Source organism: Streptomyces sp. NPDC048182 (assembly GCF_043202555.1).
Taxonomy (GTDB): domain Bacteria; phylum Actinomycetota; class Actinomycetes; order Streptomycetales; family Streptomycetaceae; genus Streptomyces.
Genome location: NZ_JBIDAQ010000013.1, coordinates 166,730 through 219,472, shown reverse-complemented (window position 1 = coordinate 219,472; position 52,743 = coordinate 166,730). Strand labels below are relative to the sequence as shown.

General features: G+C 73.0%; 47 protein-coding genes (1 of these 47 running past the window's edge). 23 read left to right on the top strand and 24 right to left on the bottom strand.

The features are described 5' to 3' along the window. The first annotated feature begins 1,044 nt into the window (after positions 1–1,044). Complete coding sequence (locus tag ACGFZL_RS24635; RefSeq protein WP_393694770.1) at positions 1,045–1,668, top strand: hypothetical protein; 624 nt, start codon at positions 1,045–1,047, stop codon at positions 1,666–1,668. A gap of 48 nt (positions 1,669–1,716) precedes the next feature. Here ACGFZL_RS24635 and ACGFZL_RS24630 read toward each other — a convergent pair whose 3' ends face one another. The 5 genes from ACGFZL_RS24630 to ACGFZL_RS24610 all read right to left on the bottom strand — a co-directional run bounded on the left by ACGFZL_RS24630 (position 1,717) and on the right by ACGFZL_RS24610 (position 7,185). Then, positions 1,717–2,634: a YihY/virulence factor BrkB family protein gene (locus ACGFZL_RS24630; protein ID WP_393694768.1), complete on the bottom strand. Its 918-nt coding sequence runs from the start codon at positions 2,632–2,634 to the stop codon at positions 1,717–1,719. Positions 2,635–2,811: 177 nt separating this feature from the next. Continuing rightward, complete coding sequence (locus ACGFZL_RS24625; protein WP_393694766.1) at positions 2,812–4,050, bottom strand: Gfo/Idh/MocA family protein; 1,239 nt, start codon at positions 4,048–4,050, stop codon at positions 2,812–2,814. Positions 4,051–4,053: 3 nt separating this feature from the next. Then, the gene (locus ACGFZL_RS24620; protein WP_393694764.1) at positions 4,054–4,926 is read right to left on the bottom strand and encodes a carbohydrate ABC transporter permease; all 873 of its coding nucleotides are present in this window, start codon (positions 4,924–4,926) and stop codon (positions 4,054–4,056) included. Continuing rightward, positions 4,919–5,923 (bottom strand): sugar ABC transporter permease, encoded by a 1,005-nt coding sequence (locus tag ACGFZL_RS24615; RefSeq protein ID WP_355171620.1) that lies wholly within the window; start codon positions 5,921–5,923, stop codon positions 4,919–4,921. The genes ACGFZL_RS24620 and ACGFZL_RS24615 overlap by 8 nt, the downstream gene beginning before the upstream one ends. 5 nt (positions 5,924–5,928) lie before the next feature. Further along, a complete protein-coding gene (locus tag ACGFZL_RS24610; protein ID WP_393694761.1) occupies positions 5,929–7,185 on the bottom strand; it encodes an ABC transporter substrate-binding protein in 1,257 nt (418 codons plus the stop codon). A 371-nt stretch (positions 7,186–7,556) separates the two neighbouring features. Here ACGFZL_RS24610 and ACGFZL_RS24605 point away from each other — a divergent pair, with 371 nt between their 5' ends. The 9 genes from ACGFZL_RS24605 to ACGFZL_RS24565 all read left to right on the top strand — a co-directional run bounded on the left by ACGFZL_RS24605 (position 7,557) and on the right by ACGFZL_RS24565 (position 20,712). Beyond that, positions 7,557–8,789, top strand: coding sequence for a carbohydrate-binding protein (locus tag ACGFZL_RS24605; RefSeq protein WP_393694759.1), 1,233 nt, complete (start codon positions 7,557–7,559; stop codon positions 8,787–8,789). A gap of 61 nt (positions 8,790–8,850) precedes the next feature. Next, the gene (locus tag ACGFZL_RS24600) at positions 8,851–10,248 is read left to right on the top strand and encodes an alpha/beta hydrolase family protein (RefSeq protein ID WP_393694757.1); all 1,398 of its coding nucleotides are present in this window, start codon (positions 8,851–8,853) and stop codon (positions 10,246–10,248) included. 237 nt (positions 10,249–10,485) lie between these two features. After that, the gene (locus ACGFZL_RS24595) at positions 10,486–12,735 is read left to right on the top strand and encodes a HAMP domain-containing protein (protein WP_393694755.1); all 2,250 of its coding nucleotides are present in this window, start codon (positions 10,486–10,488) and stop codon (positions 12,733–12,735) included. Between the two features lie 15 nt (positions 12,736–12,750). After that, positions 12,751–14,202, top strand: coding sequence for a poly-gamma-glutamate synthase PgsB (pgsB, locus tag ACGFZL_RS24590; protein ID WP_393694753.1), 1,452 nt, complete (start codon positions 12,751–12,753; stop codon positions 14,200–14,202). Continuing rightward, positions 14,199–14,681, top strand: coding sequence for a poly-gamma-glutamate biosynthesis protein PgsC/CapC (locus ACGFZL_RS24585; protein WP_355171631.1), 483 nt, complete (start codon positions 14,199–14,201; stop codon positions 14,679–14,681). Before pgsB ends, ACGFZL_RS24585 begins: the two co-directional genes overlap by 4 nt. Positions 14,682–14,713: 32 nt before the next feature. Continuing rightward, entirely contained in the window at positions 14,714–15,796 is a 1,083-nt protein-coding gene (locus tag ACGFZL_RS24580) for an NlpC/P60 family protein (protein ID WP_393694750.1), read from the top strand. A gap of 71 nt (positions 15,797–15,867) precedes the next feature. Next, entirely contained in the window at positions 15,868–17,802 is a 1,935-nt protein-coding gene (locus ACGFZL_RS24575; protein ID WP_393694748.1) for an ArnT family glycosyltransferase, read from the top strand. A 96-nt stretch (positions 17,803–17,898) separates the two neighbouring features. Beyond that, positions 17,899–18,930 (top strand): DNA topoisomerase IB, encoded by a 1,032-nt coding sequence (locus tag ACGFZL_RS24570; RefSeq protein ID WP_393694746.1) that lies wholly within the window; start codon positions 17,899–17,901, stop codon positions 18,928–18,930. A gap of 78 nt (positions 18,931–19,008) precedes the next feature. Beyond that, complete coding sequence (locus ACGFZL_RS24565; RefSeq protein WP_393694744.1) at positions 19,009–20,712, top strand: RecQ family ATP-dependent DNA helicase; 1,704 nt, start codon at positions 19,009–19,011, stop codon at positions 20,710–20,712. Positions 20,713–20,734: 22 nt separating this feature from the next. Here the strand turns inward: ACGFZL_RS24565 and ACGFZL_RS24560 are convergent, their stop codons facing one another. Both ACGFZL_RS24560 and ACGFZL_RS24555 read right to left on the bottom strand, forming a co-directional pair. Continuing rightward, positions 20,735–21,439 (bottom strand): heparin lyase I family protein, encoded by a 705-nt coding sequence (locus ACGFZL_RS24560; RefSeq protein ID WP_393694742.1) that lies wholly within the window; start codon positions 21,437–21,439, stop codon positions 20,735–20,737. A gap of 39 nt (positions 21,440–21,478) precedes the next feature. Beyond that, positions 21,479–23,911 carry a polysaccharide lyase 8 family protein gene (locus ACGFZL_RS24555; protein ID WP_393694740.1) on the bottom strand — a complete coding sequence of 811 codons (2,433 nt, stop codon included), beginning with the start codon at positions 23,909–23,911 and terminating at the stop codon, positions 21,479–21,481. A gap of 163 nt (positions 23,912–24,074) precedes the next feature. Here ACGFZL_RS24555 and ACGFZL_RS24550 point away from each other — a divergent pair, with 163 nt between their 5' ends. The 6 genes from ACGFZL_RS24550 (at position 24,075) to ACGFZL_RS24525 (ending at position 31,155) form a co-directional block, all read left to right on the top strand. After that, positions 24,075–25,181: a substrate-binding domain-containing protein gene (locus ACGFZL_RS24550; RefSeq protein WP_393694737.1), complete on the top strand. Its 1,107-nt coding sequence runs from the start codon at positions 24,075–24,077 to the stop codon at positions 25,179–25,181. A 146-nt stretch (positions 25,182–25,327) separates the two neighbouring features. Further along, positions 25,328–26,629: an ABC transporter substrate-binding protein gene (locus ACGFZL_RS24545; RefSeq protein ID WP_393694735.1), complete on the top strand. Its 1,302-nt coding sequence runs from the start codon at positions 25,328–25,330 to the stop codon at positions 26,627–26,629. Between the two features lie 206 nt (positions 26,630–26,835). Beyond that, the gene (locus tag ACGFZL_RS24540; RefSeq protein ID WP_393694792.1) at positions 26,836–27,639 is read left to right on the top strand and encodes a carbohydrate ABC transporter permease; all 804 of its coding nucleotides are present in this window, start codon (positions 26,836–26,838) and stop codon (positions 27,637–27,639) included. After that, positions 27,636–28,562, top strand: coding sequence for a carbohydrate ABC transporter permease (locus tag ACGFZL_RS24535; RefSeq protein WP_355171648.1), 927 nt, complete (start codon positions 27,636–27,638; stop codon positions 28,560–28,562). Before ACGFZL_RS24540 ends, ACGFZL_RS24535 begins: the two co-directional genes overlap by 4 nt. A gap of 77 nt (positions 28,563–28,639) precedes the next feature. Then, positions 28,640–29,641, top strand: coding sequence for a hydroxyacid dehydrogenase (locus ACGFZL_RS24530; RefSeq protein WP_393694790.1), 1,002 nt, complete (start codon positions 28,640–28,642; stop codon positions 29,639–29,641). Next, positions 29,638–31,155, top strand: coding sequence for an HAD-IA family hydrolase (locus ACGFZL_RS24525; RefSeq protein ID WP_393694733.1), 1,518 nt, complete (start codon positions 29,638–29,640; stop codon positions 31,153–31,155). The genes ACGFZL_RS24530 and ACGFZL_RS24525 overlap by 4 nt, the downstream gene beginning before the upstream one ends. 10 nt (positions 31,156–31,165) lie before the next feature. On the opposite strand, the gene ACGFZL_RS24520 is transcribed toward ACGFZL_RS24525, so the two are convergent. Then, entirely contained in the window at positions 31,166–32,017 is an 852-nt protein-coding gene (locus ACGFZL_RS24520; RefSeq protein ID WP_393694731.1) for a helix-turn-helix domain-containing protein, read from the bottom strand. 152 nt (positions 32,018–32,169) lie between these two features. Here ACGFZL_RS24520 and ACGFZL_RS24515 point away from each other — a divergent pair, with 152 nt between their 5' ends. After that, complete coding sequence (locus ACGFZL_RS24515) at positions 32,170–33,048, top strand: oxidoreductase (protein WP_355171654.1); 879 nt, start codon at positions 32,170–32,172, stop codon at positions 33,046–33,048. Positions 33,049–33,073: 25 nt separating this feature from the next. Here the strand turns inward: ACGFZL_RS24515 and ACGFZL_RS24510 are convergent, their stop codons facing one another. Beyond that, on the bottom strand, positions 33,074–33,709 hold the full coding sequence (locus ACGFZL_RS24510) for a GPP34 family phosphoprotein (protein ID WP_393694728.1): 636 nt from the start codon (positions 33,707–33,709) through the stop codon (positions 33,074–33,076). Positions 33,710–33,767: 58 nt separating this feature from the next. Then, on the bottom strand, positions 33,768–34,460 hold the full coding sequence (locus ACGFZL_RS24505) for an alpha/beta fold hydrolase (protein WP_393694788.1): 693 nt from the start codon (positions 34,458–34,460) through the stop codon (positions 33,768–33,770). A 234-nt stretch (positions 34,461–34,694) separates the two neighbouring features. Here ACGFZL_RS24505 and ACGFZL_RS24500 point away from each other — a divergent pair, with 234 nt between their 5' ends. Beyond that, positions 34,695–36,098: a purine-cytosine permease family protein gene (locus ACGFZL_RS24500; protein WP_393694786.1), complete on the top strand. Its 1,404-nt coding sequence runs from the start codon at positions 34,695–34,697 to the stop codon at positions 36,096–36,098. A gap of 303 nt (positions 36,099–36,401) precedes the next feature. Further along, the gene (locus tag ACGFZL_RS24495) at positions 36,402–36,773 is read left to right on the top strand and encodes an STAS domain-containing protein (protein WP_393694726.1); all 372 of its coding nucleotides are present in this window, start codon (positions 36,402–36,404) and stop codon (positions 36,771–36,773) included. Between the two features lie 7 nt (positions 36,774–36,780). Here the strand turns inward: ACGFZL_RS24495 and ACGFZL_RS24490 are convergent, their stop codons facing one another. Then, the gene (locus ACGFZL_RS24490) at positions 36,781–37,293 is read right to left on the bottom strand and encodes a CGNR zinc finger domain-containing protein (protein ID WP_393694724.1); all 513 of its coding nucleotides are present in this window, start codon (positions 37,291–37,293) and stop codon (positions 36,781–36,783) included. Positions 37,294–37,384: 91 nt separating this feature from the next. Here ACGFZL_RS24490 and ACGFZL_RS24485 point away from each other — a divergent pair, with 91 nt between their 5' ends. Then, a complete protein-coding gene (locus tag ACGFZL_RS24485; protein WP_393694721.1) occupies positions 37,385–38,260 on the top strand; it encodes an alpha/beta fold hydrolase in 876 nt (291 codons plus the stop codon). Positions 38,261–38,277: 17 nt separating this feature from the next. On the opposite strand, the gene ACGFZL_RS24480 is transcribed toward ACGFZL_RS24485, so the two are convergent. Together ACGFZL_RS24480 and ACGFZL_RS24475 are read right to left on the bottom strand one after the other, a co-directional pair. Next, positions 38,278–38,616, bottom strand: a complete 339-nt coding sequence (locus ACGFZL_RS24480) for an STAS domain-containing protein (protein ID WP_393694719.1) — start codon at positions 38,614–38,616, stop codon at positions 38,278–38,280. Positions 38,617–38,814: 198 nt separating this feature from the next. Next, positions 38,815–39,480, bottom strand: a complete 666-nt coding sequence (locus tag ACGFZL_RS24475) for a DUF4232 domain-containing protein (protein ID WP_393694717.1) — start codon at positions 39,478–39,480, stop codon at positions 38,815–38,817. A 211-nt stretch (positions 39,481–39,691) separates the two neighbouring features. Here ACGFZL_RS24475 and ACGFZL_RS24470 point away from each other — a divergent pair, with 211 nt between their 5' ends. After that, positions 39,692–40,705 carry an SPFH domain-containing protein gene (locus tag ACGFZL_RS24470; protein ID WP_393694715.1) on the top strand — a complete coding sequence of 338 codons (1,014 nt, stop codon included), beginning with the start codon at positions 39,692–39,694 and terminating at the stop codon, positions 40,703–40,705. Then, a complete protein-coding gene (locus ACGFZL_RS24465) occupies positions 40,702–41,601 on the top strand; it encodes a hypothetical protein (RefSeq protein ID WP_393694713.1) in 900 nt (299 codons plus the stop codon). The genes ACGFZL_RS24470 and ACGFZL_RS24465 overlap by 4 nt, the downstream gene beginning before the upstream one ends. A gap of 15 nt (positions 41,602–41,616) precedes the next feature. On the opposite strand, the gene gvpJ is transcribed toward ACGFZL_RS24465, so the two are convergent. From gvpJ to ACGFZL_RS24430, 7 genes are all read right to left on the bottom strand, one after another. Continuing rightward, a complete protein-coding gene (gvpJ, locus tag ACGFZL_RS24460; protein ID WP_355171672.1) occupies positions 41,617–41,991 on the bottom strand; it encodes a gas vesicle protein GvpJ in 375 nt (124 codons plus the stop codon). Between the two features lie 65 nt (positions 41,992–42,056). Further along, positions 42,057–42,953 carry a sucrase ferredoxin gene (locus ACGFZL_RS24455; protein WP_393694711.1) on the bottom strand — a complete coding sequence of 299 codons (897 nt, stop codon included), beginning with the start codon at positions 42,951–42,953 and terminating at the stop codon, positions 42,057–42,059. Then, on the bottom strand, positions 42,950–44,140 hold the full coding sequence (locus ACGFZL_RS24450; RefSeq protein WP_393694784.1) for a cupin domain-containing protein: 1,191 nt from the start codon (positions 44,138–44,140) through the stop codon (positions 42,950–42,952). Before ACGFZL_RS24450 ends, ACGFZL_RS24455 begins: the two co-directional genes overlap by 4 nt. A 17-nt stretch (positions 44,141–44,157) precedes the next feature. Continuing rightward, complete coding sequence (locus ACGFZL_RS24445) at positions 44,158–44,490, bottom strand: hypothetical protein (RefSeq protein ID WP_355171676.1); 333 nt, start codon at positions 44,488–44,490, stop codon at positions 44,158–44,160. 141 nt (positions 44,491–44,631) lie between these two features. Beyond that, a complete protein-coding gene (locus ACGFZL_RS24440) occupies positions 44,632–45,777 on the bottom strand; it encodes a zf-HC2 domain-containing protein (RefSeq protein ID WP_393694708.1) in 1,146 nt (381 codons plus the stop codon). Further along, positions 45,774–46,322, bottom strand: a complete 549-nt coding sequence (locus ACGFZL_RS24435; protein ID WP_393694706.1) for a sigma factor — start codon at positions 46,320–46,322, stop codon at positions 45,774–45,776. The genes ACGFZL_RS24440 and ACGFZL_RS24435 overlap by 4 nt, the downstream gene beginning before the upstream one ends. 113 nt (positions 46,323–46,435) lie before the next feature. Next, positions 46,436–46,963, bottom strand: coding sequence for a 2'-5' RNA ligase family protein (locus ACGFZL_RS24430; RefSeq protein ID WP_393694704.1), 528 nt, complete (start codon positions 46,961–46,963; stop codon positions 46,436–46,438). Between the two features lie 127 nt (positions 46,964–47,090). Here ACGFZL_RS24430 and ACGFZL_RS24425 point away from each other — a divergent pair, with 127 nt between their 5' ends. Next, positions 47,091–47,513 (top strand): SRPBCC family protein, encoded by a 423-nt coding sequence (locus tag ACGFZL_RS24425; RefSeq protein ID WP_355171684.1) that lies wholly within the window; start codon positions 47,091–47,093, stop codon positions 47,511–47,513. Between the two features lie 66 nt (positions 47,514–47,579). On the opposite strand, the gene ACGFZL_RS24420 is transcribed toward ACGFZL_RS24425, so the two are convergent. The 4 genes from ACGFZL_RS24420 to ACGFZL_RS24405 all read right to left on the bottom strand — a co-directional run. Beyond that, complete coding sequence (locus ACGFZL_RS24420) at positions 47,580–47,870, bottom strand: hypothetical protein (protein ID WP_355171686.1); 291 nt, start codon at positions 47,868–47,870, stop codon at positions 47,580–47,582. Between the two features lie 150 nt (positions 47,871–48,020). Further along, a complete protein-coding gene (locus tag ACGFZL_RS24415; RefSeq protein ID WP_393694701.1) occupies positions 48,021–49,862 on the bottom strand; it encodes a beta-galactosidase in 1,842 nt (613 codons plus the stop codon). Positions 49,863–50,074: 212 nt separating this feature from the next. Further along, positions 50,075–50,914, bottom strand: a complete 840-nt coding sequence (locus ACGFZL_RS24410; RefSeq protein ID WP_393694699.1) for an endonuclease/exonuclease/phosphatase family protein — start codon at positions 50,912–50,914, stop codon at positions 50,075–50,077. Between the two features lie 60 nt (positions 50,915–50,974). Then, positions 50,975–52,743, bottom strand: partial view of a discoidin domain-containing protein gene (locus ACGFZL_RS24405; protein ID WP_393694697.1) — the 3' portion only. Its footprint extends 1,402 nt past the window's final position; only the last 1,769 of its 3,171 coding nucleotides appear in the window; its start codon lies off the right edge, out of view; it ends in the stop codon at positions 50,975–50,977.

Genomic DNA, 52,743 nt, shown 5'->3' with positions numbered 1-52,743 from the left:
CACAAAGCAGCACTCAGCCGGCCATCCCCCACCAGCCCACCACGCGCAAGCAACAACACCGCAAGCACCGTATGGATCTTCACCCCCGACAACGGAACCTCCACCCCCGCCCGCACCACACACACCGGCCCCAACAACCGAAACTCCACCACCCCCGCCACCCCCACACCCCCCAACCCCCCACGCCCCACCACCCCCACACAACCCACCACAACCCCCACCCCCCCCACAAACACACAAAGAAACACAAGAAAAGAAACACAGGAAACGACCGGAACCAGAACCCAGAACCACACCCCCCGGACCGCCCCACAACACCCAAGCCCCCAGTGTGGAAAACCCGACCCCGCCCCCACAACACACAACCCCAACGCCTCAAGCACCCCTCCACCCACCCTCCAACCCCCACAACCCCCACAACCCCCACGGCACGCTCCACCGACCCCGCCGACAACGCCCCATGCGGGATGGGGCGGGGCCCCGCGGACAGTCCGCCACCCGTACGCGGACCCGGCACCGCACCAAAGGCCCCCCGTTACCGTCTTCGTAGCCCGCAATGGGGCTCCCGGCCTCCGGTCCGGCATGACTGTTCCCCCCTCTAGTTCGCATGGTCCGGGGGGGGTGGTGTCACCGGCCCGGAGGCATCGGTAGACCGCTGATAGAGGCAGGACCACCAGCTCGCTGGGAGGCTCTTCGTAACGTGGATGCCGGTAACTGGTGACACGCCAACTAGGCCGGGACAGCACGGAACTGCGCTGACCATGGCAGGCAAGCGGGTCTTCGATAAGCGGCTGCCGAACACACCCTGCGCGGCATCGAGCTCACCGACGAGACCATCGCCGAACTGCGACCCGGGCATCCGGCAGCGACGCCATCAGGTCAGGGGCGAACAAGTTCCGGACGTCGTCCCACAGCAGATCTGTCGCACTCAGACCGCCGCAAACCACCCACCAGGCAACGCCCGTTGAACAACCATGCCGGCAGCCGATAAAGTGCCGCCCGCGTCGCCCCTGCTCACACCCCTGGCCCCAAGGAAGGAACCCGGTGGAGCCGGACCCCCCACTGGCAGACACCCTCAACCAACTGCACACCCTCCTGCAGCAACGAGGCATCCACCCCGCGGACGTGCTCGACCCCCAAAAACTGTCCGCCCAGACCGCCCTGCCCGAAGACACCGTCCGCGCCCTCCTCGAAGGCCGCCGGCCGCCCCCTGACACCGTCAGCGAACGCGTACGCAACCGCATCAAAGCCCTCGCCGACGCCCACCTCGCCCACACCGGCCGGCCCATGTCCGACCTCGCCGCCCACATCTCCCGCCAACTCGGCATCTCCACCTACTGGGCCCGCCAAGTCTGCGCCGGCCAAAAGATGCCCAGCGTCGAACTCCTCCACGGCCTGGTCACCGTCTTTCACATCGACCAGGGCGAAACCTTCTTCACCCGCCCCGCGCCCCAAGCCCTCCATCACACCCTCCAACACCTCCTCACCACCCTCAAACCCCCCACGCCACCCACCACGACCGCCACCCCTCACGACATCCGCGGCATCGCCCTACGCCAAGCCCACAACCTCCCACCCGAACGCTGGAACATCCTCAACGCCACCCTCCACGCCCTCCTCCAACTCGACAACAACCACAACCCCGACGACAGCGAAGCACCACCGTGAACACCACACACCCCACCGTCGGCAAGGCTGGGGGCCAAGGCCCGGCGATCAGGGCGTCGCCGACCCCGGCGCGGCGGCCGGATCGGGCTGTTCGCGAGCCTCGTCGCTCCCCTTGGCCAGTTCCGCGGCGAACTGTGCCCCGGTCAGCAGGGCCAGGTTGGACAGCCACAGCCAGACGAGGAAGACGATGACGCCGGCCACGGAGCCGTAGAGCTGGCTGTAGGTTCCGATCACGTCGGTGTAGAGGGTGAAGCCCGCCGTCGCGAGCAGCCAGAGCAGCGCGGCGAGCACGCCGCCGGGCAGGCTGTGCCGTTTGCGTCGGGCCTGTCCGGGGCCGGTTCGGAAGACGACCCACACGAGTGCCACGACGAGGGCGAGCAGGGCTGGCCAGCGCAGCACCCGCCATGTGGCGGACACCCCTGCGTCCAGGTGGAGAGCCCGGCCGATGCCGTCGATGACGGGGCCGCTGAGCACGAGCACCAACGCGGTGAGCACGAGCAGTCCCAGCAGAGCGAGCGCCGTCAGCACGATGTGGTGGGCCCGCGATATGACGGTGTGGCGATCCGGGGCGCGGTGCATGCGGTGCAGTGAGCGGCGGAACACCGCCAGGTAGCTGCACGCGGGCCACACGGCGCTGGCGGCGCCGGCGCCGATCAGCGACCATGCCGTGGAGTTCTCCGTGAGCATGCGGGTGAGAACGTCGTGGAGTTGGTTCCCGGACTGGCCGGGCGCGTACGCCGTCACGTGCTCGATCAGGGAGCGGGCGGTCTCCGGGCTGATACGGGCGAAGGCGACGACGGTGACGAGGAGCGCGGGGAGCACGGCGAGAATGGAGTAGTACGTCAGGGCCGCGGCGTCGTCCGTCACGTCGTCGTTCCACAGCGAAAGGGGCGTGCGGCGCAGCGCCGGCCACCAGGATCTGGGCACCCGGGGCACGCGGTGGGTTTTGAGCGGTTCAAGGGGCATGGATACCTGGGTGCCGAGATGGTGCGAGTGGCGGGCCGGTGCGAGCGCGGGGCGCGCTCGATGGTAGCGGACGCGGGGGTGCGGCGGTGCCGGGGCGGGGGGCGGCCTCACCCTTCCGATGGCGAACGCTGGCGTACTGGACCCGCCCTCGCAGCCCGGCCGGGAGGTGACGGCGGTCTACCGCCGGACGGCCGTGTCGGGCAGCGGTTCCCGCTGGCCCCGCTCGAAGTAGCGGATGACCTCCGGTCGAGGTCGGCGTACCGTGACCGGCTTGCCGTCACTGCGCAGTGACTCGGTCGCCGCGCAGCCCGCCGCCACCGCCTCACGGGCGGCGACCGGGCTGGTGTCCGTCGCGCCGCCCTCCCGGATGAAGCGCAGGAACTCGGCGACGAGCAGGGGGTCGGAGCCGCCGTGTCCGCCGGCCGGCTGCTCGGGCATCGGCACCACGAGGTCGGCGTCGGTGCGGTAGCCGCTGCGGCGCTTCCAGACCCGGACCTCGGCGCTGTCGCCGTGGTCGCCGAAGTTCTCCAGCCGCCCCTCCGTCCCGATCACCGTGTAGTTGCGCCAGTAGTCGGGTGTGTAGTGGCACTGCTGGTAGGAGGCGTGCACGCCTCCCTCGAGGCGCATGGTCATCATGGACAGGTCCTCCACGTCGACGACGGGGTTGAGACCGGTCAGCGAGCGCGGCGGCCAGTTGTTCTCCGGGTCGTACCAGTCGGGCATCACCGCGCCGGCCGGCTGGCCGGAGCGGTCCGGGAGGTCGCCGTAGACGGTCAGTCCGCCCAGCGCGGTGACGTGCTCGGTGTACGCGCCCGCGAGCCAGTGGATGACGTCGAGGTCGTGTGCGCCCTTCTGCAGCAGGAGGCTGGTGGTCCGGCGGCGGTCGGCGTGCCAGTCCTTGAAGTAGAAGTCCCCGCCGTGCCCGACGAAGTGGCGGCACCAGACCGCCTTGACCTCGCCGATCTCCCCGCGCCGGATCAGGTCGCGCATGGTGCGGACGACGGGCATGTGCCGCATGTTGTGCCCGACGTACAGCCGGGTGCCGGTGCGCCGGGCGGTGTCGAGGACGCGGTCGCAGCCGGCGGTGGTGATGGCGAGCGGCTTCTCGACGAAGACGGGGATCCCCGCCTCCAGCAGGTCGACGACCAGTTCCTCGTGGGTGTCGTCGGGGGTGATGACGAACGCGGCGTCGACGTCCGCCGAGGTCAGCTCGCGATGACCGGTGTGCAGGCGCACCTCGTCGCCGAACCATTCCCGGGCCCGCCGGTGCGCCCGCGGGTCGGTGTCGACGGCGGCGACCACGGCCTGGCCCTCCCCCGGCCGGTGCGCGTGCCGGGCCACCGAGGCCCGCAGCCCGAGGCCGATGACGGCCAGGCGGAGGTCCCCCGCGGAGGTGGAGGTGGGGGTGTCGGTCATGGTTCAGCCCTTCATGCCGGAGAAGGCGATGCCCTGGATGAACTGGCGCTGCATCACCATGAAGACGACGATCACCGGGAGCGTCGCCAGGAGGGAGCCGGCCATCAGGACGGGGTAGTCGGTGAGGTGGGCGCCCTGGAGCGAGGCGAGTCCTGCGGAGAGCGGCATCGCCTCGGGGTCGGTGTTCACCACGAGGGGCCACATCAGGTCGTTCCAGGACCACAGGAACGTCAGGATGCCCAGGGCGAGCAGTCCAGGCCGGGCCAGGGGCAGGGCTATCCGCCAGTAGACGGTGAAGGGGTTGGCACCGTCCAGCCGCGCCGCCTCCTCGATCTCCTCGGGCAGCCCGAGGAAGAACTGCCGCAGCAGGAAGGTGCCGAAGGCACTGAACATGCCGGGCACCACCAGTGCCTGCAGGGAGTTGAGCCAGCCGAGGTTCTGCATGATCTCGTACTGGGGAAGCAGGAACAGTTGGCCGGGGACCATGAGGACGGCGAGGAACCCGTAGAAGATGCCCTGCCGGCCGGGGAACCGGATCCGGGCGAAGGCGTATGCCGCGAGCGAGCACAGCAGGAGTTGTGCCGCGGTGCGCAGCACCGCCATGAGCACGGTGTTCACGAACTGGTGGGTGAGCGGGACGGAGTCGAAGACGGTGGAGTAGTTCGACCAGTCCCAGTGGTCGGGCCATACGGTCGGCGGCACGCGCATGGACTCGCCGTAGCTCTTCACCGAGGTGAGCGCCTGCCACAGCAGGGGGAAGACCGTGACGACGGCGCCGAGGGACAGCGCCACGTGCGCCGGCCACAGGCGGCCCCGCCGCACCCGGGTACCGGTCCCCGACTCGCTGACGGCCGGGACCGGCTCGCGCCTAGGCATAGTGCACCCACTTCTTCTGGAGCCGGAACTGCAGCACCGTGAGCGCCATGATGAGCACGAAGAGGACGCTCACGATGGCGGCGCCGTAGCCGCGCTGGTTGTCGAAGAACGACTTCTGGAAGAACAGCATCACGACGGTCTGGCCCTGGCTGTACGCCGGGTTGGTGAGGCCCACGTTGGTGTTGGCGCCGAGGATGAGGTAGATGAGGTCGAACACCTGGAGCGACTGGATCACCGAGAGCACCGTGGTGAAGAACAGCGTGGGACTGAGCAGCGGCAGCGTCACCGAGAAGAACTGCCGCACCCGGCCCGCGCCGTCGAGGGACGCCGCCTCGTAGTAGTCCTGGGGTATGCCCTGGAGGCCGGCGAGCAGCAGGATCATGTTGTAGCCCACGGTCATCCACACGCCGACCGCGGCGACGGCCAGCCGCACGGTGGCCGGGTCGGAGACCCAGTAGGTCCCGTCAAGGCCCACGGCGGACAGGGCCTGGTCGAGGATGCCGACGTCGCCGTTGTACAGCCAGCGCCACACCACCGCGACGGCCGCCGGCATGGTGACCACCGGCAGGAAGTAGAGCGTGCGGTAGACGCCGGCTCCGCGCATGCCCTTGAGGTTGAGCAGGGCGGCGAGCAGCAGGGACAGCGGGATGCCGAGCAGCACCAGCACCGTGTAGACGAGCGTGTTGGTGAGCGCCTGCCAGAACTCGGTGTCCGAGACGAGGGTGCGGTAGTTGTCGAGGCCGATCCAGGTCGTGCCGCCGAAGGCGCCCCACTCGGTGAGGCTGTAGTACAGGGTCTGGACGACCGGCCAGAGGTAGAAGACGGCGAGCCCGAGGCCGGCCGGCGCGATGAAGGCGTAGCCCCACCACTTGTCGCGGTGGTGGAAGCGTCGCTCGCGCCGGCGCTGGTCGCGCGGCGTGTCCGTGCGGCGGACGCCGTCGTCCGGGGCCGGTGGCGGTGCGACGGGCGGGGCGGTCACGGTCGCTCGGGGAGCCATGGCCGTCAGCTCCTTTCCTGGTCGAGCAGGAGGTTCATCGCCTCGGCGAGCCGGTCGGCCGCAGCCTCGACGCTCTCGTCACCGCTCCAGGCCCGGGCGAGGATCTGCTGCTCCTTGTGTCCCCAGGCGGCGGTGTTGGCGGAGGTGGGATAGGGGACCGCGTAGTCGACGGCGTCGAGGAAGACCTTCAGGTCGAAGCGCGGCATCGCCTCGGTCCACGGCTGCTGGGTGCCCTGGTGTGCCGGGATGGCCGTGCCGTGCCGGGCCTGGAGCAGCGAGGCCGGTTCGCCGGAGAGGAAGCGGACGAAGTCACGGGCCAGTTCGGGGTGCGGGGTGCGGGCGTAGACGACGTTGCCCAGGCCGTGGATGACGGTCGCCCGGCGACGCCCGCGGGGCAGCGGCACCACGCCGACCTTCGCGCGGAACTGCGGGTCCTTCCAGTAGGCGGCCGCGTCGTAGGACGCGTCCTGGATCATGGCGACCCGCCCGGCCTGGAACATCTGCGTGGGGTCCGTGTCGGTGAGCTGCTGCAGGGTCGGCGCGGCCTGGTAGCGATGGATGAGGTCGGTCCACAGGCGGAGGCCCTCGACGGTGCGCGGGTCCGAGTAGCCCGACGTCGTGCGGTCCTCGGAGATGACGTATCCGCCGGCCTGGGCGATGGAGTCGTAGTAGTTCTCCTGCGCCCACACCGGGGCGGCGATGCCGTAGACGTCGCGTCGCCGGTCGGTGACCCGCTCGGCGCCCTCGATCAGGTCCTGCCAGGTCCAGTCGGCGTTCGGGTGGTCGGCTCCGGCGCGGTCGAACAGCTCCTTGTTGAACCACAGGGCGACCGTGTCGAAGTCCTTGGGCGCCCCGTACTGCACGTTCCTCCACCGGTACAGGGAGACGAGGTCCGCGGGGAAGGCGGCGGGGTCGAGCACGGCGTCGGGGCCCTCGGTCTCGAGCGGCAGGAGCTGCCCCGCGTCGGCGTACAGGCCGAAGTTCGGGCCGTTCATCCAGAAGACGTCGGGCGCCGAACCGCCGGTGCAGGCGGTGCGCAGCTTGGTCCAGTAGGTGCCGTTCGGCGTGAGCTGCACGTCCACGGACACCCCGGGGCGGCTCCGCTCGAACGCGTCCGCCGCCTTGCGCATCGCGGGCAGCTGCGCCACGTCCCAGACGCCGTACGTCAGATGGCTGCCGCCCCGCCCGGCCGAGCCGCCCGAGGAGGTGCAGCCGGCCGCGGTGAGCGAGGCCGCAGCAGTGAGGAAGGTTCTTCTGCGCACAGGCTTCCTTTCCCGCCCCCGGCCCAGCGGGGGACGTACTCCCCGGGCGCGTCTGCGGACGCAGGGCAGGGGGACGGTGACGTGTCACGTTCGTGCACCGCGATTCGAACGCTAGATTGCACGAACGTGCACCGTCAATGAGCCTTTCAATCACTTTCACGCAAAGCGGCCATTCGCCGACGACGCCGGGCGCCCACCGGCAGCGACCCGTCGCGGAGGCCCTTCGGCAAAGGCCCGTCGGTAAAGCACACGTATGGTCCAGACCAATTCATTCTTTGGTCTAGTCCAACTCGTTGACGTGTCACGCTCATCTCCGCAGGCTGAGCCCGACCCCGGACTTCGACCGGGCTCCCCCCGCCAGGAGGCTCACTGTGAGACGTCTGCACGCCTGCATGGCCGCCGCCACGGCGGTCACCGCCGTGGCCGCCGGGACCACCGCCCTCGTCGCCACCAGCGCCTCCGGCGCCACCACGGTGCTCGACAACCGCTGGTACGCCGCCGCCCCGTACCTGATGCCGCTCGACAACGACCCGCCGAGCGCCGCCGCCATCATGGACGCCACCGGCCTGAAGGCCTTCCAGCTGGCCTTCGTCCTCGCGCCCAACGGCGGCGGCTGCTCGCCGACCTGGGACGGTACGGCGCCCGTCGCCTCGGACACCAAGGTGAAGGGCGTCGTGGACACCATCCGCGCCAGGGGCGGTGACGTCTCCGTCTCCATCGGCGGGTACGGCGGCACCAAGCTCGGCCAGGCGTGCGCCGACCCCGCCTCGACCGCCGCCGCGTACCAGCAGGTCATCACCAAGTACGGCCTGCACGCCATTGACTTCGACCTGGAGGAGCCGGAGTACGAGAACACGGCGGCCGTCCACAACGAGATCGGCGCCGCCAAGATCCTCCAGCAGAACAACCCCGGCCTCTACGTCTCGGTGACCACGGCCGGCACCGCCGACGGCACCGGATGGTTCGGCAAGCAGATGCTGCTCGAGGCGAAGTCGCAGGGCTTCACCCCGAACAACTTCTCGATCATGCCCTTCGACGGCGGGTTCAACGGAGCCGCCTCGCAGACCTCCGCACTGACCAACTTCAACCAGATCCTGCAGTCCACCTTCGGCTGGGACCAGGCCACCGCCTACGCCCACGAGGGATTCTCGGGCATGAACGGGCGCAGCGACACCGGCGAGATGTTCCCCCAGGCCGACTTCCAGACGGTGCTCGACTACGCGACGAGCCACCACATGGACCGCTTCACCTTCTGGTCGCTCAACCGCGACCGGCAGTGCACCCCTGCGGACAACGGCGGGCGCACCTCCGGCACCTGCTCCAGCGTGGCGCAGAACGCGTGGGACTTCGCGAAGTTCTCCGTGAAGTTCGCCGGCGCCACGCCGCCCACCGGCACTCCCACCCCCACTCCCACCCCCACGCCGACCGGCCCCACCTCGCCGCCGCCCTCGACCACGTGCAAGCCGGCCTGGAGCGCGGCCTCGGTGTACGTCGCCGGTGACGAGGCCGCGTACGGCGGGCACAACTGGAAGGCCAAGTGGTGGACCCAGAACGAGAAGCCCGGTGCGGCTTGGGGCCCTTGGCAGGACGAAGGGGCCTGCTGACCTGCTGCGGGAGGCGGTTGTCCGGGGAGGGCGCCTGCGGCCGCCGCGGTGACGGTACGGTATGCGAAAGTCGACCGCCCGTTCTGCGGTCGCCCATCGCCTAGGGGGTTTCGTGAGACATGTCCGCGCGCGCCACATTCGGAAAGCGATCGCCGCAGCGGCCGGCTCGACGAGTGTGGTCGCTCTCGCCCTGGGTGTGAGCGCGGCGCCGGCGTCGGCCGCGGGCAAGGCCCCCGGCGTTTCGGCCGACGACACCTTCTCGCTCGCACAGGACGACGAGCTCCCGGACTGGGCGCCGGAGAACGACGCGCCGGCGCCGCACCACCAGGCGAAGCGTTCCGAGGGGTTCGCGGCGCCGCGCGCGGCTCGTGCCCCCTTGCAGCTCACGATGCCCGCGCCGACCGGTCAGCACAGTGTCGGCATGGTCGGACTGCACCTGGTCGACAAGAGCCGCAAGGACCCGTACGTGGCGGGCAAGCAGCGCGAGTTGATGGTGTCGCTCTTCTACCCGGCGACCGCGACGTCCGGGCACTACCAGGCACCGTGGATGCCGTCGATCTCCGGTGCCTCCTTCCTCGCCTCGCGCGGGCTGTCGCCCCAGCAGGTGACCCTGCCGAGGACCGCCGGCCACGTTCTCGCACCGGTGAAGACCTCGCTGGGCAAGCTGCCCGTCGTGCTGTACTCGACCGGGCTGCACTCGGACCGTGCGATGGGCACCGGGCTCATCCAGGACCTCGCCAGCCGGGGCTACCTCGTGGTGGCCGTCGACCACACGCACGACGCCAATGAGGTGCAGTTCCCCGGGGACCGGCTCGAGGTCAACAAGATGCCGGCGGGTACGTACTCCTCCGACACGCTCAAGGTGCGCGCGGCCGACATGAAGTTCGTCATCGACGCGCTCGGCCAGATCAGCAAGGGGGGCAATCCCGACAATCACCACGCGACCCTCCCCACCGGGCTGACCAAGTCGGTGGACATGGCGCACATCGGGATGTTCGGCTGGTCGCTGGGCGGCGCGGCGGTCGTCGACTCCATGCAGCTGGACAGCCGGATCGACGCCGGTGCCAACCTGGACGGCCAGCTCTTCGGGACGGCTCCGAGCAAGAACCTGAGCCGCCCCTTCCTGCTGTTCAGCTCCGGCTACCACAACCGCAACACCGACTCGTCGTGGCGCACGCTGTGGTCGCATCTGACCGGGTCCCGGCTCGACCTCCAGCTCCGCGGCTCGGCGCACCTGTCGTTCAGCGACCAGGAGTGGATGGTGCCTCAGGAGGCGGCTCTGCTGGGGCTGTCGAAGGCCCAGCTCCAGGAGCGGTACGGCACGATCGACCCCAGCAGGGCCGTCCAGATCCAGCGGGTCTACCTGGCCGCCTTCTTCGACCAGCATCTGCGCGGCCAGCACAGCTCCCTGCTCGACGGACCCAGCAAGTCCTATCCGGAGATCTCGTTCGTGCGCTGATCCCCATGCCCGCGGCCCACCCGCGTGGTGGGCCGCGCGGGAGCCGGCCGGCTGTCGTGTTGGACACACCTGGGGGGCGGGGCGGAGTCGCGTGATCCCAAAGCGCTACGATGTTCACCTTATCGAACATTCAGGCGCACGCCCCACAGACGAAGGACTTGAGCCCTGCCCGCCACGCCCCGGGCGCCGCGTCGACACCGGACGCGCCGCCGCGCCGATATGCCGATGCTCGGCGGAGTGCGCCCGCCCATAGCCTCCCTCGTCGTACTCCTGCTCGTCGTCGCCGCCGTGACCGTGCTGAGCCTCGGCCGCATACCGGTCGGCGGCGTTCCGCGAGCCGTGCCGGACGGCGAGCAGCAGATCGCCGCGGACACGGCGCTCACGATGCGCACCTCCGTCGAGGCCGAGGCCGCCTCGGTACGCCGCACGGCCGACGCCTACCCCGCCACGGCCGCGTCCACGCCCACGGCGACGCTCAAAGCGCTGACGTCCGGCCGGAAGTCGGTCCTGGGCAGCGCCCTGCTCGACGCGCGCACCGGCAAACTGCTCGCAGCGGGCGGCAGCGCCGTCCCGCTGGCCGGCGTCGACGTCGCCCGGACGGCATCCGGGCGGGGAGCGATCGCGCCGCGGCTGACGCCGTCGGACGGTCCGCGGAACCTGCTGTACTTCGCCCGCGTCACGCTGCCCGCGCAGCAGGCCGACCCCGACCAGGATCCGCTCGCCGACCGGCCCGACCGGTCCTGGCTGCTGGTGGTCCGCGAGGCGCTGCCCGCCGTCACCGCCTACGGCGACGGACGCACCGTCGAGGTACTGGACGCGAGCGGCGCGACACTGGCCACCGCGGCCCACGGCACGGCGTCGCGGACGGCGGCCGATCGCGGCCTGCCCGCGGCGGCGGCCCGCGCGGCAGGCGGGTCGGACGACGGAGCCGACGCCTCGGGCAGTCTGCTCGGCGCTTCCACCGGCGACCGGCGCACGGTGGCCGGCTGGGCCCGGGTCGACGAGGCGGCCGGCACCGGTGGGGACGACGGTCTCGGCCTGGTGGTGCTCACCTCGCACTCGGTGCCCGCCACGACGGCCCCCGTCGACCACTCGGGTTTCGCCCTGCGTGCCGCCGGGGTGCTGGTCGGGCTCGCGCTGCTGCTCGGACTCGCGCTGCGATTCTGCCTCCAGCGCCCCCTGCTGCGGCTGTACCTGTCCGCCGGCCGCCTGGCCAAGGGCGCCGGCGGCGGCGACCAGGCCGCGTCGGCGGAGCTGCACCGGCAGGTCCCGGTGCACGGCTTCGGCGAAGTGGCCCGCATCGGCCGGGCCCTGGACGCGCTGCGCCGGCAACTGGCCGGCGAGAGCGCCCCGGCGGCGGAGGTCCCGGGCCGGCGTGCACCGGGCTACCGGGCGCTGGCCGTGGCCGGCGTGGTGCTGCTGGCCTGCTGGGGCGCACCGATGATCTTCCTGCTGAACCGGGCGGACACGGCCACCGCGATACCGGCCGCGGTCCTCGCCGACCAGCAGACGCGCACCGAGATCGCCTCGAACCGCCTCAGGCAGTCCCTGGACCAGTCGTACACCGACCTGAGCGAGGCGGCCGCGGCGCTGCCGGGCCGCAAGACGGCCGAGCAGAAGGACCTGCTGCGGCGGGTCCTCGACGACCACCGGCAGTACCGTTCGCTGTACCTCCTCGACCGCTCGGGCGACACCACGCTGAGGGTCGGTGACGCACCGCTGCGCACCCTCACCGAGGTGCCCGGCGGCAGTGGGATCACCACGGTGAACACCTCGGGCCGCCTCCCGGCGATCGCCGCCTACACCCCCGTCCCCGGCGTCGGGGGCGGGACCGCGGCCACCGGCACGGTCCTGTTCGGGGAGATCGACGTGAAGGTGCTCAACTCGACGCTGCAGCGGCCGAAGCTGGGCAGCGTCTGGGTGACCGACGGCGAGGACAAGGTGCTGGCGTCGAGCGTGGGCTACCGCGCCTTCCAGTCGCTGCCCGAGTCCGGGCTGAACCGCCTCGTCCGAGCCACCAGAACCGCCCCGGGCACCGTCGGCACCGCGGCCTCGGCGGTGTCGCGCACGTCCTCGGGCCCGTCGGTCGACGCCGCCGCGCCGCTGGCCCAGCGCGGCCCGACGGCCCGGCTGGGCTGGCACGTGGTGACCGCGGAGCCGGCGGCGGCGCTCCAGATCCCGGCGGTCCAGGCCGAGCAGCGCACCATGCTCGCCGGAATCCTGGGCCTCAGCCTGGGCGCGGCCTGTCTGGGCTGGCTGCACGTCGTGGTGATCCGTCCGCTGCGCGCCGTCGCCGTGTTCGCCGAGCGGCTCGTCGGCGGGGACCGCCGTACCGTGCTGCACCCGGTCAACCACGACGAGATCGGCTCGATCACCCGCGGCCTGGAGCTGGTCCGCCAGGCGCTGGCGGAACGCGACCGCACCGCGCGGTCCGCCCCGGTCACCGGGGCCGCGCGGTCCGCTCACGCGAACACCCTCCCGCGGTAGAAGGACGGAACCGACGTGCTCTTCCTCTATGTCATCGTCCTCCTGTCGAGTGCCGCGCTGTGGATCGCCGGAGCCGTCGAGCAGCGGCGCCACTTCGCCTCGCTGGAGCAGATACCGACGCGGGTGCTGGTCAACGGCATCCGCGGCAAGAGTTCCATCACCCGGCTGTGCGCGGGCGCGCTGCGCGGCGGCGGCCTGGTCACGGTGTCCAAGACCACGGGCACCGCGGCCCGGTTCATCCATCCGGACGCCACCGAGGAGCCGGTCTACCGCAAGTTCAACATCTCCAACATCGTGGAGCAGATCGGCATCGTGCGGCGGGCCGCGACCTACCGTCCCGACGCGCTGGTGATCGAGTGCATGGCGGTGATGCCCGCGCTGCAGGAGGTCAACCAGGAGAAGCTGATCCGGTCCACGATCGGCGTGCTCTGCAACGTCCGCGAGGACCACCTGGAGGAGATGGGGCCGACGCTGGACGACGTCGCCCGTTCGCTCTCCCGCTCGATGCCGGTGGGCGGGGTGTGCGTGACGGCGGAGCGGGACCGGCTGCACATCCTCCAGGAGGAGGCCGACAAGCGGGACTGCCGGCTGATCGCGGTCGACCCGGAGACGGTGACCGACGCCGAACTGCGCGGCTTCAGCTGGTTCACCTTCAAGGAGAACGTGGCGATCGCGCTCGCCGTCGCCGAGCTGCTCGGCATCGAGCGGCAGACCGCCATGCAGGGCATGTGGGACGCGCCGCCCGACCCGGGCGTGCTGTCGGTCGAGCGCTATGTGACCCCCGAGGGGAAGCGGCTGCGGTTCGCCAACGTCTTCGCGGCCAACGACCCCGAGTCGACGCTGATGAACGTCAAGCAGCTGGAGGACCTGGGCGCGATCAGGCGGCCCCTCAGCGTGGTCATCAACTGCCGCCCGGACCGGGTGGAGCGCAACGGCCAGATGGGCACGATCGTCCCCGACCTCGGCGCCGAGACGGTGTTCCTGATCGGCCACCCGACCAAGAGCGCGCGGGACGCGATCTCGGCCGACTTCACCGGGCGCGTGGTGGATCTGGGCGGCGACCGCCGGGACGCCGTGGACCTGACCGCGGCGATCCTCGAGGAACTCGGCGCCGACGCCTCGCTGGTGGCGATCGGCAACATCCACGGCCAGGGCGAGCGGTTCCTGGAGTGCCTGGCCGAGCTGCCCCTGGACGAGCGCGAGGACCCGTTCGACATCGTGGTGGGAGGCGACGGCCTGGACCAGGAGACCCTGCAGATCGCCCTGCCACGGCCCCGGGTGTCGGTCGCCCGGCCGCCCGAGCCGGAGCCGTTCCAGTGGGTGGCGCCGCTGGAGACCCCGACGTACGCCCTGCGCATCCCCGAGCAGCAAGAACTCGCCCGCCGGTTCCATGCCCGCCACGGCCGGCCGGACTCCGACGACCGGCAGCACTCCCCCGACCCGACGCAGTCCCCGAGGAACCCGTGATCCCCGCCAATCTCACCGCACAGACCGCCGCGCTCGGGATCGCCCTCGGGCTCATCTTCTCGCTCGTCTGCTACCTGACCACCAACCTCTCCCCCGGCGGCATGATCACCCCCGGGTGGATCGCGCTGACGCTCCTGACCGACGTGCGCATGGCCGCACTGATGGTCGCGGTGGCGGCGGGGACGTACTTCCTGACGAAGCTGGTGCAGCGCACGGTGATCATCTACGGCAAACGGCTGTTCGCCGCCGTCGTGTTGTGCGCGGTGCTGATGCAGAGCACCGTGATGCTCGCCCTCAGCCACGAGTTCCCGTTGCTGTACACCTCACAGACCCTTGGCTTCATCGTCCCCGGCCTGGTCTCCTACCAGATGTCCCGCCAGCCGCTCGCGGCCACGGTCATCTCCACCACGGCCGTGACCCTGGCGACGTATGTGGTGCTGGTCTCCGGTCTGCTGATCGGCTTCCTGCCGACCAGCTGACCCGCCCACCCACCGTTACAGGAGGACCGGCCATGCACCGCGAACCCGACCGCAGGAAGAGCGGCCCGACCCGCCGCGCCGTGTTCCGGACCATCGCGGGGGTGGCCGCCGCCACGGCGGCGGGCGGCTACGCCTGGACGCGGCTCGGGGACGAGGCCGGCGACCAGGACGGCGCCGGCCGCGGCACCTCGGGCACCGGCCCGGACGGCGCGGCCACCGGCCCGCGCACCTTCGAGCGGCTGTCCGGTCCCGACCGCACCGTGGTCCGGGGCGGCGACGGCGACACGCTCGCCACCTTCACCGACGGCGCCCGTACGGCCGTGTTCACCGGCCCCTCCCGGACCTTCAGCGAGCCGCGGACCACCGACGCCACGGTGACCACGGACGCCTGGGTACGGGTGCTGCCGCACACCTGGCAGCGGGGCATGGAGAAGGCCGACTGGTTCTCCGGCTGGTTCGGCAAGACGCTCGGCGACAGCAGCCCGGACGTCTTCGCGGTGTCGTTCCAGTACAGCAGCGCCGGTGCCGCCGACAAGCACGACTCCCACGGCCTGCGCTACGCGGGCACCGCGCACTTCGGCCCGCGCAACACCGACGTCGAGAATCCACTGGACTTCGCCTTCCACGACGAGCGGTCCGACTTCTACGACTACCTGGGCGCCGACTGGACCTTCCCGGACGGCACGCGCGCGCAACCCGAGAAGGCACGCTACGGCGACGTCGACTGCTCCGGGTTCCAACGCCTGGTGTGGGGTTACCGCATGGGGATCCCCCTGCACAACACCAACACCGCGGGCGCCGGCCTGCCGCGCCGCGCCTACGCCATCGCCGCCCACGGCCCCGGCCGCCTGGTGATCCCCGACAACCGCCGCACGCCCACCGACCTCGGTTCGCTGCAACCCGGCGACCTGGTCTTCTTCGCCATCATCAAGGACCGGCCGGACTTCATCGACCACTGCGGCATGTACCTGGGCCTGGACGACGGGGGCCGGCACCGCTTCTACTCCAGCCGCTCCGCGGCCAACGGCCCGACGATGGGCGACCTGTCCGGCCACTCCCTGCTGGACGGCACCGACTTCTACGCCCGCGGCTTCCGGGCGGCCCGCCGTCTGTGACCTCGCCGGCCCCGCATCACCGCCGGCTCACGCCGCCCGACCCCCGACCCGCTGATCCGAGGACCCCTGCCATGACCGCCATCTCCGCTGCCGAGCCCACCGCAGCGCAGCGAGGCCACCGGGCTTCGAGGCGCCGCTCCGGCCCGCCGGGGGATGCCCCGCGCTGGGAACGCCCGGCACTCGCCGCGGTGCTGGTCCTCGCCGCGGTGCTGTACTCCTGGGGTATCGGCCGTGCCGCGCTCCACCCCTTCTACGGTGCGGCCATACGCTCGATGGCCGGCGGCTGGCGGGCCTTCTTCTTCGGCGGCCTCGACTCGGCCGGCTCGATCAGCATCGACAAGCTGCCCGGCGCACTGTGGCCCGACGCGCTCTTCGTCGCCGTGTTCGGTCCGCACACCTGGGCGGCCGCGCTCCCCCACGTCATCGAGGGGGTGCTCACCGTCTGGCTGCTCCACCGGACCGTACGGACCTGGGCCGGGCCGTTCGCCGCGCTGATCGCCGCGCTGGCGCTCACCGTCACCCCGGTCACCGTGGCCCTGAACCGGGCCACCATCCCGGACACCGCGCTCACCCTGCTCCTGGTGGCCGCGGCGGCGGCCCTGCAGAAGGCGGTGCTCAGCGGGCGGCTCCTGCCGCTGATGCTCTGCGGCGTGTGGGTCGGGCTCGCCTTCCAGGCCAAGATGCTGCAAGCCTGGCTGGTGCTGCCGGTCTTCGCCGCGGTGTACCAGCTCGCCGCACCGGGTACGCCGTTGAAGCGGCTCCTGCGCGTCGCGGCGAGCGGGGCCGTCGCACTGGCCGTCTCCTGCTCCTGGATACTCATCGCCTGGATGACGCCGGCCGCCAACCGTCCGTATCTCGACGGGACGTCGGACAACGACCCGTTCAGCCTGGTCTTCGGCTACAACGGCCTGAGCCGGTTCGGCAGCGACCCCACCGCGTTCGGCGCCGTCGCGGGCACCGCCGCCAGCCGCACGTCCGGCAACACGGGCTGGGACATGCTGGTCAACCACACGATCGGCCCGCAGGTCGCCTGGTTCCTGCCGCTCGCCGTCCTCGCCGCCGTCCTGGGCGTCGTCCGGTGCAAGGGACGCGCGCGGACCGACCCGACCCGCGCCGGGTTCGTGATGTGGGGCGGCTGGCTGGCCGTGCACGTCTGGGTGTTCAGCGTCTCCAACGGCAACCACCCCTACTACACGGCCGTCATCGCCCCGGCGATGGCCGCCCTGGTCGGCGGCGGGTTCGCGCTGCTGCACGCCGAGTACGAGGCGGAGTACACCCGCGAGCCCGAGGCGGAGGACGAGCCGGCCGACCGACGGCACCTGCTGCTGCCGGTCGCGATCGCGGTGACCACGCTGTGGGCGCTGGCTCTCGACCGGCCGACCGGGTTCCTCTCCTGGCTGCTCCCAGTCGCCGTGATGCTCGCGCTGTGTGCCGTGGTGGGCCTGTGGAGCCGCGGGCCGCGCACCTCGCCGCGGCTGACCCAGGGTGCCCTCGCCGCGGGCATCGCGGCGGTCCTCGTGATGCCGGCCGGCTGGGCCTTCTCCAGCCTCGATCCGCTCTACGCGGGCGCCGTCACCTCGCCGACGGCCGGCCCGGTCGGCAAGTCCTACCTCGCGCATCCGCACCGCGCTCCCAGCAGGCGGGGGCTCGGCCGGCCCAGCGCGCGCGACTCCGCCCTGATCGGCTACCTCACCGCACACCGCCACGGCGAGAAGTACCTGCTCGCCACCCAGGCCGCCTACACCGCCGAGCCGCTGCTGCGCGCCAGCTCGGAGCCGATGCTCGTCATGGGCGGCTTCACCGGCAACACCCCCTTCCCCAGCTCCGGGCAGCTCGGCGAGCTGGTCGCCGCCCACCAGCTCCGCTACGCCCTGCTCACCACGCAGCGCCGCGCCACCCCCGCCACCGGCTGGGTGCGCTCGCACTGCACGCGCGTCCCGCCCACCGCCTACGGCCGCCAGACCGACGGCAGCTTCACCCTGTACGACTGCGCCCCTCGGGGGTGATGTGAAATCTCCCGTTTCCGCATCCTTCGCACGCCCCGGAGCGGAACAAAGGGAGCAGCGGCAGCCGCCGCGAGCGTGCGCCCCGAGGAGGAAGCGTTGCGTCTGCACCACAGCCGCCCCACCGATCCGGGCTATCTGCGGCGGCACCACGGCCGGGGCCATCGCTATCTGACCCCGGCCGGGCGGCCACTGCGCGACGAGGACCAGCTCAAGCGCATCACCGCGCTGGTCATCCCGCCCGCCTGGCGGGACGTCTGGATCTGCACCCGGGCCAACGGCCATCTCCAGGCGGTGGGCACCGACGCCGCCGGGCGGCGGCAGTACCTCTACCACCCGCAGTTCCGCGCCGAGCAGGAGGCCGCCAAGCACGAGCACGTCCTGGACGTCGCCGAGGCCCTGCCCGCCCTGCGGGAAGCCGTCGAGGGCCACCTCGGCGACCGCGGCCTGTCCCGGCGGCGGGTGCTCGCCACCGCAGTGCGCATGCTGGACCTGGGCTTCTTCCGCATCGGCAGCGAGCGCTACACCGAGCTGAACAACAGCTACGGCCTCACCACCCTGACCCGCGCGCACACCCAGTGCCGCGCCGGGGAGGTGACGCTGACCTATACCGGCAAGCACGGCAAGGACCAGGTGCAGGCCGTCGTGGACCCGCTGGCCTGCCGCACCCTCACCGCGCTGAACCGCCGGCGCGGCGGCGGCGACCGCCTGCTCGCCTACTGGGCACGGCCCGACTGGCACGACGTCAACGGCGACGACGTCAACGCCTACCTCAAGGAGATCGCCGGCCTGGAGGTCACCGCCAAGGACTTCCGCACCTGGCACGCCACCGTGATGGCCGCCATCGCGCTCGCCGTCTCGCAGGGCACCGCGCACAGCGAGACCGCCCGGCGCCGGGCCGTCGCGCACGCCGCCCGGGAGGTCTCCCACTACCTGGGCAACACCCCCGCCGTCTGCCGCGCCTCCTACATCAACCCGCGCGTCGTGGAGCTGTACGAGGAGGGCGTCACGGTCGCCGCCGCGCTGCCGAAGCTCGGCGGCGAGGGCACCTGGGGCGTCCCGGCCACCCACGGCCCCGCCGAGCGCGCGGTCCTGCGCATGCTGCGCGAAGCCGGCCCCGCAGAGCGGTAGTCCGCCGTCGCGGGGGTACCGGATGGTCAGCCGGGCACCGGTTCCGGTCGTCCCGGAGAGGCAACACGAGGGAGCATGATGGCCACTGCGTCTTCCGAGCGTCTGCGCCGCAGCGCGCGCGACGTGTTCGGCTGGGAGAGCCTGCGGCCGGAGCAGGTGGGGGCCATGGAGTCGGTGATGGAGCGCCGCGACACCCTGGTGGTGATGCCCACCGGCGCGGGGAAGTCCGCCGTGTACCAGGTGCCCGGGCTGCTGCTGCCGGGTCCGACGGTCGTGGTGTCCCCGCTGATCGCGCTGCAGCGGGACCAGGTGCAGGGGCTGTTGAGCCGGGACGGCGCGGAGGCCGCCGCGGTGAACTCGGCCCAGAGCGGGGGCGAGAACGCGGCGGTCTGGGACCGGATCAGCGAGGGGGACGTCGACTTCCTCTTCCTGGCTCCCGAACAGCTGGCGAAGGACGAGGTGGTCGAGCAGCTCGCCGCCGCCCGGCCGGCGCTGTTCGTGGTCGACGAGGCCCAGTGCGTCTCCTCGTGGGGTCACGACTTCCGGCCCGACTACCTGCGGCTCGGGCAGGTCGTCGACCGGATCGGCCGGCCCCCGGTGCTGGCGCTGACGGCGAGCGCCGCCGCTCCGGTGCGGGCCGACATCGTCGCGCAGTTGGGCATGCGCGAGGTGCGGGAGGTCGTCACCGGCTTCGACCGGCCCAACATCCACCTGGAGGTCGTCCCGTTCCGGGACGCCGCGGCCAAGAAGCGCGCCGTGGTGGAGCGCGCCGCGGCGGAGCCCAAGCCCGGCCTGGTGTACGCGGCCACCCGCCGGGAGGCCGAGGAGTACGCGGAGGAGCTGAGCCTGCTCGGTCTCGACGCGGCGGCGTACCACGCGGGACTGCCCGCGGCGGACCGGGGCAGCGTGCACGACCGGTTCATGGACGGTCGTCTCGACGTGGTCGTGGCGACCTCCGCCTTCGGCATGGGCATCGACAAGCCGGACGTGCGCTTCGTCCTGCATGCCTCGGTCCCCGGCTCCCTGGACGCCTACTACCAGGAGATCGGGCGCGCCGGCCGCGACGGCGAGGAGGCCCGCGCGATCCTCGCCTACCGGCCCCAGGACCTGGGCATGCAGCGCTTCTTCGCGGCGGGCCAGCCGGATCCGGACACCGTCATCCAGGTCGCCGGCACCCTGGAGGAGCACGACGGGCCCGTCGCTCCCACCGCGCTCCGTGAGGAGGCTCACCTGACGGCCAGCCGGCTGACGGCCGTGGTCAACCTCCTGGAGCAGGTGGACGCCGTCCGCACCACCGAGGACGGCGACCTGGAGGCAACCGGCACCGCCGGCGCGGCCCGGGCGGCGCAGCAGGCGATCGAGCTGGCCGACGCCCACCAGCAGCTCGAGCGCTCCCGCGTCGACATGATGCGCGGCTACGCGGAGGCCACGGGCTGTCGACGCCGTTTCCTTCTCGGGTACTTCGGGCAGGCCGTCGCCCGTGACGAGGGGTGCGGCTCCTGCGACCGGTGCGCGGCCGTCGAGCCGGGCGCGGGCGGGGCGGAGGGCGGTCCCACCGTCCTGGCCGGTACCGGGGGCCCGCTCCCCGAGCCCGCGGCGCTGTCCACCGCGGGCGACGGGCACCCCTTCCGGCCCGGCACCTACGTGCAGCACGAGCAGTGGGGGCGGGGTTCGGTGATGAGCGAGGAGGACGAGCGCCTCACCGTGCTGTTCGAGACCGTCGGCTATCGCACGCTGTCCCTCGACGTGGTGGCCAGGAACAACCTGCTCACCGTGTGCTGAGCCGGCCCCGGGCGCGGAGCGGTCAGGCGACGTCGCCGTACGCGGTCCCCACCTTCAGGCCGTCGATCCAGTTGATGACGCGCGCGTCCGTCACCTCCTCGCCGTAGCTGCCGAACCGGGTGTCGTTGCCGAGGTCGTCCCAGGTGCGGCCGGTGAAGTCGGCGACCTTGCGGCCGTTGTAGTACGCCTCGACCCGGCCGGCCGAGGCGTCGGAGGAGGTGTGGATGCCCAGGACGACGCGCTTGTACGTGCTCGTCGCGACCGGGGTCGACCACTTCAGGGTCCACTCCTCGCCGGGCAGGATGTGGAACAGCTTCAGCTCGCCGCCCTCGACCTTCATCAGGACGGGGTAGTTCTGCTGGTTCTGGTCGTTGGTGCCGTAGGACTTCCACTGGAAGATCGTGCCGGCGTCGGGGGTGTTGGTGGAGGTGTCCCAGCCGATCCAGTACGTGGCGTTCTCGTGGAAGGTGTAGCGCGCGCCGCCGACGGTGATGCCGTGGGCCTCGCAGCGCTTCAGTCCGAGCGGCTTGTTGAACTTGAAGACCGGTCCGCGGCCGTCGTGGTTGTCCTGGGCGGTCACGCTGCCGGGCGCGTCGCACAGGAGGGAGGAGAACACCGCGGTACCGCCGGAGGCGTCACCGTCCCAGATGACGGAGGCGTGCGCGGGAGAGGCGGCGAGGAGGGAGAGGGCGAGGGCGGAGCCGAGGGCGCCGAGGCGTTTGTCCATGGGGGGATGCTCCTTCGGGAGGGTGGTTCCGGGTGGGGGTCAGTGGAGTCGGACGGTGGTCTGCTGGGTGGTTCCGCCCGTGCCCGACAGGTCGCCGAACGTGAGGCGCAGCGCGGGGCCCGTGGTGGCCGAGGTGAGGGTGCCGGGGCGGGAGGTCACGGAGCGGACCGGGCGGTGCCAGGTGAGGGTCAGCTCCCGCAGGGTGCGGGTGGGGTCGCTGACGCAGATCGCGGCGGTGCCGTCGCGGTGTTCGCGGACCAGCACGCAGGCGGGTGCGCTGGAGGTGAGGGTCTCGAAGGTGCCGGCCGCGAAGAAGGCGGCGGCGGTGACGCCGAGCGCGGGGGCCCGGACGCCGTGCACGTCCCGCGTCGTGGAGTGGCGGAGCCACTGCCGCAGGGTGGCGGAGCGGGCCGCCGTGCGCAGGGCGCCGGCGCCGGGCAGCAGGACGTAGGCGTACTCCTCGTCGACCGGCGCGCTGCCGTGGTCGAGGACGAGGGTGAGGTAGCGGCTGCTGACCGGGGTGGTGGCGCCGGTCGCCGTGTTGATGTCGTGCCAGGAGCCGGTGCGTTCCTCGCGCAGGGCCTTGAGGGGGGTGCGGTGCGGGAAGAGGTAGCCGCCGTGGCCTTCGAGGTGCGCCCAGCGGGGGCGGGTGAGCGTGGCCGACCAGGAGGTCGCGGTCGGCTGCACCGATCCGTCGACGGTCAGGCGGCCCTGTCCGTCGGCGCCGAGGTGGCGGTTCTCGGCGATCGTCTCGACGGGCGTGCCGTCGGTGGCGGTGATGGCCGATCCCAGGCAGACGATCGCGTCGTCGAGGAGGAACCAGGACTTGTGGGCCCGCATCGTCGAGGAGAGGCCCTTGAGGTGCTGGCCGAGGACGGTGTACGTGCCGTCGCCGGTGCCGCCGGCGAAGTCGACGTCGGGCAGGGCGGCGCCCCAGATGCCTCCCTCGCCGTCGGCGAGCCGCTTGGCGGAGGCCGTGGTGCCGGGCAGCCGGTAGGGGTCGACGGTGGGCCAGAAGCGGTCGGAGTACTGGTCGTTGGCGTAGTCGTCGCCCCACCAGTAGAGCATTCCGGAGCCGGTGTGCCAGCCGCGGAGGTTCTCGCCGTTGCCGTTCTCGTAGTAGGTGATGCGCCGCGAGGCCATCGACACCGACGCCACCCAGTCGCGGGTGCGGTGGACGGCGCGGTCCATGGCGGGGAAGACGCGGCTGCCGGTCGGCTGCTCGGCGGCGCGGACCGTGGCGTCGTCCAGCACGCCGCCCAGCAGGCTGAGCTTGGCGACGGAGAGCTGGGGGTCGGTGGCGGCCGGGCGGTAGTGGGCCCGGGTGATCCAGCCCTTGACCAGCGCCCGCCAGCGGGCGTTCGTCTTGGCGTCCGCTCCCTGTCCGAGGGCGACGACGGAGGCCATCAGGGAGTGGCCGCGCAATTGGTCGTCGTTCTGGCCGCGGCTGTCACCCGGGGGCAGGCCGCGGGAGATCGCCCGGCCGGAGACACCGTCCATGCACAGGCCGTTGTGGAGGAAGGGCGCGTACGCGGCCTCCACGGCGTCGAAGACGATCTGCTTGCCGCCGTCCGTGACCTCCCAGGTGGAGCCGCCGAGCAGGGCGAGCAGCTTGCTCAGGCCGTCGAGGAGGACGGCGCCGTAGGAGCCGGTGTACGGCACGACGGTGTGCTGGATGATCGACCCATCGGCGTACAGGCCGTCCCCGGAGGTGACGTACGGGAAGACGGGCGCGATGGCCCGCGAGGCCAGGGCGATCTTGTCGGCGCGCCGTTCCAGGACGCCGCGTACGGCGAGGACGCGGCACAGGTCGATGCGGTTGGCGCCGGTGGAGGTGCCGGTGTACTGGGCGACGGCCGAATCCGGCACGAAGGCGTCCACGGCGCGGCAGTAGGCGGCGATCCGGTCGGCGGAGAGCCGGTCGTACAGGAGGACCGCCGTGTCGAGCAGGCCCTGCGGGCCGCCGATCTGCCAGCTGTACCAGTTGCCGTAGCGCGCCTGGCGCTCGTTGTAGACCCGCGCGTACAGGTGGTCCAGGCCCTCGACCACCCGGTCGGCGAGGGCGTTGTCGCCGGTGACGCCGGTGCCCGGCTGGGACCACGCCTCCGCCATGGCGTACAGCCGGGCGTAACTGGTCTGGATCGCGCCGGAGAAGGCGTAGGACTCCGCGTCGGTGTCCGGGTCGGGGTCGGCCCAGACGGCGTCCGGCCACAGCGAGCCGTCCGCCGGTGCCATGGCGGCGGCGTGGCCGGTGGCGGTGGTGCCGAGGGCGGCGAGCTTGCTCCGGAACGGTTCTGCGGTGGGGCGGAAGCCCTCGCCGAGCAGGAGGGTGCGCCAGCGGGCGCGCAGGGTGTCGAACTCGTCGCCGTCGACGGCGGGGGCGGCGGTTGCCGGGCCGGGGAGGAGGCCGAGGGAGAGGGCGGCGCCGCCGGAAGTCAGCAGGAGACCGCGGCGGGAAAAGGAAGTGGGCATGGTGTCTCCGAGCGGTGGGGACATGCTGCGAAAGTGACTGGTTTCTAGCACACGCACTCGTAACGAACAAGATGTTCGAAACGAAAGCATTGATCAGATGGGCTAGGCTGAGCCGTGCGTCCGAACGGATTCACGGACCGCCGGCGGACCTCCAGGAGGACGGATGCGACTTCATGTGAACCAGCGCCACGCGCGCGTCCTCGAACTCGTCCGCGCACGCGGCAGCCTGCGCATGACGGAGTTGGCCGAAGCGCTGGGCGTCTCGGCGGTGACCGTGCGCCGCGATGTGGAGGCGCTCGCCGGCGAGGGCCGGCTGCTGCGGGCGCACGGCGCGGTGACCTGGCCCGGCGAGGGCGGCCTCTTGGCCGGGGCGGCCCCGAGCGCACCGCCGGCCGCGCCGCAGGACGGCATGGTGCTCGGCATGGTCGTGCCGAGCATGGAGCACTACTTCGCGGAACTGGCGCACGGTGCGCGCGAAGCGGTCGCCGCGCGGGGCGGCCGGCTCGTGCTGGGCATCTCCAACTACCTGCCCGGCCAGGATCCGGTGCAGGTCGGCCTGCTGCTGGACGCGGGCGCCCAGGGCCTGCTGCTGCAGCCCAGTTGGGAGCGCGGCCTGCCGACGGCGGAGCAGGAGCGGCAGCTGCTCGACCTGCCGGTGCCTGCGGTGCTGATGGAGCGGCGCATCCCGCCCGGCGGGCGGCTTTCGGAGCTGGACGGTGTGCGCTCCGACCATGTGCTCGGCGGTGCGGCGGCGGTGCACCACCTGGCGGACCTGGGGCGGGAGCGCGTCGCGCTGCTGGTGCGCAAGGACAGCCCGACGGCGCCGCTGGTGCAGGAGGGCTACGAGGCGGCCCTGACCGCGCGCGGGCTGACGCCCTCGCCGCCGCTGGAGATGCACCCGGCAGCGGACCCGGCGGGATACGACGACGCCGTGGCGCGGTTGACGCGGCGTCAGGACGTGGAGGCCGTGATCGTCCACAACGACCAGGACGCCATCGCCGTCGCGCAGCGCCTGCGCGCCGCCGGCCTGCGCATCCCCGAGGACATGGCGATGGTGGCGTACGAGGACGAGCTGGCGAGGATGGCCGACGTGCCGCTGACCGCGGTGGCCCCGCCGCGCCGGGCGGTGGGGCGGATGGCCGCGGAGCTGCTCACGGCACGGCTCCCGCAGGGGCGCGCGGCGGCCGAGGAGGACAGCCCGCGCCGGCACGTGGCCCTGCTGCCGCGGCTGCGGGTGCGGGAGTCCACGGTGGGGCGCGCCGACCACTGAGCCGCCGTGCGCACGGGCGCCGGACTGTTCTGATCGATTTGATTGATTCTTTCGTTTGCTCTTGACGTTCGATCGTTTCGACGCAAATCATGGGGCCGCACGGTGAGCCGCCCGGCTCGCCAGGTCCCTGGAGGAGCGTCCCAGTCATGAAGACCACTTCGCCGGTGTCCCGCCTCGCGCTCCTCGCCGCACTCGCCTCGGTGGCCCTCACCGCCACGGCCTGCGGCGGGGGTGGCGGCGACGACGCCGCGGCGGGCAAGCCGGTCACGATCACGTACTGGTCCGCCACCGCGGGCGCCAAGGAGACGGCCGAGGCGTTCAACCGCACCCACAAGGACGTGCGGGTGAAGTTCGCCGAGGTGCCCGCGGGGCCCGACGGCGCCGCCAAGCTCACCAACGCCATCAAGGGCAACAGCGCACCCGACGTCGCGACGATGGACTACTCCGCGCTGCCCGAGTACGCCAGCCAGGGCAATCTGACCGACCTGACCGGGGCGGCGGGCGATCTGGTCGACCAGAAGTTCCCCGAGGGCGTGCGGTCGCTGGTCGAACTGGGCAACCGGACCTGGGCCGTCCCCTTCGACGTCACCCCGCTCGAGCTGTACTACCGCAGGGACCTCTTCACGAAGTACGGGATCGAGGTCCCCAAGACCTGGGACGAGTTCCGGAAGGCCGCCGAGGCGATCAAGAAGAAGGACCCGCACGCCCGCATCACCAACTTCGGCGGCAACGACCCGGCGATCGTGGCGGGTCTCGCCTGGCAGGCCGGCGCCAAGTGGTTCGCCACCTCCGGTGACGCGTGGAAGGTCGACATGGAGGACCCGGCGTCCAAGAAGGTCGCCAACTACTGGACCGGCCTGGTCGACGACGGCCTCGTCTCCCGCACCCCGCTGTGGGCCCCCGAGGAGACCAAGCAGCGGGCCGACGGCACCCTGCTCAGCTTCGTCGGCGCCGCCTGGTCGGCCGGCGGCATGCCCACCACGTACGGCGCCGCCAAGGGCAAGTGGGCCATCGCGCCGCTGCCGACCTGGGACGGCCGCCCCGCGACCGGCATGTACGGCGGCACCTCGTACATCGTGCCGAAGGGCAGCGACAAGACGGACGCGGCCGTGGAGTTCATCGAGTGGGTGACCACCAGCGAGGCCGGCGTGAAGGCCCGCTTCACCTCGCAGAAGACCCCCAGCAGTGCCCTGCCCGCCAATCCGGCGATGCGTGCGGTCGCCGCCCGGTCCTTCGACCGCTCCTTCTTCCCCGCCGACGTCGACCCGTACAAGATCGCCGCGCAGGCCGCCGACACCCTCGTCACGGGGTGGACCTGGAGCCCGGTGCAGCAGCAGGTCCTGGCCGCCATGAACAAGACGGCGGCCGACTTCTCGAAGGGCCAGTCGGCGGGGCAGCAGGCCGCCGAACAGGCGATCAAGGACCGCGGTCTGAACCTCGCCGAGTAGGCACCCTTCGACCCGCGCCACCGACCAAGGAGCTTCCCGTGGCAGTACCCCTCGCCCGCGCGCCGGGCGACGACCGCGCCGCACGCCCCGGCACCGCCGTCGGCGCCCGCGGCCCCCGAGCCGCCGCCCGGGCCGGCGAGCGGACCGCCGTCGCCGCGTTCGTCGTCCCCTTCTTCGTCCTCTTCACCGGGGTCACACTGGCGCCCATCGGGTACGCCGCGTACAAGAGCCTCTACCACGAGGAGCAGTCGGGGCTCGGCTTCGGCGGCACCGAGGAGGTCTTCGCCGGACTCGGCAACTACACGAAGGCGCTCGCCGACCCGGCCTTCCTCGACTCCCTGGGCAACATGGGCGTGTACTGCGTCCTCTACGTCCCGGTGCTCATCGGCGTCTCGCTGGCCCTGGCGCTGCTGCTGGACTCGGCGATGGCCCGGGCCAGGCAGTTCTTCCAGATCGCCCTCTTCCTGCCGCACGCCATCCCCGCCATGATCGCCTCCATCGTCTGGCTCTACCTCTACCTGCCCGGAATGAGCCCGGTCGTGGACGCGCTGGACGGCATGGGGGCGCACTGGGACTTCTTCGCCGCGGACACCGCCGTCGTCTCCGTGGTCAACATCTCCGCCTGGCAGTGGATCGGCTACAACGTGATCATCTTCTACGCCGGCCTCCAGGCGGTCCCGCGCGAGACGCTGGAGGCGGCGACCGTCGACGGGGCCGGCGCCCTGCGCACCGCGCTGCGGATCAAGGTCCCGATGATCCGCTCGACGGTCGTCCTGGTGGCGCTGTTCACCTGCATCGGCGCCGTGCAGCTCTTCGACGCGCCCATGGTCGTCTCGCAGCGGGCCAACGGGATGGGCGTCGACTGGTCCCCCACCATGTACATCTACCAGGCCGCCTTCCAGCGCCACGACTACGGCCTCGCGGCGGCGAGCGCCCTCCTGCTCGCCGTGGTCGCGGGCACGGCGTCGTTCGTCGTCACGAAGCTCGGCAACCGAGGGAGGGCGGCATGAGCGTCACCGCGGTACCCCGGCGCCCGGCGCGGGCCGGAGCACCCGTTCCGGCACCGCCGCGACCGGCGCCCCGCGCCCGCCGGCGCGGCACGGCGCTCACGTCCCGCCTCGCCGTCAACGCGTTCCTCGTCCTCTTCGCGGTCTACTCGCTGCTGCCGCTGAGCTGGCTGCTGATCGCCTCCACCAAGGACCACGGGGACCTGTTCGCCACCTCTCCCTTCGCCCTGGGCGACTTCCACCTCCTGGGCAACCTGCGCGAGCTGTTCACCGTCAACGACGGCATCTATCTGCGCTGGTTCGGCAACAGCGTCCTGTACACGGTGGTCGGCTCGCTGCTGTCCACGGTGATCGCGGTGGCCACGGGGTACGCCTTCCACGTCTACGAGTGGCGGGGCAAGGAGAAGCTCTTCGGTCTCGTCCTGGTCGGCATGTTCATCCCCTCGGCCGTCGTCCAGCTCCCGCAGTACCTGCTCTTCTCCCAGGCGCACCTGGTCAACACCTACTGGGCGCTGCTGCTGCCGGCCATGGTCAACCCGTTCGGGGTCTACCTCGCCCGGGTCTTCACCGAGGGCTTCGTGCCCGGCGAGGTCCTGGAGGCGGCCCGGGTGGACGGCGCCGGCGAGTTCCGGGCCTTCGGCCGGGTGGCGCTGCCGATGCTCGCGCCGGGGTTCATGACGATCTTCCTGTTCACGTTCACCGCGCAGTGGAACAACTTCTACGGTGCGCTGATGATGCTCAACGACGAGCAGCTGTACCCGGTCAACCTCGGCCTGTTCATGTGGGACAAGACGGTCCAGCAGCAGCCCGAGCACTACTCCCTCGTCATCGTCGGCTCTCTCGTGGCCGTCCTCCCCCTGGTCGTCGCCTTCCTCTGCCTGCAGCGCTACTGGCGCTCCGGCATGACGGCGGGAGCGGTGAAGTGACCATGCCCGTAAGGCAGGAGACCCCCTTGGACCCGCTGGTTCCCACGGTGCCGCGCCGGCCGCGCACGCTGCTGGCCATGGAGCGCGACACGCACTCCGCCCTGCTCGCCGAGGGCGGCTGCGACCGGCTGCGGCAGGTGGCCGCCGTCGACACCTCGCTGGTGCTCACCGACTTCGCCGCGGCCTCGGGGCCGGACGCCGACCCCGCTCTGGTGCGGGCCCTGGAGTCGGCCGAGGTCCTCTTCACCCACTGGGGGTGCCCGCCGCTGACCGAGGCCGCCCTGGAGCGGCTCCCCCGGCTGCGGGCCGTGGTGCACGCCGCCGGGTCGGTCAAGCACCACGTGACCGACGCGGTCTGGCGCCGGGGCATCGCCGTCTCCAGCGCGGCGGCGGCCAACGCGCTGCCGGTGGCCGAGTACGCCCTGGCCGCCATCCTGCTGGCCAACAAGCGGATCCTGGACAGCGCCCGCGCCTACGGCGAGGCGCGCGGGCGCTTCCCCCGGCTCCAGTTCTTCGCCGGCGCGGGCAACCACCGCCGCACGGTCGGCATCGTGGGCGCGTCCCGCACCGGCCGCCGGGTGCTGGAGCTGCTGCGCCCCTTCGCGCTGCGGGTGCTCGTGTACGACCCGTTCCTCGACGCCGCCGAGGCGGCGGCCCTCGGCGCGGAGCTGGTCGGCCTCGACGACCTCGTCCGCCGCAGCCATGTCGTCTCCGTGCACGCACCCCAACTCCCGGAGACCCGGCACATGTTCGACGCGCGCAGGCTCGCCCTCATGCCGGACGGCGCGACGCTGGTGAACACCGCCCGCGGCTCGCTCGTCGACACCGAGGCGCTCCTCGGGCACCTGCGCAGCGGGCGGCTCAGCGCGGTGCTCGACGTCACGGAGCCGGAGACGCCGCCCGCCGACTCCCCGCTCTACGACCTGCCCAACGTGCTGATGACCCCGCATGTCGCCGGCTCCCTGGGCAACGAGCTGACCCGCATGGCCCTGGTCGCGGCCGACGAACTGGAGCGCTATGCCCGCGGCGAGCCCTTCGCGCACGGTGTGGGGCCGGAGGAACTGGTGAGGTCCGCGTGAGCCGAGTGCCAGGCCCCGGCCTCTCCCCTCCCCCGGCCCGCCGCCGGGTCCTGGTCATCGGCGTCGACGGTGTCCGGCTCGACGTGCTGCGCCGCGTGGCCACACCGCACCTCGACGCCTTGGCCGCGCGGGGCTTCCTGGCCCCGGTGCTGGTGGACGAGGACACCCCGACCATGTCGGGACCGTGCTGGGCCACCGTCGTCACCGGGGTCGGCGCGGCCCGGCACGGGGTGTGGAGCAACGACTTCGGCGGCAACCGGCTGTCGGTCTTCCCCGACTTCGCGACCCGGCTCGCCGAGCAGGACGGCCGGCGCACGTTCGTGGCGGCCGGCTGGCGGCCCCTGCTGCTCGCCCGCGACGGCGGCCCGCTCTTCGCGGCCCCGAGCCGCACGGCGTACTCGGCCCCGCTCGCCGAGACGGCCGAGGACTGGGACGCGTGCGACGAGCAGATCACCGAGGACGCGGTGCGGGTGCTGGCCACCGACGATCCGGAGGCGTCCTTCGTGTATCTCGGCGCGGTCGACGAGACGGGCCACGTACTGGGCTGCGGGCGCCGCTACGAGGAGGCGGTGGTGGCCGCCGACGCCCGGGTGGGGCGGCTGGTCGCGGCGGTCGAGTCCAGGCCGTCCTACGCCGAGGAGGCGTGGACGTACCTGGTCGTCACCGACCACGGGCACGTGGACGCCGGCGGGCACGGCGGCCGCTCCGCCCTGGAGCGGACCGCGTGGCTGATCGCCGCGGGGCCCGACATCGCCGATCGGGCCCCCGACCGCCCGCTCGCCCACGCCGACGTCGCCGCGCAGGTCTACGCCTCGCTGGGCCGTCCGCTCGACCGCCACTGGACGCTCGACGGCCGGCCCTTCGCGGCGATGCCGCACGCGGTGCTGCTCGACATGGACGGCACGCTCGTGGACACCGAGCCCCTGTGGTGGCGCGCCGCCCGGGAGGTCGCCGCCGGTCTCGGGCACGAACTCACCGACGCGGACCTGCCGTCGGTGCTCGGGCGGGCCAGCACCGACACGGCGGCTCACGTCCGCGACGTCACCGGCACGGCCCGCTCGGTCGCCGAGCTCGCCGAGGAGCTGGACGCGCGCTTCCTCGCCGCCGTCGAGTCAGGCGCGGTGCCGCTGCCGGGTGCGCTCGCGCTGCTGTCCCTGCTGCGGGAGCTGGGCATTCCGGTGGCGCTGGTGTCGGCCTCGCCGCGGCCGGTGGTGGACGCGGTGCTGAAGACGCTCGGCGCCGACGCCTTCCACGTGACCGTGGCGGCGGGTGAGACCCCGCGCACCAAGCCGGCGGCCGACCCGTACCTGAGGGCCGCGCGGCTGCTCGGCGTCGACCCGGCGTCCTGCCTGGCGGTGGAGGACAGTCCCGCCGGGGTGGCCGCGGCGGAGGCGGCCGAGTGCCGGCTGCTGGTGGTGCCGTCCGGCCTGCCGGTCCCGCCCGGGCCGCGCCGCACGCTGGTGGAGGGGCTGTTGGGCGTCGACGCGCGGACGCTGCGGGAGGCGGGGCTCTGAGCCGGCCCGCTCAGGCCGTGCCGGAGTCGTGGGCCCGCGCGTCGGGCCCCGCGTGGGGCGGTTCCGCGCCGAGGGCCTCCAGGGCGCGCGCCGAGTCCGAACCGGGCTCGGCGTGGTAGATGGCGAGGATCTGGCCGCCCGAGTCGCTGAGCGGCAGCTTCTCGCGGCGCAGCTCCAGCAGGCCGGCGCGTGGGTGGCGCAGTCGCAGGGTGCCGCCGGCCAGCGCGGCCACCTCGTGGCGGGCCCACAGCTTGCGGAACGTGTCGCTGGCCAGTGACAGTTCGCCGACCAGCTGGACGATGCGCGGGTCCTCGACGTCGCTGCCCACGGACGCGCGGAACCCGGCGACCATGCCCTTGGCTGCCTGGCTCCAGTCGGGGTAGAGCGCCTGCTCCTCGGGGTCCAGGAAGATGGCCCGCAGCCGGTTGGCGCCCGGCCGGATGTTCGGTGACACGGCCGTCGCGCGGCGGTTGGCCGCGAGCACCTCGAACGTCCGGCTCTCGACGAAGGCCGGCAGGTTGATCGCGTCGAGCAGCTGCCGCACCCCGGCAGGCACCGCCTCGCGACGGCGTCCGGGCGCGGCCGGGCGGGCCGCGCCCAGGCTCAGCAGGTGCTCGGTGGCGGTCTCGTCCAGCCGGAAGACCCGGGCGAGCGCCCGCAGCACCTGGGGCGACGGGTTGCGGTCCCGCCCCTGCTCCAGGCGGAGGTAGTAGTCGGCGCTGATGCCGGCCAGGGTGGCGGCCTCCTCCCGGCGCAGGCCGGGTGTGCGGCGCACGCCCATCGCGCGCAGCCCCACATCAGCGGGGTCGGTCAGCTCACGTCGCGCCCGCAGGTACTCCCCGAGCACATTGCTCCTGCTCATGCCTCCGATCGTAGAAGCCCCCGGAGCGTGCTGCCTGGTCCTCTCACTCCCAGGATGAGCGGAGGACAGGCTGTCACCGCGCTCCCTTCCTACGGTGAGGAGGAGCCCTCCGGAGACACCGGCGGGCGACGACGGACGAAGGCAGGAACGGCATGACAGGCAGCGGACTCCCCGGGGGCACCTACCGGGTCGGTGACCTCACCCTCACCCGCTTCGGATACGGGGCGATGCAGCTGGCCGGGCCCGGCGTCTTCGGCCCGCCGAAGGACCGCGCCGCAGCCGTCGGTGTGCTGCGCACGGCCGTCGAACTGGGCATCCGGCACATCGACACGGCCGACTTCTACGGGCCGCGCGTCACCAACGAGATCATCCGGGAGGCGCTCGCGCCGTACCCCGACGACCTGCACATCGTCACGAAGGTCGGGGCGCGCCGCGACGCGCGGGGCGGGTGGCCGCACGCCCGCACGCCCGCCGAGCTGGTCGAGCAGGTCCACGACAACCTGCGGGCCCTGGGGCTCGACGCCCTGGACGTGGTCAACCTGCGGGTCGGCGGCTTCGACTCGCCGGAACCCGGCTCCGTCGCCGAGCAGTTCGGCGCGCTCGCGGAACTGCGCGCCCAGGGGCTGATCCGCCACCTGGGGCTCAGCACGGTCGACGCGGACCAGCTGGCCGAGGCCCAGGCGATCGCACCGGTGGTGTGCGTGCAGAACTTCTACAACCTGGCGAACCGCCAGGACGACGAGCTGGTCGACCTCACCGCGCGGCAGGGCATCGCCTACGTGCCGTACTTCCCGCTGGGTGGCATGTCGCCGTTGCAGTCGGACGTCCTCCACAAGATCGCCGAGCGGCTGGACAGCACCCCGCTGTCGGTCGCGCTGGCCTGGCTGCTGCGGCGCTCGCCCAACGTGCTGCTCATCCCCGGGACGTCCTCGGACCGGCATCTGCGCGAGAACGCCGCGGGTGCCGCGCTGGAGCTGCCCGCCGATGTGCTCGCCGAGCTGGACACGGTCGCCGACGACGCCGAGCGGTGAGTGCGGGCCCGCCCGGGGCCGTCGCTCAGGGGGCGCGCCAGACGTTGTCGTAGGCGTCCTGCTCGATCTGGCGGCGCTGGCTCACGGCGGCGAGTTCCACCAGGGCGTCTTCCAGGACGGTCAGGACGAGGTCGTCGTCGGGCGCGTGGGCGGCCTCCCGCGGCGGGGGTGTGTCCGTGACGCCGAGAGCCGCGGCGAAGGACGTCAGCAGGGGGTCCCCGGCGTCCCACCGGTGGGTGGCCTCGCGGTGGGCCACCGCGACCGGGTGCTCCTCGGCGGTGGCGGTGGAGGGGGCGGAGCCGTGCAGGAGGCGGGTCAGGAAGCGGCCGGGGGCGGCTCCGGTCCGCGGCGCGGTCAGGGCGTCCGCGTAGGCGCGGGCGAGTCCGCGGCCCCGGCGCCAGAGCCAGTCCTCGACCGTCTCGTACGGGGCCTCCGCGACGAGTTGGTCCATGGCGCGGGCCAGGAGCGCGTCCAGGTCGTCGGCGTGCCAGGGGCGGTCGGCGGCGGGGACGAGGCGGTCGCCGTCCAGGCGCAGCGCCCCGGCGTCGCGCAGGTCGAGAACCTCGGCGGCGGCCAGCGCCAGCGAGACGTCCCCCTGGGCGAGTGAGCGGGCCGCGGGCGTCGACGAGGTGATGACGAACAGATCCCGTGCGGTGTCCATGCCCCACATTGTGCGCCCGCGCCCGGCGGACCGGGCGGGATTTCGCCGGCGGACGCCGTCACAGGCTCAGCAGCAGGTCCCGGACCGCGGCCGGCCGGGACAGGAACGGGTGGTGGCCGGCGTCCAGCTCGACCACGTGGCCGGCCCGGCGCGCGTACTCGCGCTGCAGGCGCGCCGGGGTGCCCCGGTCCTGGGCGCAGACCAGGTAGGTGGACGGGATGTGCCGCCAGGCCGCCGCCGAGACCGGCTGCGCCGTCACCCGCGCGCTCTGCCGGGCGAGGTGATCGAGGGCCTGGGCCTGGATCTCGGGGTCGCAGTCGTGCAGGAAGGTGTCCACGGCCAGGTCGGGACGGACGCCGAAGGTGCCGGTGTCGGGGTCGACGTCGAGGAACGGGGCGAGTGTGCCGTCCCCGAAGTCCGCGAGGCTCTGCCCGACCTCCGGCAGGTAGCTGGAGACCAGCAGCAGGTGGCGCACCGAGGGGATCCCCTCGGCCGCTTCCGCGGTGACCACGGCGCCGTAGCTGTGGGCGACCACGACGGTCGGCTCGTCGCCCGCCAGGGCCTCCCGCACCGCGGCGACGTCCTCGGCGAGGCCGGGACCGTCGTGGCCGCCGGGCGGTCCGCCCTCGCCGCAGCTCGGCAGCCCGGGAGCCGCGCTGCGCACGCCGCGCTCCCGCAGCAGCTCGGCGGTGCGGTGCCACCACCACGCCCCGTCCTGGACGCACGCCCCGTGCACGAACACGACCCTCATCGCCACCTCCGGACCGTCGCGGTTGCCGGTCCCAGCCTCGCACGGCAGGCCGGACGGCGGGCTGCGCGTTTTCCGTCGGGGCATTGACAAACCATTCACTGGAACGGAGTCTGCATGAACATATGCAGTACCGGCGGGGCGAGCACGAGCGGAGGGCGGACGACGATGAGCGGGACGGACCGTACCGGCAGCACGGACGCGAGGACGACGGGCGGTCGGGGCAGGGCCGGCGGCATGGTGGAGCGGCACTCCATCGACGTGGTGCCGGACGGTGAGCGGCATGGCCACGCGGTCAGCCAGTTCACGCTCTGGCTCGGGGCCAACCTCCAGATCACCGCCGTCGTCACCGGCGCCCTCGCCGTGGTCTTCGGCGGCGACGTCGTCTGGTCCCTCGTGGGGTTGGTCGCGGGCAACCTGCTTGGCGGCGCCGTCATGGCCCTGCACTCCGCGCAGGGGCCGAAGCTGGGGCTGCCCCAGATGATCCAGTCGCGGGCGCAGTTCGGCGTGCGGGGCGCCGTCGTGCCGCTGCTGCTGGTCATCCTGATGTACATCGGGTTCTTCGCCAGCGGAAGCGTGCTCGCCGGGCAGGCGACCGCCCGGCTCACGCACACCGGCGACACCACCGGCATCGTGGTCTTCGCCGTGGTCACCGCCGTCGTGGCGGCAGTCGGGTACCGCGTCATCCACGCCGTGGGCCGGATCGCGAGCGTCATCTGCGCGCTCGCCTTCGTGTACCTGGGCTTCCGGCTGCTCGACCGGGTGGACCTGGGCGCGCTGCTCGGGGACGCGCACTTCTCGCTGCCGATGTTCCTGCTGGCCATGTCGCTGTCGGCGTCCTGGCAGCTGGCGTTCGGCCCCTACGTCGCCGACTACTCGCGCTACCTGCCGCGCACCACGAGCACGCGGGCGACCTTCTGGTGGACGCTGTCCGGTTCGGCGCTCGGCTCCCAATGGTCCATGACCTTCGGGGTGCTGGTGGCGGCGAGCGCCGGCGAGAGGTTCCTGGACGACCAGGTCGGCTACGTCGTCTCGCTCGGCGGAGGGGGACTGGCCGCGTCGCTGCTGTACTTCGTCATCGCGCTCGGCAAGCTCACCATCAACGTCCTCAACACCTACGGCGGCTTCATGTCCATGGTGACGGGGATCAGCGGCTTCCGGGGGCAGCGGACCCTGTCGCCGCGCGGCCGGGCCGGGTACATCGCCGTCATCATGGTGGCCGGCACGGCGGTCGCGCTGGCCGGCAAGGACAGCTTCCTCTCCTCGTTCAAGGACTTCCTGCTGTTCCTGCTGACGTTCTTCACCCCCTGGTCGGCCATCAACCTCGTCGACTACTACCTGATCTCCCGCGAGCGCTACGACATCCCCGCCCTCGCCGACCCGCACGGCCGCTACGGCGCCTGGCGCGCGGACGCGCTCGCCGTCTACGGGATCGGGATCGTCGCGCAGTTCCCGTTCCTGGCCACGTCGTTCTACACGGGCCCGTTCGTCGCGCCGCTCGGCGGGGCGGACGTGTCCTGGATCGTCGGGCTCGCCGTCCCGGCCGCGCTGTACTGGCTGCTCGCCCGGCGCGACACCGGGCACGTGCCGCCGGAGACGATCCTCGGCACGGAGCAGCCCCTGGCGTCGACCCGGGGGTGACCGCGCCGGGACGCGCGGTGGGGACTTCCGTTCGACGCACGCGTCCGCATTTTCGGTTAAACGACCGCTAATGTGAGCCGATAGTGTGCATGTGCGTTGCGCCGTAGGGGGTAGTGGGTGTGACGGAACGGCCGGTTACGGCCATCTTCGATGCACGCCACGCCCTCCCGGGAGGGGAATTCATGCGTCTGCGCCGGACGAGTCGACCGAGTCGGCCGATACGACTTTCCGTACATCGGATGCCCGCACTCGGGGCCTCAATCCCCCGCCTCATCCCCCTTCACCCGAACGAGTGACGTTCCCATGGCGCACACTTCCCGGCAGGACACGGAAGACCAGCTGCTGGTCGCGGTCACGGTGACCGGAGAGCACGGTCTGGTGGAGGTGACCGGAGCCTCCCAGTGGCGGGACACCGCCTTGGTGCAGGCGGCGTTGAACTCCCCCGACCTGCTCAGCCGCCGCAGTACGTACGTCGACCTCAGCAGGCTCAGCTTCGCCGACTCCTCGGTGCTGCACGCACTGCTGGAGGCTCAGCGCGCCCATCGCGCGCGGGGTGCCGCCTTCGCGCTCGTCGGGACGCTTCAGCCCGTCGTGGACCGGCTGTTCACCCTCACCGGCGCCGGCCAGTTCCTCACCCACACGCCCCGTCCGCCGTCGCCGGACGCCGGCGGATGACCGCCCGTCACTCCGACCCGAGGTCCCGGGTGCGCCGGTAGTGGCGGCGGGCCTTCATGCGGTTGCCGCAGGAGGCCATCGAGCACCAGCGCGCGGTGTTCGGCTTGCTCCGGTCGATCAGGAAGAGGCGGCAGTCGGGGTTGGCGCACGGACGCAGCCGGCCCGGCCTCTCGGCGCGCAGCCTGTCCCAGGCGAGGACGGCGCGGGCCGCCGCGTCGCCGTCGGGCGGGGTGTGCAGCTCCCAGGTGATCGCCCCGTCGGCGAACGAGGCGTGACGGCGGACGCCGTCGACGAAGGGCGCCAGGGCCGAGGCGGGGCTCGCGCCGCGCACGACGTCCTGAAGCGTGTCGCGCGCGACGCGGACGGTGCGCCATTCGCCCTGGGTGCCGGCGACGCCGTGCGCGGCGAGCCATGACCGGCCGGCCTCCGCGTCGGCGAGCCGGTCGGTCGGCGCGCCGTCCACCACGGGGGTCGTGTTCAGCAGGTCGAGCAGCAGCTCTTCGTCGTCGCGCCCGGTCATGCCCGAAAATCTAACCCTCCTGACTCCACTTGACAAGTTAGGTCGATGCGGCAAGCATGATAACCATCAACCTGACTTTTAGGAGTTAGCCATGACTGTCGTCCATCACCGGTACATCACCGTCCAGGGGCAGCGGCTCTTCTACCGGGAGGCCGGCCCCGCCGACGCGCCCGCCGTGGTGCTGCTGCACGGCTTCCCGACCAGCTCGTTCATGTTCCGCGACCTGATCCCCGCCCTCGCCGACCGCTACCACGTCATCGCCCCGGACCACCTGGGCTTCGGCTTCTCCGACGCGCCGGCGGCCGAGGAGTTCGACTACACCTTCGACGCGCTGGCCGACCTGACCGCCGGGCTGCTGGACGGTCTCGGCGTGACCCGGTACGCGATCTACGTGCAGGACTACGGCGCCCCGATCGGCTGGCGCCTCGCGCTCGCCCGCCCCGAGGCGATCACGGCGGTCGTCACACAGAACGGCAACGGGTACGACGCCGGCTTCGTCGAGAGTTTCTGGGCGCCGGTCCGGGCGTACCAGCGCGAGCAGTCACCCGAGAACGAGGCGCAGGTCCGGGGCGCGCTGACACTGGAGGGCATCAAGTGGCAGTACGTCACAGGTGTCCCGGACGAGAGTGTGGTCAGCCCCGACACCTGGCACCACGACCACGCCCTGGTCTCCCGGCCGGGCAACGACCGGGTCCAGCTCGCATTGTTCCGCGACTACGCCGAGAACGCGCCGCGCTACCCGGCGCTCCACGCCTACCTGCGGACCCACCGGCCGCCGGTCCTGGCGGTCTGGGGACAGGGCGATCCCATCTTCGGCCCGGACGGCGCCCGCGCCTTCGCCGACGACGTCCCCGACGCCGAGATCCACCTGCTCGACGGCGGTCACTTCCTGCTGGAGAGCGCCGGTGACGCCGTGGCCGGACTGGTGCACGACTTCCTCGACCGCGTCGCGGTGGCGGCCGGCTGAGCGACCGGGCGGGTCGGTCAGGCGGCGCTCGCCGACGGGGCGGCCGGCAGGAAGTCGTTCCACTGCCCCGCCGGGAAGAGCTGTCCGGCCAGGCGCAGCAGGCGCAGCGGCTGCTCACCCAGGCCGGTGACGGTCAGCAGCCGACCCGCGCCGCGGCACTCCTCCCGCTGGTCGATGAGCAGATGCAGGCCCGCGATGTCCATGAAGACGGTGTGCCGCAGGTCCCAGGTCACCCGCGTGACGGTCGGCGGCAGCCGACGGGCGGTGGCGAGGAGGCCGGGCAGGGCGTCGGAGTCGACGTCGCCACGCGGCGTGAACACGGCGGCGTTTCCTTCTATGGCGACCGGTACGGACATGGCGCGCCCCCTTCCCGGGGGTCATGGAGTCCGTGGACACCGCGCCGCGCGGGGGCGGTCGGGTGGGGCTCCGGCCAGACTCTCGTCCCGTCATCGTCCCACACCCACGCTTTTTGGACACCGCCGATGCGGGCAATCCGGCGACGCCCGGCAAGTGTTCACCAGGCCCACACATGGGGCGTGGCCCTCGCCGTGCGGTCAGCCGCCCTGGCCGGCGCTGCCCATCGGGCCGACCTTCACCGGGGAGCCGGAGCCGTCGGTGACGGGGAGCGTGCCGGCTCCGGGCCAGTCGAGAGTGACCGACTTGGTCTCGTTCGGCGGGGTCACCACCAGGCCCGTGACGCGGACACCCGAGCCGCCCGTCCTGTTCATCGGGTACGTGACGCCGAAGAAGACCGTCTTGCCCTTCTCGAGGACGACCGGGTCGGCCGCCTCACCGGCGCGCTCCGCCGAAACCGAACCGGAGTCGGTCTTCAGGTCGACGCCCGCGTACCCGGCGAGGGTGCAGTCGCGGCCGGTCTTGTTCTTCAGCGCCACCGCGACACTGCCTTCGGAGTCGCCGCCGATGGTGCTGTCCGTCGCCGTGATCCCCAGATCGTCGGTGCGGCACCTTTCGGTTCCGGCGTCACCGGCGGGCTTGCTACCGGTGGGCTTGCTGCCGCCGGTGGGCTTGCTGTCGCTGGAGCCGCTCTCCCCGCCCTGGTCGGCACTGCCGGAACCGGACTCGCCGGTCGAGGGCGCCGCAGCGGTCGGGGACGTGGGGGCGCTCTGCGCGGCGTCGGCGCTGTCGTCGTTCTGGCAGGCCGCGAGCGAGAGGCCAGCGGTGACGGCGAGGGCTGCGAGAGTGAGCTTGTGGGCGCGCATGGATGCTTCTTCCTCTGCTTGTCCGGGTCTCGGTCTCCGATCATCAAGACCGGACGGACGGGACCCGTCGTTCCGTCCGACACCCCCTTGGGACGCCCCTGTCACAGAGGCGTCCCCACCCCTTCGACACCCCTTCGACCTCTTCTCGTCCTCTTGACGATATGACCCTGACTCGATTATCGTCTCTCTGACGAGATCAAGGGGGTCCTCCATGGCCGACATCACCCGGCGCTTCGGCTGGCGCCATCTGCGCTCCGCGCCCACCGCCCACGTCCGCCACCACAAGCGAGGCCGGCTCGCCCACGACGGCCGGGGGCTCAGCTTCTGGTACCGGTCGCTGTCGGCGGCCCTGTCCGAGGTGCCGGTCGACGACCGGGAGCTGGCGATGGCCTTCCACGCCCGTACGGCAGACTTCCAGGACGTCACCGTGCAGGCCACCGTCACCTACCGGATCAGCGACCCGGCCGAGGCGGCGGACCGGCTCGACTTCTCCGTGGACCCGGACACCGGGAGCTGGCGCGGCGCGCCCCTGGAGCAGATCGCCACCCTTCTCACCGAGACCGCGCAGCAGCACACCCTCGACGTACTGGCCCGCACCCCGCTGGCCGGCGCTCTGGTGGACGGAGTGGCCGCGGTACGGGACCGGGTCGCCGCCGGTCTCGCCGCCGAGCCCCGGCTGCCGGCCACCGGCATCGAGGTGGTGGCCGTGCGGGTCGTCGCGATCCGGCCCGAGGCCGAGGTGGAGCGCGCCCTGCGCACCCCGGCCCGGGAGCAGATCCAGCAGGAGGCGGACCGGGCCACCTACGAACGGCGGGCCGTCGCCGTCGAGCGCGAGCGCGCCATCGCCGAGAACGAGCTGGCCAGCCAGATCGAACTGGCGCGGCGCGAGGAGCAGTTGGTTGAGCAGCGCGGCACGAACACCCGCCGGGAGGCCGAGGAGACGGCGGCGGCGGACGGCGTACGGGCCGAGGCCGAGGCGACGCGCAGGGTGCGGCTCGCCCGTGCGGACGCCGAGGCGGCGCGGGAGACGGGCGCGGCGCGCGCCGAGGCCGAGGCGGCCTGGCTGCGGGTGCACGGCGAGGTGGACCCGGCCACGCTGCACGCGCTGGCGGCGACCCGCCTCGCGGAGAACCTGCCGCGGATCGAGAGCGTGACCCTCTCCCCCGATGTGCTGACGGGTCTGCTGAGCCGGTTCGGGCGTCCGGACGGCGGGGCGAGCGCGTGAGCCTGGCGCCGCGGGCGGTGCTCGTGCACCGCAGGACCGAGTACGAGGAGCTGCTCGCCCGGCACGGCACGCACGGGCAGGCCGCGTTCTTCCTCTCCAGCCGGGGCCGCGCGATCGACGAGGTGGCCCGCCGTCACGAGCGCACCCGGCAGGCGCTGCGGGACGTGGCGGCGGCGGTGCCGCTCACCTGGCGCAGCTCCCAGGTGGAGCGGGCCGACCTGGACCGCTTCCTGTTCGCCCCGGAGGACGTGGTGGTCGTGGTCGGGCAGGACGGGCTGGTCGCCAACACCGCGAAGTACCTGACCGGACAGCCGGTGGTGGGCATCGACAGCGACCCGGGGCGCAACCCCGGGGTCCTGGTCCGGCACCGCCGCACCGACGCCGCCGCGCTGCTGCGTGCCGCGACCACCGCCGGGGGCCCGGTCGAGGAGCTGACCATGGTCGAGGCCGTGGCGGACGACACGCAGCGCCTGCTCGCCCTGAACGAGATCTACCTGGGGGCGTCCGGCCACCAGACGGCCCGCTACCGGCTGGGCGCCGACGGTGAGCGGGACCCGGGCGAGGCGCAGGCGTCCTCCGGGGTGCTGGTCGGCACCGGCACGGGGGCCACCGGCTGGCTCAGGTCGCTGTGGCTGGAGCGCGGCGGCACCGTGCCGCTGCCGGGCCCGTGCGACCCGCGGCTGCTGTGGTTCGTGCGCGAGGCGTGGCCGTCGCCCGCGACCGGCACGTCGAGGGTGGCCGGCGAGCTGGCGCGGGGGCAGCGGCTGCGGCTGACGGTGGAGTCCGACCGGCTCGTGGTGTTCGGGGACGGGATGGAGTCCGACGCCCTGGAGCTGGCCTGGGGGCAGAGCGTGCGGCTGGGGGTCGCGGCGACGTCGCTGCGACTGGTGACGTGAGCGACCGGCACCCCGTCAGCGCGTCTGCGTCCGGCTCTCGTCCCGCGCCGAGTGGAAGGCGTCCGACATCGCCTCCGCGGCACCGGCCAGGACGCCCTTGGCCGCGCCCTTGCCGCCGGAGCCCTTCATCTTCTCCGGCAGCTCCGGGAGCCCGGCCGGCTTGCGCGGCCCGGACTCCAGGTCGAGGCGGTTGCACGCCTCGGCGAAGCGCAGGTAGGTGTCGACGCTGGCGACCACGATCCGGATGTCGATCTTGAGTATCTCGATGCCGATGAGCGAGACCCGTATGAACGCGTCGATCACCAGTCCGCGGTCGAGGATCAGCTCCAGGACGTCGTAGAGGCCGCTGGAACCGCCTCCGCCGCTGCGCTGCGCCGGCAAAGCCGCCATCGCGACCACTCCTCGTCGTCTCGTTCCGAAATCCCGCACGGTCCTTCTGACCTCAGCGTCCGCGGTCAAACCGCAGTGATCGACGTCACCTCGTAGCTGACCGCCGAGGCCCTGGACCGACCGCGGCAGGTGAGCTGGTGCGGTGGCGAGCGGTGGGCGCGCACCTCGACGTCGTAGGCCGGGCGGTGGGGCGGTCCCCCGGCGACGCGGACGTTCCATCGGTCGCGCTCGAGCCTGGTCGTCCGCGTGGTGTACGCGTGCCGCTCGGCCGGGCCGAAGCGGGCGAGCACGGCCGCCACCGCCGCCTGCTCGGGCGGGACGAGGTCGGTGTAGCCGCGCAGGTGATCGGCGTGGATGCGGCCGGCCAGGTGCTGCCGGACGGCGGTGACGGAGGTGGCGGCGTCCAGGTTGCCGTAGTAGACGCCGTCGGGCGCGATCACCACGTTGGCGGCGAAGCGGTCGCCGGCGACATGCGTGCACTCCCACACCAGGTCGGGCCAGTGCTCGTTCAGGGCGCGGCCCACCGGCCGGCCGCGTACGGCGCAGCAGACGTCGTGCAGGCCGTGGGCGCAGACGAGGACGACCGGCGGGTGGCCGGGCTCACCGGGCGCGTCGAGGGCGTCCACGATGCCGGCCAGGTCGGTGTCCCGGCTCCAGGTGCCCCACTGCTGGCGGTGGGCGCCCTGGCGGTGGTGACGCAGGACGGCCCATCGTCTCGGACCCTCGGGGACGCCCCGTCCGTGGCGTCTGACCAGCAGCACCCGGGCCCGCAGCGCCTGGGCCGCGGCGTAGACGCGCGCCTTGGTGACGGGGTCGAGGGCGAGCCCGTCGAAGCCGTTGGGGGGCCAGCCGTCGCGGTACTCGATAAGGATCCAGACGACTCCGTACGGTGCCGTGCCCGCGAGTGCGTCACCCCGCGCCCGGGCGGCTTCGGCGCAGAGGAAGCGGTCCGCGGCGGTCACCGACGTCCGGCGGGGACCAGGACGCCCGCGCGCAGGAGTCGGTGGACGAGGTCGACGCCGAGGTCGCCCGCGGCGTGCGCTGCGCCGTCGAGGAGCCGGGTCAGCGCCGGCAGGTCGGTGGCCGGGATGTCGAGCCAGCCGACGCGGGTCAGCAGTCGGCTCTCCTCCAGCCGGGGCTCGAGGGCGTCCCGCAGCCGGACGGTGGTGTCGGGGGCGAGGTCGGCGAGCGCCGCGAGCTGGGTCAGCGGGCCCAGGGGCGCGGGGCGGGCCTGGGCGCGGCGGGCCCGGTGGAAGAGGGGTGCGGTGTCGGCCTCGGCGAGGGCGGCGACGAGGCGTGCGCGGACGTCGTCGATCTCGCCGGCCGGTCCGTCCGGTCCCGGGGGCAGGGAGGCGCGCATCCGCGGGTCGTCGGCCAGCAGGGCCAGCGCGGCCTCGGCGAGCTGCTCGGCGAGCGCGTGGCGGGTCCAGGTGTGGACGCCGAGGGTCAGGTGGATCGAGACGTCGCCCTGGGCCTCGGCGGCGTGCAGCCAGCCGCGCGGCAGGTAGAGGACGTCACCGGGGTGCAGGACCGTGTCCAGGAAGGCTCTGCCCTCGGCGGCCTCGGCGACCGCCGCGCGGTGGTCGGTCCACGGCTGGTCGCGCAGCGGGGCGGGGTGCACGGGCTCGTGGATCAGCCAGCGCTTGGTGCCGGTGATCTGGAGGACGAAGACGTCGTGCACGTCGTAGTGGGAGTCGAAGCCGCGGTTCTGCGGCGGTGTGACGTAGGCGTTGGCCTGGACGGGGTGGCCCAGCTCCGTGCCGAGCCGGGAGACGAAGTCGGTGACCGGCTCCCAGGTGCGCTGGAGGGCCTGGAGGACGAGGGTGGCGCCGTCGGCGAAGGCGCGCCACACGGCGGTGTCGTCCAGCTGGTCGGCGATGGTGGCGCCGACGCCGCCGGAGGAGGTGAACGAGGCGGCGGGGAGGGTGGCGCCGTCCTTCGCCAGGCGCAGGAACGGGGTGCGCAGCCCGCGCCGGGAGACCAGTTCGTCGACCGCGGCCGGGGAGAACAGGTCGGAGAAGTCGCTGGCGTCGCGGGTGAGCAGGGGGACGCGGGACCAGATGTCGCGGGCGAACTCCGCCCGGCCGAGGTGGACCAGACGGGGTCCGAGGACGCCGGCGTCCGCGGTGGCGCCGGCGTCCTGGAGCAGTTCGGCGGAGGGTGGGTTCAAGAGCCGTCGCCGGACTCTTCGGCACCGCCGTCCGCGCCACCGTCGTGCACGCCGGGCGTACCGGCCGCGCCACCGTCCGCCGGACCCTCGGCACCGCCGTCCGCACCACCGTCATGCACGCCCGGGGTACCCGCCGCGCCACCGTCCGCCGGACCCTCGGCACCGCCGTCCGCACCGCCGTCGTGCACGCCGGGCGTACCGGCCGCGCCACCGTCCGCCGGGCCTTCGGCCCCGCCGTCCGCGCCACCGTCGTGCACGCCCGGGGTACCCGCCGCGCCACCGTCCGCCGGACCCTCGGCCTGGTTGGGGTCGTGCTCGGAGTTGGTCATGGTTCCTCCTGGTCGTGGACATCCAGGGTCCCCAGAGCCCCCGTACGGAAACCCGGGGCTCCGCTTTTCCCCAACATCGCTCACCCGATCGGGCCGGGCAACCGGAGCGGACTTCCGGCGGGACTCCCCCGCGGCCGACGTTCAGATACGGCTCATGGAGGCCATGGCGTAGAGCAGCTCCAGGGCGGCGGTCTCATCGCCCTGCTGGGCGGCGGCGACCTGGCGCGGTGGCAGGTGACCGGCGGCGAGGCGGCAGAACTCGACCTCGTCCAGGACCACGTGGCTGACGCAGTTGTCGGGTCCGGCCGGGCCGTCGGCGCCGTCCAGCGGCAGGTACCAGTCGCCGCCGCTCTCACCCTCGATCTGCAGCCGCAGACTGCGGGCCCGCGCGTCCGGCCGGGTCATGGGCAGCGGCGGCGAGGCGAGACCGGCCTGGCGGCGGGCGGCGAGGATCGCGGGCAGCATCTCGACGGCGACGGAGATCAGGGTGCGCAGGTGTTCGGGTACGGGCGGGACGTACGGGTAGTCCACGGCGTCCGCGATGTCGGTGGCGTGGATCCAGGTCTCGAAGGCGCGGTCGAGCAGGGCCAGGCGCAGCGGCAGCACCGCGTCGCCGTAGGGCACGCCGATGTCGGCGACGCCCGCGCCGCTGAAGGAGCAGGTGCGGATCAGCTCGTAGGACTGGTTCCGCCAGGTCTCGCGCATCGAGGTGAGCGGGGAGTCGGCGTCCGCCCCGGGGCCCTGCGGGGTGTGCCGCATCTGCTGCCACACGGCCTCGGTGCGGCTCAGCGGGTCGCTCGCCGCGGTCTCGGAGGACGTCATCGGGTCCGGGAGGCCCAGCGTCTTCGCCACCATGCCGTCCACGGCCATGAGGTGCCCGAGGACCCCGGCCACCGAGGTGCTGCGGGTGGCGCTGCTCTCGTCCTCGAACCACTCCAGCTGGACGGGGGTGGCCCATTCCTGGCCGCTCAGGTCGGCGAGGAGGGCGTCGAGGCGGGCGGTCTCCGCGTCGTAGGGCTGCGCGTAGTCGGGCACCGAGACGGCGGGCTTGCGTGCGCTGAAGCAGGCGCCGAGCACCTCGGCGCGCAGGGTCGGGGGGAGGTCGAGGTCCACGTGCGGGTGCAGCAGGTCGACGGCGGAGCGCAGGCGCTCGGCCTCCTCGGCGCACGGGGCGCAGTCGGTCAGGTGGGCGTCCACCCGTGCCGTCTCCTCGGCCGAGCACGCGCGCAGCGCCCAGGCCCCCAGCAGGGCGGCCGCGTCGGCGTGCTCGTCGGCGGTACGGGTCATCGCCTGTCCTCCCTGGCGGTGTCGGCCGCGTCCGCCACCGCACGGAGGATCCGCCGCAGCCGGCCGAGCAGTTCCTCCGGTGTGGTGCCCAGCTCTGTGGCCGCTCGACGGTAGTCCTTGGCCCCGGGCCCGGCGTCACCCGCGGGCGGGCTCTCGGACGTGTGCCCGGTGTGGACGAGACGCAGCGCCGCCCGGGTGGGGGAACTCATCGCGCCGAGCGTCTCGTCGACCTCGGCCGGCGCCGGGGGCCGGTCGGTGCCCGCGACGGCGCGTCGGGCGACGTCCTCGCACACGGCCATGGTCAGCCAGGTCCTGAGGCGGAAGCGCGCGGGGTCGTAACCCTCCGGGTGCTGCCACAGGCGGGTGAAGACCGAGGTCACCGTCTGCTGGGCGGCCTTCTCCTCGCCGAGCAGCCGAGCCGCCACGGCGTGCACGAGGTCCGCGTGCCGGTCGTACAGCTCGCCCAGGGCGGCGGCCTCGCCGCGGCCGATGCGGATGTGGATCCGGCGTTCCCACTGCGCCGCTTCGTCCGCTGCGTCGGTCATGGTCCCGCCTTCAGCCCTTCCCGCCCGCTTTCTGACGCCTCGCCCACTCTAACGGCTCATCGCCCGGCGTCCCGGCGATTGCGGGTATCCGCCGGCGCCGGACGCGAGCCGGCTCATCTCAGCGGCGTCACGGTGCGCGTCGCCGAGTCGTAGCTGCGAGCCCCGGTGAAGGTGCCTCGCCACGCCTCGGACAGCTCCGCCGGGAGCCGTTCCTCCGGCCACGGGGAGGTTGTTCCGCCGCGGGTCCGGCCCAGGGTCAGATGCGGCGTCCAGGCGCCGGGTGCGTGCAGGGGGTTGGCGCCCGAGGCGTCGTCTTCGTGCAGCACGGTCCACACCCTGCGGTGCAGGGCGGCCAGACCGGCCTCGGCCGCGACGCGCCAGGCCAGCACCTCGGTACGACCGCTGAAGCGCAGCACTCCGGTCAGGGCCAGCGGGAGCGGCAGCGCCGTGAGGGCGGACGACAGGTCGTACCAGGTGGTCGGCGGGATTTCCCGGGTCGTCGTCGCCAGCGTCAGGTGGGGCCGGTTCGTGGGGTGCCGGTGCGAGGCCAGACTGGGCAGCCCGGCGGCACCGAGCCGCCGCCAGACCTCGCGGACGCGTTCCTCGGTCTCCTCGTCGACCAGCAACTCCACGGTGCGCACGACGGCAGCGTAGGCCGCGGGCGGTGGCGGTGCTGCGTGCGCGGCATGGCTGCGGGTAGCAGGGGCTCGAAGCCGTAGTTGCCCGGGCCGCCCGTGGTCGGGGCTCCCCATCAGGAAAGAGGTGCACATGTCCGCGTCCCTACTCGAGTCCGTCGACCTCGAAGCGCCGGTCGCCGTCGCGTGGGAGCTGTGGAGCGACGTCTCCCGCTGGCCCGACTTCCTCAGTCATGTCAGCGCGGTCGAGCGCCTCGACGACCGGCGGTTCGCCTGGCGCCTCGACCTGCCGGGTGCCGACAAGGACTTCGTCGCCGAGCTGACCGAGGTGATCCCGCAGGACCGGATCGCCTGGCACACGATCGAGGGCGTGGAGCACGCGGGGGTCGTCACCTTTCACCGGCTCAGCGACACGACCAGCCGGGTGACGCTGCAGATCGAGTACACCCCCGAAGGCTTCGTGGAGCGCCTCGGCGCGCTGACCAACCTGGACGCCACGTTGGCCAACTACGACCTCGGCCAGTTCCAGAAGCTCGCCGAGACGGCCGCGCGCTGAGGAGCCGCGACGGCGGGCGCTGCGGCCCGCCTGCCCGACGGTGGTCGGGCAGGCGGGCCGCGGTGTTCAGGCGTGCCGGGGGCCGGCCGCCCGGTGGGAGGAGGGCGTGCGGCGGGCCGGCCGGGCCGCGCGGGCGGCTTCCAGGCGGCGCAGCCACCGGGAGGCGGTCAGCAGGAGGACGGCGAAGGTGGTCACCAGGAGGGCGGACACCCACATCTGCCGGCTGCCCGGATGCGCCAGGCCGGTCCAGGCGGTCAGCGCCGCCCAGAGCAGGAAACCTCCCAGGTAGTAGAGGCGGGTCCGGCGCAGCTGCCGCACGGTCCGGCCGGACACGGGGTGATCAGTCGTCGCTGGCATGGCCGACGTGTACCCCGTGTCTCGGCGTTCACCGGCGGCCGACGGGGCCGAGGGCGAGGGTCTGTCCGGTGGCCGTGCGGGCGGGGGTCGTGGTGACGCCCAGGAGTGCGCCGGTGGCGGTGTGGGCGGTGGGGCACGAGAGGAACGGGGTCAGTCGAAGGTCTCGACGTACTCCTCGGTGGGGCCGAGTCGGGGGCCGTCGAGGAGGTCGATCCGGTCGCCGAGGCGTTCGAGTTCGAGCACGGTGACGGTGTTCTCGCCCGCGCGCAGGAGGGGGCGCGGGAGGTAGAGGGTGGTCTGGGGGCCGATCTCCCAGTAGCGGCCGAGCAGTTCGCCGTTGATCCAGCAGAAGCCCTTGGCGAAGCCGGGCAGGGCGAGGAAGGTGTCGGCGGGCCGGTCCACCGTGAGGTGGGCGGTGGCGAAGCCGGCCGTTCCGGCGGGCGGGGCGAGGGAGGCGGCACGGGCGAGCTCGCGCGGGGTCCATGTGTCGATAGGGAGCCGGTGCATGGTCCAGCCGTGCACCAGCCTGCGCTCGACGCGCACCCCGCCGAGGATGCCCTTGCCCTGGCCGAGCAGCGGCCCGTAGTTGATCCGGCCCTGGTTCTCGACGAGCAGTTCCAGGCGGGCCCGCTCCCCCGTGCCGGTCACCCGGCAGGACGCGGTCTCCCGGTCCAGTACGCCGACGGGTGTGCCGTCGAGGAAGACCTGCGCCCGGTCGTGCAGTCCGGTGACCGTCAGGTCGAACTGCCCGGCGGGCAGCAGGGGGTGGGCGGTGTAGAGCACCAGCCCTGACGCCTGGCCCAGGTCCTCGAAGCTGAGCGGCAGCGGCGCGTGCACCGGGTCGGCGACCGTGCGCAGCGCGTCGAGGAGGGCGGCTCCCCGGGTCACCGGCAGGGTGCGGGGCGGCAGGAGCGGCGGGTCGGCGGGCACCGGGCGGGTGGCGGCCTCCGGGCCGAGCAGGTGCTCGCGCAGGGCGTGGAACTTCGGTGTGACGGCGCCGTGTTCGGCGATGGGTGCGTCGGAGTCGTAGCTGGTGACGGTCGGCTGGAGGCGTTCGCCGTCGTGGTTGGCGCCGGCCCACAGGCCGAAGTTGGTGCCGCCGTGCGCCATGTAGAGGCTGACCGAGCCGTCCGCGTCCAGGATGCGGCGCAGTGTCTCGGCGGCACCGGCGGCGGGCCGTACGTGGTGCTTCTCGCCCCAGTGGTCGAACCAGCCGTTCCAGAACTCCGCGCAGACGAACGGCTCTTCGGGTCGGCGGGCGCGCAGCAGGGCGGCGGCCTGCTCCGGCTGGGAGCCGAAGGTGAGGGCGGCCAGTTCGCCGGGGAGGGTGCCGGCGTCGAGCATCAGCTCGGTGGGGCCGTCGGCGGTGTACAGCAGCTCGGTGATGCCGCGGGCGGTCAGGGCGTCGCGCGTCCAGCGCAGATAGTCCGCGTCGTCGCCGTAACTGCCGTACTCGTTCTCGATCTGCACGGCCACCACCGGACCGCCCTGACCGGCCTGCAACGCGGCGACGCGCGGGATCAGCTCGTCGAACCAGCGGCCCACGGCGTCCAGGAACGGCGGATGCGAGGTGCGCAGCCGCATGCCGGAAGTACCGGTCAGCCAGGCGGGAAGTCCGCCGTTGTCCCACTCGGCGCAGATGTACGGGCCAGGCCGCACCACGACGTCGAGACCCTGGTCCTGCGCGAGGCGGACGAACCGCTCCAGGTCGCGCCGGCCGTCGAAGCGGACGTCCCCCGGGGTGCGCTCGTGGAAGTTCCACGGCACGTAGGTGTCCACGGTGTTGAGCCCCAGCGCGGCCAGCCGCTCCAGACGGTCGGCCCACTGCTCGGGATGGACGCGGAAGTAGTGCAGCGAACCGGAGAGCAGGCGGTGCGGCCGGCCGTGGCGCAGCAGGGTGTTCGCGCGGTGGGTCAGCGTCGGCGCCGGGCGGTCGGTGCGGGCGGCGGGTGCGGCCCGCCGGGCGCTCGGCGGTTCGGCCTGGGTGGTCACGTGTCGCTCCCGGAATGTGATCGATGCCTGCGCGGGCCCTGGGCTGTTCCGATGTGCTCCGCTGGGCGGAACTATGACAGAGCATGTTATCGATGCCAAGGTACGGGACGAGACCGTCCGGCGCATCGCGGGGCCCGGCGGTGGCTGAGCTAGTTGTGCGGGCCGGTACCGCCGCGCGGCGCCTCCCGGGGCCGTGGCCGCCCCGCGGTCGGTCACGGGGCCAGGTCGGCGTGCACCAGGTCGTGGTCGGAGTACGCGGAGGGCTGCACGCCCTGCCCGAGCGCGGTGACGCCGCGCAGGAAGACGTAGTCGAACTTGCTGCGCCAGTCGGTGGTCGGCGTGCAGCCGCCCGCGGCCGGGGGGCGGCACTCGGGGTCGGCGTCCGCGGCGAGGGCCCACATGCCGGTCAGCTCGGGGGTGCCCGGTACGGCGTTGAAGTCGCCCAGCACGATCGCGCGGTCGTGGCGGGCGACGGCGGCGGCCAGTACGCGGGTCTGGGCCGCCCGGACGGCCTCCTGGCGGCGCTGGGCGAGGTGGGTGGCGAAGACCCGGACGGTCCTGCCGCCCACCTCGGTCGTCACGGCCAGGTAACCCCGGTCCTCGGAACCGCCGTCGGGGTACTCAGCGGTGACCCGGTCGGTCATGGGGGCCGCCGAGAGGATCGCCTGGCCGAAGCCCCCCGGCCGCCACGGCACTCCCCCGCACCGGCTCCAACTGCGCAGCACCGAGCCGTACTCGACGTGGTAGACGAGGCCGTACAGATACTCCAGGTGGTCCCGGATCGCCTCGACGTCGCGCACGCACGCCTCCTGGAGGGCGATGACCTCGGGCGCGTAGCCGGCGATCTCCGTCGCGCGGCCGACGTTCTGCTCACTGCCCTCGCAGGGGTTGCAGATGTTCCAGGTGGCGACCCGGCCCGCCACCACGCCGGTGGGGGCACCGGCGGGCAGGGGCTTGGCGACGGGGTTGTTCGTCGGGGCGCTGGGACCGACGAGCACGGCGCAGGCCATGGCCATGGCGGCCGAGAGCCGACGCACGCCTCTTCCGGTCACCGCCGCCTCCTGCCGTCCGAGCCTCAGCCTAACTCTCCGACGACGGCGGGAACACGGGCCTCAGCGCACGCTGAGGCGCACCAGGCGGGCGGCCGGGCCGTGCCCGTGCCCCGTCGGGCCGGTCTCGAAGGCGACGTACCGTGCGGTGGCCGAGGCATCCAGCCGCCGCACCCGTCCCCGGCCGCGCAGCTCGCCGCCGTCCCGGTAGCCGACGCCGTCCTCGCTGAAGGCGACCCGGGCCAGGGGGCCCGCGTCGGAGGACCACTCCGCCTCCACGGCCCCGACCCCGCGCGCGGAGCCCAGGTCCACGACCAGGCGGCCCCTCTCGCCCGGGAGCCAGGCGGTGTGCGGGTCGCCGTCCACCGCGGCGGCCGGATCGGACATGCCCTCGGGCAGCGGGCCGGTGGGGAAGACGGTCCGGCCCAGGGCCAGGTCGTCGCTCGGGTACGCGGTGGCGCCGTGCAGCACGACCGTGACCGTACGGCCCGCCCGGACGTCGGTCACCGCGCTGCGGCCCTGCGCCTGGACGCGGACGCGGCAGGAGGCGCCGGACAGCCGGACGGTGGCCCCGTCGACCACCGTGGCCCGCAGCCCGGGCGGCAGCCTCCTGCCGGTGAGGGCCGTCAGCCGGAAGCGAGGGGCGAGCACTTCGGCGGAGGCGGGGGCGAGTTCGGCGTCGTAGCGGATGCCGTCCGCGGTCACCGTCTGGATGCCCTGGTAGAGGGTCGTGGACGAGTCCGTGCGCGGGATGCGGACGCCCGTGGTGACCGGCCCGCCGGTGAGGTTGAAGAGCGAGAGGTATCCGTCGGCCGCGCTCGCCCGCACCCCGTCGGCACCCGTCTCGGGGGCCGCTCCCCTGGCCAGCGCCCGCAGGGTGACCGTCGGCGTGCCGGCGTACCCCTCCACCAGGACGGGTGCGGCGGGTCCGTCGCTCAGCAGGATCGTGTCGCCGTACACGGCGAGGGGCTGCTCGCCGCCCCGCACGACGAGCCCGGCCCGGCCGTCCACGTCGAGCCAGCCGCCCCGGCTGCTCACCGCGGGCACCGGCCAGGAGGCGAGGTCCCGCCAGGTGGTGCCGTCCGCCGAGCCCTGCACGCGGTAGGCGCGGCCGGCCGCCGCCTCCCAGTCCAGCCGGACCCGGTCCACCTCGTGCGCGGCGCCCAGGTCCACCGCCAGCCAGCTGTCCGCGCGGGGGCGTTCGGACTTGGCCACCGCCCAGCGCGTCGTCCCGTCGCCGTCGAGGGCGAGCCGGGCCTCCTTGCCCGGGTCGGCCGAGGACGCGGTGCCGGTGCCGCCGCGGGCGAGGTCCGGCCCGTCGGCGCCGTCCCGGACCTCGAAGCCGTACAGGGAGTAGCCGTAGGACGGGTCGGGGCGCACCCCGAGCATGCGCAGGTGGCGCAGCGGCGTCCGGTCGAAGGTGACCTCGTCGACGCGGCCACCCGTCTGGACGGGCGCGGTGTCGGACGCCCGGACGGTCGCCCGGCCCTCCTCGAAGCGGTAGGTGCGCGCACCGTCGAGCCCGGGCATGCCGGGCATGGTCAGGTTGTGGACCTCGAGGTGGCCTTCCCCGGCAGCGGTTCCGGTGCTCGCGTACACGACGGAGCCCGTGGGGAGGGTGGCGAAGGCGGCGACGCCGTCGGCCAGCCGCAGCACGGTCGCGCTCGCGTCGAAGCCGTCCCGGACCCGCTCGTAGACCCGCACGGTGCGCTCGGTGACCTTCGCGTTCGTGGCGGGCAGGAACATGGGGGTGGCTCCGCTGAGCCGGAACAGCCAGTCGTCGTGGGCGGGTTGCCAGGCGAACTTCACGAAGCCCGGCTTGGAGACGGCGC

Excerpts from the sequence above, each read along its gene's own strand:
- ACGFZL_RS24630 (WP_393694768.1), bottom strand. The coding sequence starts at position 2,634 with ATGCCCCTTGAACCGCTCAAAACCCACCGCGTGCCCCGGGTGCCCAGA.
- ACGFZL_RS24625 (WP_393694766.1), bottom strand. The coding sequence starts at position 4,050 with ATGACCGACACCCCCACCTCCACCTCCGCGGGGGACCTCCGCCTGGCC.
- ACGFZL_RS24620 (WP_393694764.1), bottom strand. The coding sequence starts at position 4,926 with ATGCCTAGGCGCGAGCCGGTCCCGGCCGTCAGCGAGTCGGGGACCGGT.
- ACGFZL_RS24615 (WP_355171620.1), bottom strand. The coding sequence starts at position 5,923 with ATGGCTCCCCGAGCGACCGTGACCGCCCCGCCCGTCGCACCGCCACCG.
- ACGFZL_RS24600 (WP_393694757.1), top strand. The coding sequence starts at position 8,851 with ATGCGAAAGTCGACCGCCCGTTCTGCGGTCGCCCATCGCCTAGGGGGT.
- ACGFZL_RS24580 (WP_393694750.1), top strand. The coding sequence starts at position 14,714 with ATGCACCGCGAACCCGACCGCAGGAAGAGCGGCCCGACCCGCCGCGCC.
- ACGFZL_RS24575 (WP_393694748.1), top strand. The coding sequence starts at position 15,868 with ATGACCGCCATCTCCGCTGCCGAGCCCACCGCAGCGCAGCGAGGCCAC.
- ACGFZL_RS24565 (WP_393694744.1), top strand. The coding sequence starts at position 19,009 with ATGGCCACTGCGTCTTCCGAGCGTCTGCGCCGCAGCGCGCGCGACGTG.
- ACGFZL_RS24560 (WP_393694742.1), bottom strand. The coding sequence starts at position 21,439 with ATGGACAAACGCCTCGGCGCCCTCGGCTCCGCCCTCGCCCTCTCCCTC.
- ACGFZL_RS24555 (WP_393694740.1), bottom strand. The coding sequence starts at position 23,911 with ATGCCCACTTCCTTTTCCCGCCGCGGTCTCCTGCTGACTTCCGGCGGC.
- ACGFZL_RS24550 (WP_393694737.1), top strand. The coding sequence starts at position 24,075 with ATGCGACTTCATGTGAACCAGCGCCACGCGCGCGTCCTCGAACTCGTC.
- ACGFZL_RS24545 (WP_393694735.1), top strand. The coding sequence starts at position 25,328 with ATGAAGACCACTTCGCCGGTGTCCCGCCTCGCGCTCCTCGCCGCACTC.
- ACGFZL_RS24535 (WP_355171648.1), top strand. The coding sequence starts at position 27,636 with ATGAGCGTCACCGCGGTACCCCGGCGCCCGGCGCGGGCCGGAGCACCC.
- ACGFZL_RS24530 (WP_393694790.1), top strand. The coding sequence starts at position 28,640 with ATGGAGCGCGACACGCACTCCGCCCTGCTCGCCGAGGGCGGCTGCGAC.
- ACGFZL_RS24520 (WP_393694731.1), bottom strand. The coding sequence starts at position 32,017 with ATGAGCAGGAGCAATGTGCTCGGGGAGTACCTGCGGGCGCGACGTGAG.
- ACGFZL_RS24515 (WP_355171654.1), top strand. The coding sequence starts at position 32,170 with ATGACAGGCAGCGGACTCCCCGGGGGCACCTACCGGGTCGGTGACCTC.
- ACGFZL_RS24510 (WP_393694728.1), bottom strand. The coding sequence starts at position 33,709 with ATGGACACCGCACGGGATCTGTTCGTCATCACCTCGTCGACGCCCGCG.
- ACGFZL_RS24505 (WP_393694788.1), bottom strand. The coding sequence starts at position 34,460 with ATGAGGGTCGTGTTCGTGCACGGGGCGTGCGTCCAGGACGGGGCGTGG.
- ACGFZL_RS24500 (WP_393694786.1), top strand. The coding sequence starts at position 34,695 with ATGGTGGAGCGGCACTCCATCGACGTGGTGCCGGACGGTGAGCGGCAT.
- ACGFZL_RS24495 (WP_393694726.1), top strand. The coding sequence starts at position 36,402 with ATGGCGCACACTTCCCGGCAGGACACGGAAGACCAGCTGCTGGTCGCG.
- ACGFZL_RS24490 (WP_393694724.1), bottom strand. The coding sequence starts at position 37,293 with ATGACCGGGCGCGACGACGAAGAGCTGCTGCTCGACCTGCTGAACACG.
- ACGFZL_RS24485 (WP_393694721.1), top strand. The coding sequence starts at position 37,385 with ATGACTGTCGTCCATCACCGGTACATCACCGTCCAGGGGCAGCGGCTC.
- ACGFZL_RS24480 (WP_393694719.1), bottom strand. The coding sequence starts at position 38,616 with ATGTCCGTACCGGTCGCCATAGAAGGAAACGCCGCCGTGTTCACGCCG.
- ACGFZL_RS24475 (WP_393694717.1), bottom strand. The coding sequence starts at position 39,480 with ATGCGCGCCCACAAGCTCACTCTCGCAGCCCTCGCCGTCACCGCTGGC.
- ACGFZL_RS24470 (WP_393694715.1), top strand. The coding sequence starts at position 39,692 with ATGGCCGACATCACCCGGCGCTTCGGCTGGCGCCATCTGCGCTCCGCG.
- gvpJ (WP_355171672.1), bottom strand. The coding sequence starts at position 41,991 with ATGGCGGCTTTGCCGGCGCAGCGCAGCGGCGGAGGCGGTTCCAGCGGC.
- ACGFZL_RS24445 (WP_355171676.1), bottom strand. The coding sequence starts at position 44,490 with ATGACCAACTCCGAGCACGACCCCAACCAGGCCGAGGGTCCGGCGGAC.
- ACGFZL_RS24440 (WP_393694708.1), bottom strand. The coding sequence starts at position 45,777 with ATGACCCGTACCGCCGACGAGCACGCCGACGCGGCCGCCCTGCTGGGG.
- ACGFZL_RS24435 (WP_393694706.1), bottom strand. The coding sequence starts at position 46,322 with ATGACCGACGCAGCGGACGAAGCGGCGCAGTGGGAACGCCGGATCCAC.
- ACGFZL_RS24425 (WP_355171684.1), top strand. The coding sequence starts at position 47,091 with ATGTCCGCGTCCCTACTCGAGTCCGTCGACCTCGAAGCGCCGGTCGCC.
- ACGFZL_RS24420 (WP_355171686.1), bottom strand. The coding sequence starts at position 47,870 with ATGCCAGCGACGACTGATCACCCCGTGTCCGGCCGGACCGTGCGGCAG.